Below are 55,589 nucleotides of genomic sequence, written 5' to 3'. Positions count from 1 at the left end.
GCAGCGCATTGCCGATGTGGTGTTCAAAGCCCTGGCCCCGGTGGCCGGATCCCGTGCCATCGCCCAGGGGCAGGGCACCATGAACAACTGCGTGCTGGGCAACCGCCACTTCACCTACTACGAAACCCTGGGGGGCGGCCAGGGGGCCAGCCAGCAGCGACCAGGCCTGGATGGGGTGCACGTGGGCATGAGCAATACCCTCAACACCCCCATCGAAGCCCTGGAGCTGGAGTATCCCCTGCGGGTGCTGCGCTACGAGTTGCGCCCAGATTCCGGCGGCCATGGCCGCCAGCGGGGCGGGTGGGGGCTGATCCGCTCCATCCAGACCTTGCAAGATTGCACCCTCTCCCTGCTCACCGACCGGCGCCACCATGCCCCGCAAGGGGAAGAAGGCGGCGAACCTGGCCAGCTGGGGATCAACCTCGTCAACGGGAATCCCTTGCCCAGCAAGATCAGCCGCCCCCTGAAAGCCGGCGATGTGCTCACCCTCTACACCCCTGGCGGCGGGGCTTGGGGGTCCAGCGAGGAGGAGCAGGCACCCGAACCCACATAGCGCAGGCGAGCGAGAAACAACTGCTCGCAGCGGCGGAGCACATCATCGCGGCTGGCGAAGTGCTCCAGCCTTTGCACTTCTTGACCCTTCTCAAACAAAATTAAGGTCGGCAGCGAGCGCACCCGATAGCGGCGCGGCAGCCAAAAATTGTCGTCCACATTCACCCGCAGCACCTTGACCGCGCCGCCCCACTCTGCTGCGAGACGGTCGGTAATCGGCTGAATGAAGCGACACAGGCCACACCAAGGGGCACCAAAATCCACCAACACCAACCCGTCACTTGTCAAAAGTTCTTGATTAAAAGCATCTAAAGCAACTTGCAAGTTCATCACTCCCAGACTAAAGAAGTTGTTTGGGATCATGCTACCAGGCAACCCCGCTGGCTGCAGAAACCATTTGCGGATGAAAGGCATAAAGAATCACAACAAAGCTGAACACCCCCAGATAGGCCCAGCGCAGAAACTCTCGCGGTTGCAGGTGTTGTCGCCGCTGCAGAATGGCCAAGCCGGGGATCACAGAAGTACGGGCCTTGAGATCGCGGAAGGCCTGGCCGTATTTCCGCTCCAGACGGTGATCCCCGTGCCAGACGGCGAACAGGTGGTAGGCCACCAGCCCCAGGGAAGTGACCAGCATAAAACTGGAGCCAATCCAAAGGGAATGGGCCACACACCAGATCACCTGGCCCACCATTTGGGGGTGGCGGGTGATGCGGATGATCCCGGTCTCAAACAGGTGAATCTCCGGCTTGTGAATGGCAGCAATCTCCAGTAAGTTGAAGGTAGCCGGATACAAAAAGAAAAACGAGAGCGCCGACAAAAGAACAACGGTGGTGTGAATGCCGGGGACAGCATGGAGATCCCAGAGGATCACCCCGTCGTAGCGATGGTTCAAAAAGTAGATCAGCAACAGCGGAGCCAAGCTGAGGCTGACCAGCGCAAAAAGAAGGCGGTACAGACGGGATCCCAGCCAAGCTTCCCCCCAGGGGCGCAAGTGGGCCAGCCCACTGTGAGCACAGGCAAACCCCAAGATCATGCCCAACATGATCGCGTGGGATCTGTACCGGGCGAGCTCCGGCAGCAAGTGGTTGAAGAAAGTGGACAGCATCTTTTCGATGGCTCCTCTTCCGGTGTCGCTGTGACTTATGCTTAAAGATAAGTTACATTGGGCAACCTTCCGATGCTGAAACCTTTTTTTCTACGTTTTCTCGGCCTGCTCCTCTCGGTCACCCTGATGCTGGGCTGGGCGACCGCAAGCGCTCAGGCGGCCCGCCTCACCGGCAAGTACTACGAAGACAGCATGACCCTGATCCAAACCCTGCGCACCGTTCTCTCGGAAGCGGATCCCGTGATGAATCCAGAGGAGGCGCAGGTGGAAGCGATGGAGGCCATTCAAGAATTTGCAGGGCGCTACCATGGCCATCGCTACGACAAGCTGCAATCCTTTACGACTCTGCGCACCGTGTTCAACACCGTGGCCTCCCACTACCGCACCTCCAAGCGGCCTCTTGACCCAGAGAAGGTGGAGCGGGTGCTGATGCAACTGGATCGCGCTGAGCTGGCCTTGCGCCGCGAAGGTTAAGCTTTTCAGATCTCCCAGATCCAAATCACTGGGCGAGGCGCAGGATTACCTTGATGACAACCCGGTGGAGGCTGCTTTCGCCAAGCTCCAGATCGCCCCCCATTTCTCTCAGGAGCCGTTCGCTCACCCGCCAAGCAGCGCAACCCTTTGTTTGGATGGGCACATGGCACCGCCCTTCCAGATTCCACTCCAGGCACAGGCGCCCCTCCGCTGCTGCGATGGGATAGAGGTGTAGAGCCATCGAACCATAGCGTAGGGTGCGAATACCCCAGCGACACACCCCCAGCAGAGCCTGCACCAAACCGTGGGGATCCGCCCAAACCATAAGGCTGTCCGGGAGGGCGGGCAGCTCAGAGGCAGAAGGCGGTTGTAGGATCGGCCATTCGTAGCGAATGCCCTGATCCTGGGCCTGTAGGCGAGTTAGGCTGTACACATCCTGAAGGAGGGGACGGAGTCGGGTCGGCTTCGGTTGCAAGGGTTGAATGGGCAGGTCGTGGCGGGCCAGGCGGCTGTACTCCTCGAGCAACTGGATCAGGCGCTCCACCGCTTCTTTGGCACTTTGAAGGTACTCCCGCTCTTCTTCGCGGGAATCGCACAGATCGGACAGCACCAACTGCAGGGATCCCATCTGGCTGCTGAGGGGGTTGCGCAGCTCGTGGCCAATGCTGACGAGCAGCTCCTGCTGAAAGGCGCGCATCACCTCCGAGCGCTCAAACGCAAACTGCCAATCCACCGCCTCTTGCCTGACGGCAGCAGCGGCCTGCTGGGAGGGAGGATCGGGTTTTGCTGCGGGCAAGGGTTTCCTCCAGAGGTACTTCGGACAAAAGGTAGGAGATCCCGTTGATGTTCGAAGCAGGGCGTTCGGATGGAGAGCCTTGGGTTTTAGCTAGTTTGACAACGGCGCGCTCCTGGATCCTACCTTTTTCTTCCCAACTTTCTAGCCGACGAAGTGGGCGCTGACCACCCGCTCAATTCCGGCCAAATCCCGGTGGACTTGGATCTGCTGATAGCCGCCTCTGGCCTGCAACTGCTCCGCCACCCAAGGGGCTTGGCCTTGCATCACCTCCACCGCCCAAAAGGAGTTGGGGGCCAAGTAATCCGGTGCTTTTTGAATCAAAAGCCGCAAGTGCACCAGCCCATCTTCCCCGCCATCGAGGGCCTGTCGTGGCTCGTGCAGCCGTACCTCGGGCATGAGGTAGGCCAGCTCCCCGGTGGGGATATAGGGCGGGTTGGAAACCAGGCCACGCAGCCGACCTCGCCAGGGATCCAAAGGCGCAAACCAGGATCCCTGTAACAGCTTCACCCGTTCCTGCAGATGATAGTCCGCCACATTGGCTGCCGCAACGGCCAAAGCCTCTGGGCTCACGTCCACCGCTAGAAGCTGCAACTGGGGATGCCCCTGGGCCAAAGCGATGGCAATGGCCCCGCTGCCGGTGCCCAGGTCGGCAAAAGGGGATCCCGGCGGCAGCAGGTTAGACTGCAACCAAAGGGAGGCTTGCTCCACCAGCAGCTCGGTCTCCGGGCGCGGGATCAACACCGCTGGCGTTACCCGCAAGCTCAAACCTGCCCACTCTACCCTTCCCAGCAGGTACTGCAGGGGGATGCGCTCTGTCAGCCGGCGCCGCCACAGCTCCTCTACCTCCGCCAGCGGATCCCCCTGCAGCGTCGGGGGCCGACCCAGCAAGCGCTCCAACGATCCCCAGCCCAGCCGTTCCCTAAGCAGAAGTTCCACCTCCTGAGGAGGGATGCCGGCGGCTTGCGCCGCCTGCAGAGCCTGGGCACGCCAGGCCAGCAATTGCTGCACCAGCGCAGAGGGGGATCCCATCAGGAGCTAGGTCAACGCCGCTGAGGCTGGGGAGTGGCAGGTGGATTGGGCTGGGGAGTGGCAGAGCGAATTAACGATTGCACGTACTCCAGCGACGCGCGCGGCGGAATGAAAGCGATCTTCTGCACATCCTCCTGGGCGTCAGGGGCTAACATGCGCTCCACCACGATGGCCAGGGAAGTGACCTCGATCTGGGTTTTGCCGACCACCTCGGGGTTCTGCGCCGCCGCCCGGTCTAAAGCCCCCTTCAGGTCGTTGCGGTCGAAGAAGAAAGGCACCACCTCCTGGCCATCCTGCTCGATGGTCAGCAACCCCTCTCCCGAGCGGCCATAGAACAGCGGCACGCCGATCACTTCCGGCGGCACCTCCTGACCCGTTTCTTTCAGCACTTGCTTGGCCGCCTCCACATCAGCAGCCCGAGGCACCACCTCAAAGTACAGATTGCTATTCTTGGCCCGCTCTTCTTCCGACTTTTCGTAGGCGTAGCCCAAGGGAATGGGCACCACCTGGGCTTGCTGGCCCACCTCAGGGTTCTTGGCTTTCACCTGATCCAACGCTTGCTGGGCTTGGTTCTGATCCAGCCAGAAAGAAGCCACCTGGATGGTGCGACCCTCCCGCTCTACGTTAGCGACCACAGGGGTGCCGTTCTGAGACACAATGGCAAAAACCGGCACCAGATTCAGCCGCTCCGCCACTTCTTGACGACTCATGGGGGCTGCCACTGCCTGAGTCGAGAGGGGCCCCCCTTGAGCAAAAGTAGGAACTCCCCCCCAGATCACCCCCGCCAACCCCAGCAGGAGGGTGCTGCGAACTGCCGCTACGAACGCGGCCCGCCCGCCTGCCTGAGCTCTACGGCGGCAGAGGGATCCCAAAAGCGGCACTGCATTACCGCGCATCATTTTCATCTCTACTCCTGGCATCACGCCTTGTCTTCGTTGCTATTGGGTCAGATCCCTGAAACACTAACCGACGACCTCTGCCCAAGAGGAGCTGACCAAGCTCACCTTGCTCAACACAGCTCAGGCTGGCCATGCGGCGCACTCTTGGGACTTTGGGGACAGCGCCTGGCGAAGCTGGCCCTTGCTGACACTACGCCCCTCTACCCTTTTTGACGAGCGCCCCCTGGGCCACCCTAGAAGGCAAGGTTAAAGCATTTGCTCAACCCCTGTCGAGGGGTAAAGCCCTCGTTTTGGGTGGGGATCCCGCATCACCTCCTACTATATACGGAGTCTAACAAAGCGGATCCACACCAAATACAGATAGCCCCTCCATCCTCTGGCTGTAGAGTCTGGGCTGAGAAGGCAGGATCCTGGGAACGCGGCAGCGGCGTGGGGCGCCTGGGCTGAGGGCAAAGATCCCATCAGGCAAAGCTCTTGCTTCCCGATCCCGCTACTGACTGAGGTTCCGAAATGGGAAACAGACGGCCCTGCTCGACGGTAACTTGAACCCGCGTGCCCACCGGCAAAGCTTCCCGCGCCAGGGCGTGCAATTGCTTGCCCGTCTCTGTAACCAGACAATAGCGATACTCTCGCCCCAGAAACTGTCGATCCCGAATGGTAACTCTCCCCTGGGGATTGGGATGCAGACGTAACTCCTCCTGCCGGATCATCAGCTCTCCCTGGCGCAGATGGGGATCGGGCTGATCCCTCAAAGCCTGAAATGGGATGTGCAGCAGCCCCTCAGCTTGCCAACCGAACTCCCGCCGCTCACAGCGAAGAAAGTTGGCCTGGGCGATGAATTCCGCCACAAAGCGGGTAGCCGGCTCCCGATAGACTTCCTCCGGGGATCCCCATTGCTCAATACGCCCTTCCCGCATCACCGCCACCCAATCGGAAAGGCAGAGAGCCTCCTCTTGGTCGTGGGTAACGAAAATGGCCGAGGTCTGGGTTTGCTTGAGGATTTTGCGGATTTCTTCCCGCAAGTAGTAGCGCACCTGCACATCCAAGTTGCTCAACGGCTCATCCAAAAGGATTAGGCTGGGCTTGGGGGCCAGAGCTCGGGCCAGGGCCACCCGCTGCTGCTGCCCGCCTGAAAGTTCATGAGGATAGCGGTGGGCGTAGTCCTCTAGACCCACCAACCGCAACACCTCGTCAGCCCGTTCCCGCGCCTGTTGGGCAGCGCCTCCCACCTCAGCCGAGGAGGAGCGACTGCCGCCCCCCGCTGCCGACGCGAACAGGGCAGTGGGCCGGAGGCCAAACATCACATTGGCCAACACATCCAAGTGGGGAAACAGGGCAAAATCCTGAAACACCAGCCCCACCCCCCGCCGCTCCGGTGGGATCCACTGCCCCTCCCCGGCCACCACTCGCCCCCCCAGCAGGATCCGCCCGCTGTCTGGCTGCTCAAAGCCGGCAATGGTGCGCAATAAAGTGGTCTTCCCACAGCCCGATGGGCCGACAATCCCCAGAATGTCTCCCTGGGGCAGGCGAAACGCCACTTCCTGCAAAACCAACTGCCGCTGGCCGGGAAACCCCTTGCTGATGTGCTCAACCTCAAGAATGTAGGGAGAGTCCGTCCGGGCAGCGGTGGACGTCGAGGAAATCAAAAACTCGGCCATGATCGTTGTTGCAAAAGATTTTCACTATCTTTACCAGACTACCATACCTCAGATCCTTCCCGGCCCGACGCCAGTCAGCTAGAGGGCGGCGGAGAGGGATCGATGCCAGTCTTTCCTGTTTGCTTGGAGGGGCAGGCAGGAATTAGTGTTACACTGGGTTAACGAAGTTTCCCAGGCTCTGGTGGCGCTTATTCTCGACGGCGCATCCCAGAGTTTTATTGTGGATGAGTTTTGAGACCCAGTTTCCCGAACGTGCCCTGATTACGGGGGCCAGTCGAGGGATCGGCAAAGCAGTGGCCCTAGCCCTAGCTCGGCAGGGGGTGGCAGTTGCTCTGGTGGCCCGTTCCCATCCCGATTTGCTGGGGGTACAGGCGGAGATCCAGGCAAAGGGAGGAAAGGCGGAGGTTTTTCCCATCGACTTGGCCGACTTAAGAGCCCTGCCGCAGCGGTTGCAGGCTCTCCTGGATCAATTTGGTGTTTGTGATGTCTTGGTCAATAACGCCGGCATAGCCCATGTCGGGCCTTTGGCCACCTTATCTTTGTCCGATTGGCAGCGGGTGATCGACTTGAACCTGACGGCAGCTTTTCTCTGTGCCCAAGCCGTCCTGCCGGCGATGCGCCGGCAGCGCTGCGGCACGATTGTCAACATTATCTCCATTGCGGGCAAGCGAGCCTTTCCCAATTGGGGGGCTTACTGCGCCAGTAAGTTTGGCCTGCTGGGCTTTTCTCAAGCCCTGGCCGCAGAGGAACGGCAGCATGGCATTCGGGTGACCAGCCTGTGTCCCGGAGCTGTGGATACACCTCTTTGGGATACAGTTCAGGTCGATTTCGACCGTTCCAAAATGCTCTCGCCGGAGTGGGTGGCGGACTTGATTGCCCACATCGTTCGCCTGCCCAAGGGTGCCGTGGTGGAAGATCTGACCCTCATGCCGGCAGCAGGGGCCTTTTAGGCCGGGCTGGAGCTGGCTTTTCCTGTAACGGCCTTTGTGACTGAGCTTTTGAGGAGATCTGCCTGCACCGCCTCCCTCGACAAGTTCCTTCAACCCTTCGTTCAACCCAAGGAATATCCTGCTATGACTCTTGCCAAGCCTGGATCCGGTGCCGAGTTTCGACTCAACGACAAAGCCAACCTGAAGTCTCGCCTTGTCCGAGATCTGTCCCATGCGGCGGGGCAAGAGCCCGAGGGCTCAGAGAGCCTGGATCCGGCGATGGTAGCGGCAGTGGAGACGTTGCTGCGGGGAATTGGGGAGGATCCGCAGCGGGAGGGCCTCAAGAAAACGCCGGAGCGGGTGGTGGCCGCCCTGAAATTTTTGACCAGCGGCTATCGGCAGTCCCTGGAAGATCTCATCAACGGCGCCATCTTCGACGAGGGCCACGACGAGATGGTGCTGCTGCGGGATATTACTTTGTTCAGCCTCTGCGAGCACCACCTCTTGCCCTTTATCGGCAAGGCCCATGTTGCCTACATCCCCCGCCAAAAGGTGGTGGGCCTGAGCAAGATCGCCCGCATTGTCGAGATGTACTCCCGCCGCCTGCAGGTTCAGGAGCGCCTTACCCGCCAGATCGCGGAAGCTTTGATGACCATGCTGGATCCCTATGGGGTGGGGGTGGTTATCGAGGCTACCCACATGTGCATGGTGATGCGGGGGGTGCAAAAGCCGGGCTCTTGGACGGTCACCAGCTCGATGGTGGGGGTGTTCCAGGAGGATCCCCGCACGCGGGAGGAGTTTTTGAGCCTCATTCGCCACCCGTCCAACCTTTAAGGATGCCGCGGCGCTTTGCCGGCAAGAAAGCTAATCCTCTGCTCTGGCTGGGCATACTAGCTTAAAATCGACGCAGATCCTGCCAGAAGCGAGGCCTGTTATGAGCGAGGTTAGCCCCGAAAATCAATTTCCCACCGACTTAGACTCCGGTTGGAAGCCGCCGACCCCGCCTGTTATCCAGCGCCCCGCGCGTGCGGCCGCGCAAGCGCCCTCGGCAGAACCCCCAACCCAGCTAGATCCGGTGCTGGGCAGGGCTGCTCCTCCCCCTGTCGGGAGCGGATCCCGTCCTGTCCCCAGCGCCCCCAAGCCCATCTTGGGCCGGCCCGTCCCCCCAGATGTGGCCGTCGCCCCCCCGCAGACGCCGGTGCCCATGCCGGGCCCTGCCACTCCCCCGCAGATGTCTCCGCCCCCTCCAGCTCCTGCTGCCCGGCCTCAGGTGTCTCCCCCCAGCCCCGGTTCGGCTGCTCCGCCTTTTGGGCCGCCGGCTCGCCCCACGGCTGCTGGACGGATCCCGGTGGCCGCCGCTGCTCCTAAGTCTGCCCCCGCTGGACCGACGCTGCGCCAACTGGTGCAGGAAGCCTACGAAAAAGGCTACTCGGATATTCACCTGGGGGTGGGAGAGGTGCCCCGTTTCCGGGATCGGGGGCAAATTGTGATAGGCAACTACCCGGTCACCACCACCGAGGTGTTCTATAGCTGGCTGCGGGAAAGCCTGCCGGAGAACCAAATCCGCCAGTTTGAGGAGTGCCTGGAGCTGGATACCGCTATCCAGTACGAGGGCTTGGTGCGCTGCCGGGTTAACTGCTTTGTTTCTCTGCTAGGGCCTGCCATGGTGCTGCGCCTGATCCCGCTCAAGATCTTGACGCTGGAGCAGTTGCGGGCGCCGGAGGTGCTCAAGCGCATTGCCGAGGAGCACAAGGGCCTGGTACTGGTGACAGGCCCCACCGGCTCCGGGAAGTCCACAACCCTGGCGGCGATGGTGGACTACATCAACTCCAACTTTGCTAAGCACATCATCTCGATTGAGGATCCCATCGAGTTCGTCCACCAGAGTAAGAAATCGCTGGTGCGGCAGCGGGAGGTCGGCATCCACACCCTGGAGTTTGCCAACGCCCTCAAGGCTTCGCTGCGGGAAGATCCGGACATCATCCTCATCGGGGAGATGCGGGATCGCGAAACCGTGGATACGGCTCTCAAGGCCGGCCAGACGGGCCACCTGGTGTTTGGAACCCTGCACACCAACAGCGCCGTCCGCACCATCGAGCGTCTCTTGGGGATCTACCGGCCAGAGGAGCAGGAGCCAATGCGTCTGCAACTGGCCGAGACTCTAGTAGCAATTATTGCCCAGACGCTGGTGCGCACCACCGACGGCAAGCGCACCGCTGCCCACGAGATTATGCGCAACACCGATGCCATCCGCGACTACATCAAACGGGGTGCCGTGGACGAGATCGAGGAGCTGATTGCCGACGGCTCCTACGAGGGGATGTGTACCATGAACCAGTCGCTGTTTCGGCTCTACCAAGAGGGGCGCATTACAGAGGAGGTGTGTCTGGAGGCGGCTCCGCGGCGCAACGAGATGGCCCAATGGCTGCGGGGGCGCATCTGAGGTCGCTGCCCCGCAGGGTGGGTGCTTGAGGGAAAGCTCGCCCTATCCTAAACTGAGAGCAAGCGGCAAGGCTGGCTTTCTGGGCCATATTCTCATCTCCTGAGCCGAGCTTTGGCTTGCGGGATGGGTGCCGGATTGGTGAACAAATTGAATTGAAAGCAAGTTAGCAAACAGGAGAATTCCTACCGTGAGCGTGATCAACCAGATCATCGAGACCGCGGACGACCAACTGCGCTATCTCTCCGTCAGCGAACTGCAAGCTATCAAAGATTACATGAGCAGCGGCGAGAAGCGTTTGCAGATCGCTCAGGTGTTAACTGAGAACAAAAAACGCATTATCGATCAGGCGCAGAAGCAGCTATTTGCCAAGCGACCCGAATACATACAACCCGGCGGCAATGCCTACGGCGAAAAGCGCTATAACCAGTGCCTGCGGGACTACGACTGGTATCTCCGCCTGGTGACCTATGGCATCATTGCCGGCAGCAAAGAGCCGATCGAGTCCATCGGCTTGATAGGGGTGCGGGAGATGTACAATGCCCTCAACGTGCCCATTGCCGGTATGATCGATGCGATCGTGTTCTTGAAGGAAGCAGCCCTCAGCCTGCTGGATCCGGACTCCGCCGCCGAGGCTGCCCCCTATTTCGACTACATCATCAATGCCATGAGCTAGCTCGCCTCTCTTGAGGAGGGAGGCCGGTCTGGGCGGTGGAGAGGCAAGCTTTGGTGGTCTTGCTGCCTACAGAGATGCCAGGGCGGTGCGGGCGTGGGCGGCCACCTGCTCTTGGGGATCCTGGGCCAGCCGGGTTAGGCCGGGGCGGGCGGCTTCGGTGCCGAGCTGGGCTAGAGCAATGCAGACGCGGTAGCGCAACTGCCAATCGTCCGAATCGATGAGGGGCTCCAAATGGGGGATGGCCCGCGGATCCCCTAGATCTCCCAGGGCAGCGGCAGCGGCTGTTGTTAGCAGCTCGTCTCCTTCCTGTAAAACCTGCACTAGGGTGTCGAAGGCGGCGGGGTTGCCCAGCTCGCCCAGCGCGGCGACAATGCTAAAGCGCACCAGCCACTCCGTCTCTCGCCGGTAAGCCTCTAGCAGATCGTCTAGGGCCTGTGGCTGCTTCAGATCCCCCAGGGCGGCGGCGGCGGCAGCCCGCACATCGAACTCGGGGTCCTCTCGCAAAAACTGTTGCAGAATCGGCAAAAGGGCAGCCGGGTCGACACCTGCGCCGGAGAGCGTGCCCAATTGGCTAATGGCGGCATAGCGGACGCGGGCATTCTCGTCGGTTACAGCTCGCTGCAACAGCGTCAAGGCTTCGGTCGCGGGGAGCTCTCTGGCCTTGTTGACGGCGCGCAGCCGATCCCCCAAGTTCTGAGAGCTCAACAGCTCCAGCAAGGCCGGCAGATCCCCAGAAGTTGTCGTCATCTCCTTTTCTCCCCCTAACCCGGCTATAGCAAAGGACGAAAAGCCGATGTTATCATTCTGAGGCAGTGCATCCAGTTTTTGTGAACTTATGGCCTTACTGCAGCAAGAGAAGCAGGAGATTATCGAGACCTACCGACTTCACGACACTGACACCGGCTCTGCCGAGGTACAAGTTGCTCTTCTAACCAGCCGTATCAACCAACTCTCGCAGCACCTTCAGAAAAACCCGAAAGATTTCAACTCGCGCCGCGGCCTAATGATGATGATCGGTCGGCGTAAGCGGCTGCTCAACTACATTGCCAAACGTTCTCCCGACCGCTTCCGGGAGCTGGCCGAACGGTTGAACATTCGGGTGAAAAAGTAGGCAGCTAGCTAAATCACTGTCGGAGAGCTACCTTCGTGGGCAAGTCCAGCCGCTATTCCAAAGCCTCCCGCCGCCGCTCCAGCTCTACCCCTGCTCAGGTGGAGACGCAACCGACCCAAAGAGAGCCGGTTGCTGTCATTCCCCCTGAGGTCAGCCGGCGTATGGTGCGGCGGATCTTGGTCTTTTCCGGGATCCCTTCTGGCCTTGGCTTGAGCAGCTTTTTTGTCAATTACTATCTCTTAACCAACCATGTGATAGCCCTGCCCCCCTACTTTACTTTGGTGGAGTCGCTGGCCTTTTTCGGCCTTGGCTTTTTGGGCATTAGCTACGGCGTGTTCTCGGCTTCTTGGGATCCAGAGCCGGGATCCCTGCTGGGGATTGACGAGTTCCGCCGCAACCTAGGCAATGTTTTCAAGCAATGGCGCGAGTTGTCTGACCCTTCTAAGCCGTCGGAAGCTGACGAATCCTAGATTTTGCTCTCTCCCCCAGCCCCGTTATCCCCCATACGTTACATTCCGCTCGGTGGTGCGGAATTGCAGGATCGTCAGGCCCACCACAATTAAGAAGAGCACAATGGATTGGGCGGCTGCCCTGCCCAAATTGCCTGACGATACGCCAATCTTGTAGATCTCGTACATCAACACCGAGGTGGATCCGGAAGGGCCGCCGGCAGTCAGCAAATCAATGGTGCCGAAAATATCGAAAAAGGCGTAGGTCATGTTGGTGATCACCAAAAAGAAGGTGATGGGGGAAAGCAGCGGTAGAGTGATGGAAAAGAAGCGGCGAAGGGCCCCCGCCCCATCGATGGCAGCCGCCTCCTGCAAATCTTTAGGCAGGTTTTGCAGCCCAGCCAGATAAAACAAAATGTTGTAGCCCATTTGCTTCCAAACGCTGGCAAAGATCACCACCCAAGGGGCTAAATTGGGATCGCTCAGCCAGTTCAAACGTGGGATCCCTACTAACCCCAGCAAGTAGTTGGCTACGCCGCCCAAGGGGTTGAAGATAATGAAAAAGATGATACCGGCCACTGCTGGCGAAATGGCGTAGGGCCAGATCAGCAAGATGCGATAGATTGCCGCCCCGCGGATGGGCTGGTAGGCCAGCGTGGCAATCAACAGGGATCCGCTCAGCCCCAACACCACGATGGCCGCCGAAATGGCGAAGGTAATCCCCAGGCTGCGCAGATAGGTGGCATCCGTCAGCAGAGCGGTAAAGTTGTCCACACAGACGAAGCGGCTGCGCGGCGCGCCCACAAAGGTGAGCAGGGTGGAGAGGCGCAGGGTATCCAGCCCTGGATAGTAGAGAAACACCACCAAAATGGCGAAGGTGGGCAACAAGAGCAGCCAGGCCAGCCACCCCTGCTTGAAGATACCCCTCTCTTGGGGAGCTGCACTGGGGATCCCCAGGCGGCGCTCCTGCTCCTTCTGCGTCCACGCCAACAGCGGCCAGAGGGGAATGGCCATGCCCGCCAGCACCAGCCCCACGCCAAAGGCCATGTCGATGGCCTTGCGCTCCGGCTCAAAAGTGCAAAAATCCAGGGGCGCCATAAAAATCAGGGATCCCAGCCCTCCTGCTAGGCCCCCCAGCACTGCCCCCACCGGCACAGGCCACTCGATGCGTCGAAAACGGAGCCCCATCCAGAGGGATCCCAGCAACCCCGCCAACAGCGGCACCAACACTTGGACGAATCCCAACATCGCCTCTCACCTCGGCTGTGCTCTTCACAAGAGCCTTATCAAAGCCCGGAAAGGGGCAGGCCGCCGCCCACCCCCATCCCTCAATAACACCCCTGGCCCATCGACACTGGGGCTACTGGTAAAGGGAGTTGTACTCGGCCAGAAGGCGGTTGGCCTCCTGGTTGGCCTTGGCCATAGCCTGGGCTGGATCCCCGCCTTTAAGCATCAGATCTTCCATGGTTTGGGTCACCACGTTGCGAATTTCGGGGAAGGCCCCCAGCAGCGCCCCCCGAGTGGCAGGGGTCACTTTGGAATTGTTGATTTGGTCGATGGCGGTGAAGAAGTTGGGGTTTTCCTTGAACCAGCCCTTCGACTCCAGCAAGGCTACCGAGCTTTTCCGAATGGGCAAGTAGCCGGTCACTTGGTGCCATTCGGCAGCATTTTCGGTCTTATTCAGCCACAACATGAAGGTCAGCGCCCCCTCTTCCACCTCTTTGGGCAGATCCTTCACCAACCAAAGGCTGGCGCCCCCGATCAAGTTCCCCGTCCAACCCTTGTCGGCGTTGTAGGGCATGCGGGTGGTGACCAGCTCGATGTTGTTCTGCTTGGCGGCGTTGGTGATGTTGGCCGCGTCGGCGCTGCTGGTGATGGCCATGGCGACGGTGCCGGTTTGGATGGCTTGCTCCGTGGCCGCCCAATCGCGCTGCTTGCCGCTGTAGATGTAGTAGCCTTTGTCATACATCCCTTTCCACCAGGTGGCGATAGCCACCGAGGGCTGCGAGTCCAAAAAGACCTGGGTGGCCCGGGCGGCACGGCCATTTTCGTTGTTGGCCAAGAGAGCATCTTGCTGCGCCATCCACTGCTCGTAAAACCAGCCGTGGTTGGGCCAGGTGACGCAGCCCTGGGGAGCGTCGGGAAGCGCCATGATCTTCTCACAGGCGGCTTCTAGCTCCTGCCAGGTGGCCGGCGGCTTCTCGATCCCGGCCTTCTTCAAAATGGCGGTGTTGGAGTAGAGGATGGGGCTGGAGCTGTTCCAGGGCATGGAGGTGAACTTGCCATCCAGGGTGTAGTAGCTCACCACCGGCTCGATAAAATCCTCGAAGTTCACCGGGATCCCGTTCACTTCGGTGCGGTTGCCCAGCGCCTCGGCGATGGACTTGAAGTAGCCGAAATCCCGTGCCCGTTGGGTGCCCACCTCAAACCACTGCACCACTGCCGGAGCGGCTTTTTGTTGAATAGCGAGGTCGGTGGCCTGTTGAATTTCTTCGTAGTTGCCGTAGCCCTCAACAGTTACATTGTATTGAGGAAATTGCTTGTTGAACTCTGCCGCCTTTTGACGGGCCCAATCGAGACGGTTATCGGTAAAGGCAATCCAAACTTTGACGTTGGCAGGAGACTGGGCAAAGCTGTCAGCAGCCAGGAAGGCAGCACCAGCGGCAGCCGCCAGGCCGGCCAGAGCAGCCAGGAAAGTCCGACGGGTATTCATAATAAAATGCAGTCGCATCCACTAAGGGCAGGACTGATACTAGCGCAGCGACATTAAGAGCAGGTTATAAACCGGGGATCCTGAAGGGGCAACCCATCTGTCGCACCACCACCATCGACCCCCATCCGTGAAGGATCTGGTGGGATCCCCTGCTTAAGGCTGCCCAACCTGCCGCCGCAGCGCCTGGATCCCGGCAGCCAAGCCAAAGAGAACGAGTACCAGCAGGGTGCTCAGAGCTGCTGCCTGGTGGGTGTAGCCCCCCTGTTGCAAGCCAAAGATGAGCCACCCAAAGGTTTCTGAGCGGGAGGTGACCAAGAGGGCGGAGAGGGTCAGCTCGGCAAAAGATTGCAAAAACACCAGCAACACCGCTGCTGTCAAGGCCGGTGCCAGCAGGGGCAGCAGGATGTAGCGAAAAGTTTGCAGCAGGGAGGCCCCGTCGATGCTGGCCGCCTCCTCCAGGCTGGTGTCCAGGCTGCGCCAAGCAGCTTGCATCGGTTGCAGCGCCAGGGCCAAGAACCGCCCCAAGTAGGCCATCAGGATCAGCCACAGGGTGCCGTAGAGGCTCAGCCCCGGCAGGGGAGGGGGCAACCACACCAAAATGAGGGACAACGCAAAAATCAGGCCCGGCAGGGCATAGGGCAAGTCCACAATGAAGCTGAGCAGCGCCAGCAGCCGTGCTTTCAGCCGGGTCAGGGCGTAGCCCAAGATCGTCGCCATCCCGCTGCAGAGCAGCGCTGCTCCTCCCGCCAAACCCAAACTGTGCAGCGTGGCGCGGCGGGCCCGCTCCAGCTCAAACAGAACCAGCCGGAAATGCTCCAGCGTCAGGTTAGACCAGACCAAGGGCAGGCCATAGGCCCGCAGCAGGGCAGTTGCAGCCATGGCCAGCAAAGGCCCAAGGATGACCAGCAAGGCTGCGGCAAAGAGGATCCCGCTGAGCAGCCAACCCAGCCAGCCCAAGCGATAGGGATCCGGAGGGACCTCGCCCGGATCCAGCCCCGCCTGAGGCTGCTGTGACCAGGCCAAAAAGAAGAGGGCCGGCAGGCCAAAGAGCAACGCCAGCGCCGCGCTGCGCCCAAACCCATCCCCGCCGAAGTTGATCACCTCTTGGTACAGCAGGGTGGGCAAAGTCAGGTAGCGTCCTGGGATCCCCAGCAAGGCCGGGATCCCGAAATTGCCCCAGGCCCCCAAGAAGGCCAGCGCCGCTGCTGCCGCCACAGAGGGCCGCAACAGGGGCAGCGTGATGAAGAGCCAAACCTGCAGCAGGTTGGCCCCATCCAGTTGGGCCGCCTCCTGAGCTTGCTTGGAGAGCCGGCTCAAGCCCGCCACCAGCGTCAGGTAGGCAATTGGCAGCACAAAAAGAGCCAGCAGCAGGATGATCCCCCCCGGCGTGTAGAGGCTCCACAGGGATCCCTGACCCCCCAAAATCCAGCGCAGCCCCTGCTGCAAATAGCCCACCGGCCCGGCCCATTGGATCCAGGCCAAGGCCAAAACCTGGGGCGGAATCACCAGAGGAGACAAAAAGAGCAGCCGTAGGATCCCGCGGCCCGGCAGATCCGTCTGGGTGGTGAGCACCGCCAGCAGCAGAGCGGCCCCAAGAGCCAGCGCCGCTGAGGCCGCGGACACCCAAAGGCTATGGCGTAGCGCCAGATGGACGCGAGGCGTTTCCAGCAACCAGCGGATGTTCTCACCTTCGCCGCCCAAGGCCCGCTGCAGCAGCCTCCAGAGGGGATAGACGTGGGTCAGAGTCACAAGGGCGGCTACAGCCACCAGCCAGGGGATAATGGGGTGCCTCAACCCTTTGCTCAAGTCCTTCCACCGCAAGACTTGGCCAGCGTCTGGCCAGCTTGATGTCAACCTATTCCCCAAACAACTTGGCAAAGCGAGCCTTGTCGGCCTCGCGGCTCTCGGCCAACTCCGTCGCCGGCACGCTTAAGATCTTCAGCTCGCTCAAGGCGGGGAACCCTTTCGGAGGTGTGACATCCTGCCGCAGTGGCATATAGCCCATCCCTGCAGCAACCTCCTGCCCCTTCTGAGACAGCAAGAAGTCCACAAAAGCCTGGGCAGCTTCCAGGTTGGGCGTTCCTTTTACAATTCCCACCGGCTCGGTAATCACCGGCACGCCCTCCTTGGGATAGACCACCTCCACTGGGGATCCCTCGTTGCGGCTGCGAATGGCAAGAAAGTCCACCACCATGCCGTAGCTCTGTTCGCCACTGGCGACGTTGCGGGCGACAGCGCCATTGCCCTGCACCAGCACCGTTTTGTTCTTTTTCAGGGCTTCGTACCACTCCCAGCCCAGGCCGGGGGTGCGTGTGATCACCCCCAAATTGTAGGCGGCAGCACCCGAATAGGTGGGGCTGGGCATCACCAGTTGGCCTTCCGGAACCTGGGCTAGGGCCGCCCAGCTATCCACGGGCTGGGCTTTGGCCGTGTTGTAAACGATCACCGTGGCCAGGATCTTGGTGCCGAAATAGTGGCAGTCTGGATCGTAGTAGGTGGCGGCGATGGCCTTGGCTTCAGGGCTGCAGTAGGGCTCCAGCAAATTGCGGGATTTCAGCAACTCAAAAGTAGGCGCATCGGCCACCAGCAGCACATCAGCCTGGGGACTACCCTTTTCGGCTTCCAGCAAAAAGCGGCTGATCACCTCCTCGGTGCCGGAGCGAAAGATCTCCACCGAAACCTCTGGATAAACTTCCCGAAACGCAGCCACGGTTTTCTGAGCATCTGCATCGGGTTGGGAAGTGTACAAACGCAAGGTGCCGGACGGCTTGGCCCAGGCTGGGTTCAGGGATCCCCACCCAAGGGGCTGGGCAAAAACCAGGCTCCAGAGTACCGCCAACAAAGGTAGAGGACGCTTCATCGTTTTCCCTCGCTTGAGAGCTTGACCTGGACTCCGCTACCAACTTGCCAAAGGCAAAGGCATTTTCGGATTTCAGATCGCGTCCAGATCGCGACAGTGAAAATCCACTTCGACCTTCGCCCCCTGCAATTTTTGCCTTTGGCAAGAGTCAGCCATCGCTAAACTACCCCAGGAAGATTAACCCGAGGTTATCTCTGGATTCATCGAGGATGTTGAGATTCTCCCCGCGGCTACAGCTTGCCTTTGGAGTCCTTTCCGGTTTGTCAGAGTTAGTTCTGCGCCCTGGGCTACCCAGAACTTGCGGCTGATGCCGCAGCCCCCTGGGAGAGGGGAAAACCCTGGGCGCCGCCGCAGGCAAAAACCCTAGCTTCAAGGCCTGCAGCCTGCTGGCACAAAGGAACCCGGAACTGCCCTGGCTACTTTTTCCGCAGATTCCCCCAAGCCCACCCCTACTAGAGGCGCCCGGCGGGCTTGGCTGGCCGGTCGGCTCAGGCTTTCCCAAGGGTTGCTGGCGAATTTAGGCTTGCTTGAAATAGTCGGGCTCATTGCCGGGTTTCCACTTGATGTTGCAGCCGAGGCTGGGCTTTTGGTCGGGATCGATGGGCTTGCCCGCCAGCAGGTTATCCAGCGCCGCCCGCAAATCTTTGCCCGTCACCGGCACATCCGGCAGGCTGGGGCGGCTGTCGTCCAGTTGGCCGCGGTACACCAGCTTGCGCTCCGCGTCGAACAAGAAAAAGTCGGGGGTGCAGGCCGCCGTGAAGGCCTTGGCCACCTCTTGGCTTTCGTCGTAGCAAAACGGGAAGGTGAAGCCCAAGGTCTCGGCCATCTTCTTCAGGTTCTCGGGGCTGTCGTCGGGGTATTTCTCCACGTCGTTGGCGCTGATGGCTACAATGCCGACGCCGCGATCCTTATAATCTCTGCCAATGCGGGCCAGCTCCTCTTGCACATGCTTCACATAGGGGCAGTGCTGGCAAATAAACATCACCAACAGGGCCGGCTTGTCGGCAAAGGTGGAGAGGGAAATGGTTTGGCCGCTCACCACATCGGGCAGGCTGAAGTCAGGGGCAGGGGTGCCCAGAGGCAACATGGTCGAGGGAGTACGGGCCATAGCAAACCTCCAGCGTAAGGTTTCCTCAATCATCATGGATCATCCTGCTCCTCCCGCAGCAGCCCCCACCCCAAGCAGGCCGGGAACCGCTTTTACAATTGGATAGAGTCCGCAACATTTGGTTCGGGAGCTGAGCCTTGAGCACCGCCGTCTTGCCCGCTGCCCCCCTCGTGGATACCCACGTCCACTTGAACTATCCCGATTTTGCCGAAGATCTGCCGCAGGTGGCCGAGCGCTGGCGCCAGGCCGGGATCCAGCAACTGGTGCACTCCTGCGTAACGCCGGCGGAGTTTCCCCAATTGCAGGCCATTGCCGACCAGTATCCGGAGGTGTTTTTGTCGGTGGGGCTGCACCCTCTGGAGGCGCGCCAGTGGCAGCCGGATCTGGCCGAAAAGATCGCCCAGTTGGCCGCCGGCGACCCCCGAGTGGTGGCCATTGGGGAGACAGGCCTAGATTTCTACAAGTCCGACCCGGCCGATGTGGAGCGGCAAACAGAATCCTTCCGCGCCCACATTGCCCTTGCCCAGGAGCAGGATTTGGCCCTGATCGTCCATTGCCGCGAGGCGGCAGCAGCCACCTACGAGATTTTGAGGGAGGCCATGGCTGCCAGGGGGCCGCTGCGGGCGGTGATGCACTGCTGGAGCGGATCCCCGGAGGAGACGCGACTGTTTGTGGAGCTGGGCTGCTTCATCAGCTTTAGCGGCATCGTCACCTTTAAGAACGCTGAGACGGTGCGCCGCTCGGCCCAGGAGGTGCCTCTGTCCCAGCTTCTGGTGGAAACCGATTGCCCTTTCCTGGCCCCCACCCCCTTCCGCGGCAAGCGCAACGAGCCGGCCCATGTGCAGCGGGTGGCCCAAACCCTGGCGGAGCTGTTGCAGATCCCCTTGCAAGACCTGGCCCGACAGACCAGCCAAAATGCCGCCCGCCTCTTCCGCCTGCCTCAGCCCCCCTTGTGAAGAAGGGTGGAGAACTTTTGGCATTTTTTAAGCTTTTTACTTGGGGCTCTCTAACTTCCCGGCAGGGGGCGCTATCGTGAAAGAGGAGGTGTAGCTTCCAATACTTTTGCACTCCCCTATAGCTATGGAAACCTTGGCCCCTGCAGCCTGCGCCAGCCGGGATGTCCTCATCAACCGCATTACCCACCAGATCCGGCAATCCCTGGAGCTGGATCAGATCCTGAGGGCAACGGTGGAGGAGGTGCGCGCCTTTTTGGGCACGGATCGGGTCAAGGTATACCGCTTCGACCCGGAAGGCCATGGGACGGTGGTGGCGGAAGCCCGACAAGCCGAGCGGTTGCCCTCCCTCTTGGGCCTATCGTTTCCGGCGGGGGATATCCCAGAAGAGGCGCGGCAGCTGTTTCGCCTGGCCCAGGTGCGGGTGATCGTGGATGTGGAGGCCCAGACCCGCTTCCTCAGCCAGCCGGAGTCGCTGGGCCGCTTTGCCCAGGCCCGGCTTTTGCCCCTGGGCGAGGTGCCGCAGCGGCTGGTGGATCCCTGCCATGCCCACTACCTCAAGTGCATGGGGGTGGCCTCCTCCCTGGTGGTACCCCTCCTGCATCACCAGCAGTTGTGGGGGCTCTTGGTCTCCCACCACGCCGAGCCCCGCTCCTACTCTGCCGAAGAGCTGCAGGTGGTGCAGTTGGTGGCGGATCAGGTGTCGATTGCCATTGCCCAGGCGGAATTGCTGGAGCAGGCGCGGCAAAAGGCGCAGCAGGAACGTTTGATTAACCAAATTGCGGCGCTGGTGTACTCGCCGCTCCACCCCGAGACCACCTTGACCACTGTGCTGGAGCAGCTTACCGCCGGCCTCCAAGGGATCGGGGCGCGGCTGCGCATCCGGTTCCTGGGCCTGGACACCCTCTGCCACCATGGGATCCAGCCGCCGGCAGGCTACGACGCCTGGCTGCAGGAGCAGGTGGGAAGGCCCAAGACAGCAGGAAACGGGGTGAAGACGTGGTCGCTTTCCCAGTTGGAGAAGTGGCCAGAACTGCAGGCCCAGCTGCAGCAGACGCCCATTCGCGGGCTGCTGGCGGTGCCGCTGGTTTGGAACGAGCAGCTGGTGGGCTGGCTGAGCGTCTTTCGCGGCGCCCTCTGCCAAGAGACCCACTGGGCCGGCTACCGCTGGCCCGCCCAAGGGGAAGGTGGGGAGGATCCCCGTCAAGAACTGCCGTTGATCTCCTTTGCCGCTTGGCGGGAGCTGAAAGTTGACGAGCCCAAGGCCTGGTCGGCCGCGGAGCTGGAGCTGGTCGGCCGCGCTGCGGTGCACCTGGCCCTGTCGATTGCGCAAAACCAGCTCTACCGGCAGTTGCAAGATCTCAACGCCCGTCTGGAGCACGAGGTAGAGGAGCGGACGGCGGCCCTGCAGCGCTCTTTGGCCATGGATGCCCTCTTGCAGCGGGTTACCGACCAGGTGCGCAGCAGCCTAGACGAAGCCCAGATCCTGCGGGCGGTGGTGCAGGAGTTGGCGCTGGGGCTGCCCATCCAAGGCTGCGATCTCTGCCTCTACGAGGGAGCAGCCGGCCAGGCCACCGTGCGCTATGAATACACCGCCGCCCTGCCGCCCGCCGGCGGGATCACCCTAACCCTGGCCGACTACCCAGATCTCTACCGACAACTGCAAAGGGGGCAGGCGGCGCAACTGTGCCATCTGCCGGGGCAAAGCTGGATCCCACGGCGGGAAGGGCTGACGCTTTTGGTTTGCCCGCTGCGGGATGACCAGGGGGCGTTGGGCGATCTGTGGTTGGCCAAGGCGGCAGCCGAGTGCTTTGATACCCTGGAGATGCAGGTGGTACAGCAGGTAGCGGATCACTGTGCCATCGCCATCCGCCAGGCTCGCCTCTACCAGGCCTCGGTGCAACAAATCAGCGAGCTGGAGCGCCTCAACCGCCTCAAAGATGATTTTTTAAGCACCGTCTCCCACGAGCTGCGCACCCCCATCACCAACATGAAAATGGCCATCCAACTGCTGAAAATGGCCCGCACCCCCCAAAAACGGGAGCAATATCTGCAAATCCTAGAGCAGGAGTGCGAGCGCGAGGCGGAATTGATCAACGATCTGCTGGATCTGCAGCGGTTGGAGCAGGGATCCAAACCCCTTCATCTTGAAGAAGTGTCCCTGGCCGCCTGGCTGCCCACTGTGCTGCAGCCCTTTGTGCAGCGGGCCGAGGCCAATCAGCAACAGTTGCAGTGGCAGATTGACCCGAAGGTGGGCAAGGTGGTGACGGATCAGGCCGCCTTGACGCGGGTGGTACAGGAGCTGGTCAACAACGCCTGCAAGTACACCCCGCCTCAGCACCGCATCACGGTGACGGCGCGCCGCCTCAGCCCTGAACAAGTGCAAATTCGGGTGGTCAACGAGGGGGTGGAGATTCCCCGCAGCGAGTGGGAGCGCATCTTCGAGAAGTTCTACCGCATTCCCAGCGGGGATCCCTGGAAGCGGGGCGGCACCGGCCTGGGGCTGGCTTTGGTTAAGCAGTGGATGCAGCGGCTGGGGGGCTGCGTCTCTATAGAAAGCGGCCAGGGCAAGACGTGCTTTACCCTGGTGTTGCCGCAAGGATCCCTGCCTGGGCAGACCTCTTGCACTGCGTGATGGGCGATTGCGATTTGGAAGCGCTGCAACGGGCGGTTGAGCAATTCAACCGGGGGGAATTCTACGCCTGCCACGACACCCTGGAGGCCCTGTGGATGGAAGCGGTGGATCCGGAGCGGCGCTTCTACCAGGGGCTGTTGCAAACCGCCGTGGCCTACTACCACCTGCAAAACGGCAACCGCCGCGGCTGCATGATCCTGCTGGGGGAGGCCAACCGCAAGCTGGCCGACTTTCTGCCCACCTACGCTGGCTACAACCTGCAAGCTCTCTGGGAAGCCAACCAGAGCCTCCTGCAAGAGCTCTCTTGCCTCCAGCCTGAGGATCCCTTGCCCCCGGTAGCCTCTCCTACTCTGAGGGTTGTTGGCGGTAAGCCCGATTGAGATGAGAAACTTCTTGGCCCCTCTCCCAGAACCCCAGGAGCTAGCGACGCTTGGAGCGGCGAGCCTGCCGTTCTGCCTCGTTGCGCCGCCGCCGATCCCGCCAGTCGATAAAGGTGATGTAGCCAACGCCCACCGTTACAGCCGTCAAGAGCAAAAAGATGCTCCCATACGCAAGGCGGGCCACCCAGGGCAAGTCGGTTTCCATAGAGCCAGAGGTAGCGAAGGACAAGGGGGATGCTTGGGGCTACATGCCGTTACGGCCCCAAACCACGAAGGCAATGGAAAGGGCGAAGAAAGCCGCAACGGCAACCCAGCCAAAGGTGATGATGTCCATAGGTCTAGCCAAGCAAAGAAGGCTCATCGGGGTGATCCCATTTTACGGGATGGGATCCCCGGCGCATCTACAACAGGGCTCGACTGGGTAGATTAAGGTCAGAGGCCAAAACCCAAGCCAAAGGGAGGACGCGATGGTACTGGAGACCCTGCCGCTGGTGGCCGCGGTGGCCATCGCCATTTTTGTGCTGGTTTTCTGGGTGCGGGTGGTTCGGGAGGCCATCTGGACGGCGGTGGGGATCGTGGTCCTCCTGGCCGTGCTGTACGTGGTCTTTAGAATTGGCCCGCGGCAGGTGTTGCAGGAGCTGCGGGATCCCTTCGCCTTTTTGGAGCAGGTGTGGCAGGTGATCGTCGCCTGGTTCCGGGCCTTTTTCCCCTAGCGCGTTGTCCCCTATACAATTCCTCGTACAATGGACTGGGCTTGGGTTGGGGCTGCCGGCCCTTCCCCTTTGTTCTGCAACCCTGACGCGCTTCGATTGCTGGCCATGCCTTCCGACTCCGCACAGGATCCCCAAAGCCTCCCAGACCCTGCCCCGCAAGACGGGATCCCAGTTCCCGAAGACATCCAAGTGGAGGTGGAGGACTTGGGGGATCGCCGCCGCCAAGTGCGAGGTTGCGTCTTGATCCCGGTGGAGCGGCAGCGGGTTTGGCAGGTTTTAACCGATTACGACCATCTGGCGGAGTTTGTGCCCAACTTGGTGGAAAGCCGCTTCCTCGGCAGCGAGAACGGCCGCAAGCTGGTACGCCAGGTGGGATCCCAAAAGGTTCTCTTTGCCCGCTTTTCGGCGGCAGTGGTGCTGGCCATTGAGGAAATCTTTCCCCACAAGCTTCGCTTCCAAGAAATAGAGGGGGACTTTCTCCTTTTCGAGGGGTTTTGGGAGCTGGCCGAGTGGCTAAACCAGCAAACTTTGCTCACCTACCACCTGCAGGTGAAGCCGCCGCGCCGCATGCCGGTCGGCCTGGTGGAACGGCGCATCTGCCGAGACTTGGCCTTCAATCTCCAGGCCATTCGGGAGCGCTGCCTGAGTTTATACTCCCAATAGGGCGTGCCATCCCTCACCCCCAGCCCCTCTCCCAAAGGGACGTCCCTCACCCCCAGCCCCTCTCCCTTTGGGAGAGGGGAGCTATGCGGCAACCTGATTTGTTGGACATTCGCGGTTTGCATTTGCCGGCTGGGATCCCAGCTCATCGCAGCAGCCTGGCAGCCCCCCACTTTTCAGGCGGCCATCGAGGGCTGAGTCTGGGTTCGTGGGTTTGCTATCGGCAGGGTGAAGTGGAAGGCACTGCCCTGGTTGATCCCCGGCGATTCGGCCCAGATGCGCCCCCCCATCGCCTCAACGATCAGCCGGCAGATGGCCAGCCCCAAACCCGTCCCGCCCACGGAACGGCGCAGGGATCCCTCTGCCTGGTAAAACCGCTCGAAGATGGCTTGCAACCGCTCCGGCTCAATGCCTCGCCCGCTGTCGGCCACAGTAAATCTCACCATCGCTTCTCCAGGTTCGCCGGCTGGTGGCTCCACCTCTGCCCGGATCCAGATCCGCCCGCTGGGAGGAGTAAACTTGCAGGCATTGTCCAACAGCTTGCGCAACACTTCCACCAGCCACTCGCCATCTGCCCTGACCATCGGCAGCCGTTTGGGCAGCGCCTGCTCGATGGTGGGTAACTCCTCGTGCCGTCGTCGCGCTTTGACATTGCTCAGGGCCAGCTCCACACATTCTTGAGCAGACAACGGCTCGATATGCCAGCGAACGCGACCACTTTCCAGCTTGGAGAGGGTGAGAAAATCCTGCACCAGCTCCCGCAGCCGACCGGCATCCTGCAGGGCCGCATTCAACATCTCCTGGCGCCTCTCCAAGGGCATGTCGGGGTCGCCGGCCAAAGACTCCAGACACACTTGAATGGTGGACAAAGGAGTGCGCAGCTCGTGCCCGATCACGGCAATCAGCTCCGACTTGGCCCGATCCAGAGCCTGCAACTGGCGATTCAGCTCTTCCAGGTGCTGATAGGCTTCTGCCTGCAGGAGGGCTACTCCTACCTGGTTGGCAATGGCTTCCGCCAGCTCCAGGGTGGCCAGCTGCCAGCGGCGGGGGTGTTGGTGGTGCAGCTCCAATAGGCCCAGCAACCGCCCCTGATAGAGAATCGGCATGGCCACCCAAGCGCGAATTTGCGCCGCCTGCCACAGCTCCGGCACTTGCTGCAAGCGCGGATCCTTTTGGGTGTCCTCGCAACACACCAGTTGGGCCGAGGCCATCGCCTCCTGCAAAAAAGGGTTGCTTGGCACGGGCCAGAGGGATCCCTTGAGGCTGCCCATCGTCAGGGTGTGATACTCGTGATCGATCTGGACAGCAGGAACCTGACCGTCGTAGCGGTAGATCAAACAGCGCCCCACCTTCGCTGCCTGACCCAATTCCTGAACGGCAATGGTCAGGATATCGCCGGGATGCAAAGACTGGCGAATGGCGCTGCTGATGCGGTTGATCAAGTGTTCTTTGCGCTCTTGAGCTTGAATGGTGCGATAGGCCCGCTGCAGCTTGTATTGCCCTACCTGGAGATAGGTGATCAGCCGCTCCGTAAAAGGGCCGGGGTTCAGTTGGCTGTCAGCATCCTGGGGAGCTCCTTCGAGGTACTGGCGAACCGGCTCCAGGCGAGGGGCCAGATCCGGACGGTAGCCAAGGATCTTCGGCAACAGAGCCAAAGCCGCCTGGGCAGTGACGGAGCGATCAAATGACCAGATGCCATCGAATTGGCGGGCCGCATCCATGTCGCTGCCCTGCCAGGGCCGCTCCCGACACACCAAGCAGGTGGCATAGTGGGCGTCGATAACGATCAAATGCCACTCCTGCGCCAGCGGATCCTCCGGATCCAGGGGGATAAAGTCAGGGGGCAGGTCGGCCTGAGCCCCATCGGGAGCAGCCAACACAAACACATCTTGGGCAACCGCGCCGATGCGACGGTAGCGCCGCGCCTCCTGGCGGTAGTAGCGCTCCTTTTGAAAATTGGCGAACACCCACGGGGATCCCTGACCTTGCAACACCTGATCCTCGATGGCGTGGCTAAGGGCAACCAGAGAAGACTTGAAATAAAGTTGCGGGCGCAGATGGGGCAAAGCCTCCAGCAGATCGCTCAATAGGGAAGTCCGACTCTGACGGCTCTGGCGGGATCTAGGGCGGGTAGAAGTCATAGCCCTATTGGCAAGTTCGGTTGGCAAGGAGTAACTTAGCCGTGGAGAAAGCGCCTGGCGGGCTGGCCTAGGTTTAGTCTAGCGGTTGGGTTCTGCAGCAAGGCGAACTTAACGAGCTGCAAGATCTGGCTAACTTGGGCTAAGAATTGTAAGGTTGTGTGTAGACCCAATGTCGGGATCCCGGTACAGCCAAGAGGACGTGCAACAAATTCTCCAGCGGGCCATGGCCCGCCAGCCGCGTCTGGGCGAGTTTACCCGCGCCCAACTGCAGGAGATGGCCGCCGAACTGGGGATCTCCCCCCAAGAGCTGAATCTGGCCGAACAGGAATGGAAGGCTTGGCAAGAGCTGAACAGCCAACATCGCGAATTCCAGCGCTACCGCCGCCGGCAGTTTTACCAGTTGCTGGGGCGATATGCAATTGTCAACAGCTTTCTGCTGGGCTTGGACTGGCTTTCCGGCGGAGGGCTATCCTGGTCGCTGTTTATACTCATGGGCTGGGGCTTGACAGTTTCCCTCAAAGGCTGGAACGCCTATCAAACGGAGGGTGAACGCTACGAAAAGGAGTTTCAGCAGTGGCAAAAGAAACGCCAGAAGAAGCTTCAGCGTCGATGAGTAGCATCTCGTCTCTCTGCTTTGAGCGGCGATGGTCTTAGAAGGAGACTGCCGGCAGATGCTAGTATAGGTAGCTGCAGAGGCAAATGCCTGTGCGGGCGTAGTTTAATGGTAAAACCGCAGTCTTCCAAACTGCTGTTGACGGTTCGATTCCGTTCGCCCGCTTCCAGCCACCCAAAGCCATAAACCCGCTCCAGATAAGCACTTCCAGCCTTAAACTGCAGTTGAGTTTGGGGTCAGAAAGTGTCAGGAAACGGCTATGGAGAAAAGGGAAAGCTTGGTACGCTTTTGGTCTGAACTGGCACTGCCGGGGGTGGCGGTACCGGTTGTCGACGGGGGCGCCGGACGAAGAACTTGGCTAGAGCCTTATCTTGTCAGCAACAATTTCTAACAATCGCTCCCCAGCGCTTACCTTCGGGCTAGGGACTACCTCTCGGAGCTTATTGCAGCCAAGGCCTGGCGATGCAAGTCGGGGTTGGCCGCCGCCAGCACTTCCCCCCTAGACGTGCGGGTCAAGGGATCCCCCGACCAATCGGTAATCAGGCCGCCGGATCCCTCGATAACAGGCACGAGAGCAGCAAAGTCGTAGAGGGCAAGCCCACACTCCATCACCAGATCGATGTAGCCGCTGGCCAACAAGCCGTACTGGTAGCCGTCGCCGCCGTAAGAGGTGATGTGAACCGAGCGGCTGAGCTGCTGAAAGCGCTGCCGCTGGTCAGGCTGGGCGAACAAATCGGGGGTGGTGCAGCTTAGGTAGGCGCGGCTGAGTTCAGTGGTGGCTTTGGTGCGCGTGAGCTGTTGGGTGGAGGGGGTTATCCAGCGGGTTGGTTGTCCCTGCACCCCCAGCCAGCGCTCGCGCAGCACCGGCTGATCGATGAGGCCCAAGATGGGGCGATCCTCCGCCAACAGGGCGATCAAAGTGGCAAAGGTGGGCTTGCCGGTGGAAAAGGCGATGGTGCCATCCAAGGGATCCAAAACCCAGGTGTAGGGGGATCCGGTCTGGTGGAAGCCAAACTCCTCGCCGAGGATGTTGTGCTCCGGCACGTGGGCGGCCAGCAGCGCCCGCATCGCCCGTTCCGCCTCCCGGTCGGCTATCGTTACAATTGGCGAGCGGGCCTCCTTGTATTCGGCTTTCAGCTCCCCGCGAAACAAAGGTCGGATCACCGCTCCGGCAGCCTCGGCCAGGGCCTGCGCCAATTCAATCCATTCTGGCTTGACCACCTTACTCTCTCTGTACTTTGTCCTCTTCTAGCATAGAAAAAGACTTCCCCTCGGCTATGCGCTCTGGCCGACTGTTAACCCCTCTGGAATGGCTCTGGATCGCGATTGGGGTGATCTTGACCATTTTGGGCACCCTAACCCAGGTGAGCTTGCCGCCTCAGTGGCCAGGGGTGGGCGGATATAGCTTTTCCCTGCAAATCGGCGGCGTGCTGCTGACGGCCTGTCTGGCGGGGCCGGTGGCGGCAGTGTGCGCTCAGATCGTCTATCTGGGATTGGGGTTGGCGGGACTGCAGGTGTTTGCCCAAGGAGGCGGATGGCAATACCTGTACCAGCCCGCCTTCGGCTATTTGCTCGGGTTTCTGCCTGCAGCCTGGGCCTGCGGGATAATGGCCTTTCGACAAACGGATCCTCATTTACCGCGCGCCTCCTTTCCCCCTCGCCGCAACCCCTACGTGCAGCCCAGCCTCTCTGCGCCGGTGCGTCTGCAAGACTTGGCCGCCGCCGGTTTGGTGGCCCTGACCCTGGTTCACCTGACCGGGATCACCTATCTCTTAGCTACTCAGCCCTGGAATGGAGAGTTGCTGCAGTTGCTTCGGCTCTACTCTGGCTATACCCTGCCAGGACAGCTCATCGTGGTCAGCTTCGCTGCCCTCCTAGCCCTGATCCTGCGGCGCTTGCTGCTGCTTTAGCGCAAAAGACCTTCTATCTTTGCGCGATTGCGCATTTGCTCTTGGGCTGGAGCAGCAAAGATTAGCCTAGAGGCAAACTTGCCCCAGAGAAGGGACAAGGGGTTTCCAAGGTTTCACCAGGTTTCTGCAAAGTTTCGTGAGAAAAGGCAAGAATGCGACGCGCTGCGCTAACTCTCTTGGCAACGGGCTTTCTAGCCACCACTCTGACCGCCTGCGGCAACAGCGGCAACTCTGGCGGATCGATTGTCATTCCACCCCAAAGCCCAACCGTTTCCTTTATCAATCCGCCTACCTCTGGGCGCGTAGGCACCTCCACACCGGCTTTCACGGTGCAGGTCAGTGTGCCGGGCGGCGCCCGCTCAACCCAGTTTGTGGAACTGGAAACCTTCAACCCGCTTGGCACGCGCGTGCAAAGGGAAGTCTTTAGCCCCCAGCAGGTTGGCTGCAGCCCAGGTGCCACTTTCTGTAGCTTCAACACCGACTTCCGGGTTGCTCCTGGCGATCCTGCCGGCGTTTGGCAGTTTCGAATCACTGCCTTTGACCAGCAAAACCGCTCTGGATCCCAGACTCTTCTGATTACAGTCTTTCAGTAGGCAAGCCGAGCCGTTGCTTTGGATTGAGAGCTAAGCGAAAGCAGGGGATGCGTCAAGCACCCCCTTAAGGCGTAAGCCCTTCTCACCAGGAACGCCCAAATGCGGGATCCCTCATTCCATGTCCCGACGGTTGGGGTTGCGGGCAGGGTCATTGCTCAAGAAACCAAAAACAAACAGTCCCACAAAAAAGATTACCACCGCGTAAACAGAGATTTTCAGTAACAGCATAGTTTCAGCGACCCGTTTCCAAGTGGATGAAGCGAACAAGCAACAAAGCAATGGTAGAGCAAAGACCGACAGCCACGGAGACGGGATCCCGTCAGACCTGAGGCTCGGCAAAAGTTCTTCACAAGATCATACCTCCCAACAGCTCCTCATTCCCGCCGTTGGCCCCAATTTGTCCCCAAAACGCCTCGGACACTTGCCGGAAAAGAGCCGCAAAGCTCGGCCAGATAGGGATCCCTGGCAAGGGGCAAAATTGTTAAGAAATGTTTTAAAGCGAAAAGCAACATTGCGCTCGCTCAGCGGCAGCAGTGTTGGAGAAGGCTGGGGAATGGGAGGATGGGATCTGCGGCTTTGCTGGCTGGGTACCTATCTATGCCTTTTGACTTGTCCGGTAATCCAGTTCATCAGTTAAACCACTGGGATGCTTCAGAGGAGCGGTTGCCCAGTCAGGCAAGACCTCCGTCGTCTCAAGAGATCTATTGCTCCCGGGAACTACAGCTTTCAGACGGCACCGCGGTTTTTCTGCGCCACTGGCTACAGGGATCCCCGCGGGGCCGGGTGTTGCTGTTGCACGGCAAAGGGGATCACGGCGGCGGGTTTGGCCCCTTGGCGGCGGAGTTGGCGGCTCAGGGGTGGGAAGCTTTGGCGCCCGACATGCGGGGATTTGGTTCGCTGCTGGATCGACCGCTTCGGCCAGTACCAAGCGGATCTAGAGGCAATCGTCAAGCAAGTTTGGCCCCAGCGAGAGCTCCCGCAGATCTGGTGTGGGTACAGTGCAGGGGCCAATTGGGTTACGGAATATGCGCTTGCTCACCCCGACCAGGTGCAAGGTTTGATCCTTATCTCCCCGGCCTTTCGTATCGACCACTATTTCAACCACTTTACCTGGGGTCTTTTACAGGTCTTGGACAAGGTTTTGCCCCAGTTGGCCCTGACCGGCCTCTACGAACCCGGGCGGGTGACCTCCCTAGCGGAGCAGCAGGCAGCCTTGGCTGCAGATCCTTACGTGTGTGGTGTTACCCGGGCCCGGTTTACGGCGGAGCTGGTGCGCAGCGGCCGGCGCTGCCTTGAACAAGCCCACCGGCTGGAGCTGCCAGTTTTGGTGCTCTACACCTCTGCCGATATTGTTGTCAATCCTGCTGGCGCTGTGGAGTTTGCCTGTCGGCTTCCCAAGGGTGAAGTCTACGATTTTCCCCAGTCGCGCCACGACCTTTTGCACGACTGCGAGGCTGCAGCTGTTCAGCAAGCAATTGGCTGCTGGTTGGAGCGGCATTTTCCCCCTCCGCTTTGACTGAGCTCCTGGGGCCCTCATGGCAAAATAGAGAGGCCCTCTTTCTCCTGCTCCTATGAGCCAAGACCTGATCTACCGTCCCCGCCGGCTGCGGCGCACCGAGGCCCTTCGCCAGCTGGTTCAGGAGACCCACCTGCGGGTGCAGGATCTCATCTACCCCCTGTTTGTCATGGAAGGGGAGAACCAGCGGCAAGAGGTGGAGTCGATGCCCGGCTGCTACCGCTACACCCTGGATCTGCTCCTCAAGGAGGTGGAGGAGGCGGCCAACTTGGGGATCCCGGCGGTGGCCCTCTTCCCGGTGGTGCCCGAAGAAAAGAAAGACCCCACGGGGCGAGAATCCTTCAACCCGGAGGGCCTCATCCAGCGGGCGGTGCGTCGGATCAAGCAGGAGATCCCCGAGATCCTGGTGATCACGGATGTGGCCTTGGATCCTTACAACAGCGACGGCCACGACGGCATTGTGCGGGACGGGGTGATCCTCAACGACGAGACAGTGGAGGTGTTGGTTAAGCAGGCCCTCTCCCAGGCGGAAGCGGGAACCGACATCGTGGCCCCCTCCGACATGATGGACGGTCGCGTCGGCGCCATTCGCGAGGCCCTGGATGAGCAAGGCTATACCGACGTGGCGATTCTGGCCTACTCCGCCAAGTATGCCTCCGCTTTCTATGGCCCTTTTCGCGATGCCCTGGGATCCGCGCCCAAGTGGGGGGATAAAAAAACCTATCAGATGGATCCCGCCAACGCCCGCGAGGCCCTTAGAGAAGTGGAGCTGGACGAGGCGGAAGGGGCGGACATTGTGATGGTGAAGCCGGCCTTGGCCTACCTGGACATTATCTATCGGGTCAAGGAAGCGACAGATCTGCCCGTGGCCGCCTACAACGTGAGCGGCGAATACGCCATGATCAAGGCTGCTGAGCAAAAGGGCTGGATCGACGGCAAGAAGGTGATGATGGAATCCCTCTTGGCCATGAAGCGGGCCGGCGCTGACATGATCCTCACCTACTTTGCCAAAGAGGCGGCCCTGCTGCTGCAACAGTCCTAGCTAGGGCCTTCTGGACAACTGGGGAGATTCTCCAATCCAGGTGGGGGGTGCCTTTTTCTCCGCATCGGCTACTAGGTCGCTGGGATCCACCAGGCGCACCTGGATTTGATCGGGCGGCACGCGGTTGAGGCGTTCCTTGATGAGGGCTTGCTGCTGCAAGGGATCCATGCCGCGATCCACTCCCTCCCGCAACCGTGAGACTCGGGCTGAGAGGACTTCGAGGTTCTGCTCCAAAACCTGCAGGCGGTGGTGCTGGGCCAACTGCACCGGTAAAAGGCGATACAGGCCGCCGAGGGCAGCCGCCGTAAACACGAGGTTCACCCCGATGCGACAGAGCAGTTCCCAAGCTTGGGGCTCCGGCTCTGGGGCTCGTCGTTCCCGCAGGCGAGACAGATTTCTTGAACAGGAAGGCCGGACGGGGATCGTCCGCGGGCCGGGAACCGGGAGAGAAGGGGGCGCTCCGGCCCGAACCAGGGATCCCTGCCCCTGCAAACGACGCAGCCGCGGAGCAATAGAGACGCCCAGCTCAGGCCGAGGAACCTGCCCCTCATTGACAGACATGGGGCGAGCCGAGGTACGCGAAGTAGACTTGGGTGTCACGGGTGAAGGGAAGCAATCGGGGGATGAAAGACCACCTCTGCTACTGGGAAGCGCAGCTAGGGCTTATTGAAGCCGATTTTTCCGAACGTGTCAGGCGGTGGTCCAAAACATTTTTCTTTTCAGCTCTACTCCGGTACGGCGGAGGCGGATTTCGGCTCTTTTTCCGGGTCTTCGGTCAACGCCAAGCAGGAACTGCCGGACAGCCCAGAGAAAAACCGGCTATGGCCAAACCCGGAAACGCGCTAGGCTAGAGGTTCCTACCTTGGGCAAGCTCTACGCCGTCCAAAGGACGAAGGCAACAGAGAGCCCAGGGGCTTGTAGGGTGCTTATCGGGATCCGCCTATGCGCATTGCCATCACGGGTGGGAGTGGTTTTATCGGGCGCCGCTTGGTGGCCCGCCTGCTGGAGCGAGGAGATGAGGTGTTGGTTTTGAGCCGCCGCCCTGAGCAGGCCCGCCGCGTTCTGGGAGCATCCCCCAACCTCAAGCTGCTGGAGTACGATCCCTACCAACCGCAAGCCTGGGCCTCAGCTCTGGAAGGCTACGAGGCCATTGTCAACTTGGCCGGAGAGCCCCTGGCCTCTTCCCGCTGGACAGAAGCTAAGAAAAGAGAGATCCGCCGCAGCCGCGTGGAAACTACCCAGGCTCTTGTCCAGGCTCTTGCTTCCCTGCAGCAAAAGCCCCGGGTGCTCCTCAGCAGCTCGGCGGTGGGCTACTACGGATCCCATCCCGAAGGGGATCCCCTGACGGAGGCGGATCCCCCGGGCCAAGGCTTTTTGGCAGAAGTCTGTCAAGCTTGGGAAGCTGCCGCCCGCCCGGCAGAGGAGCTGGGGATCCGCCTGGCCATCCTGCGCACCGGGATCGTGTTGGGGCCCGATGGGGGAGCGCTGGCCCAAATGCTTGCCCCCTTTCAGTTTTTCCTCGGCGGCCCCATTGGCTCTGGCAAGCAGTGGGTCTCCTGGATCCACCGCGACGACTGGGTGAGCCTAGCCTGCTTCCTGCTGCAGCAGGGATCCGGCGTCTTCAACGCCACTGCCCCCAACCCGGTGCAGATGGAAGAGTTCTGCCGCACTTTGGGACAAGTTTTGGCCCGCCCCTCGTGGCTGCCGGTACCAGCCCCAGCCCTAGAACTGCTGCTGGGCGAAGCAGCTCAGGTGGTTCTAACAGGGCAGAAAGTAATCCCTCAGGCCGCGCTGCAGCTAGGTTTCCCCTTCCAATATCCCCACCTCAAAGAAGCCCTGCGGCAACTCCTCATCCCCCAGGGCAACCGCTGAGGGCAGCCATTCAGCCAAAACGCAACTGGCGGCAAGCCCTTGCCGCCCCTCCCAGAGACTGGAGGAGGCTGGATGATCCCTGTGGACAAGAATTTAGGCGCCGCTGCACCCTCCAAAAGGCCTCTTCGGCACAGCAGTGGCGCTCGGCTCTTCTCCACCCGGGTCCGGTCAAGCCCGCCGAAGACGCCCCCTTGGCCTAGGCAGCTAGCGGGAGCGAGCCAGCGAGACCCCTCCCGGATCCAGCCGGTTGGCCAGAACCGCAACCCCAATCATGGGCAGGCTCACCAACAGACAAAAGCCCCACTGATCCCAAGACAAAGGTGCCGTGTCGAAAATGATGTTCATCACGCCCCACTGGCTGAAGAGGATCTGCAGCAGGATGGCCGCTCCAATGCCGATGGTGATAGCCGCCACATCCATTAGGCGTTCGCGGCGTTCCAACTGGCTGGCGCGCCCGCGGCCCAAGAGGGTAGGGATAGCCTGGCTGAGGCTGAGCAAGTAGAAGATGCGCCCAATCACCAGCGCCTGAATGGCCATGCTGCGGGCCAGGTTGAGGTTGCCGGTGGTTTGTTCGATGTATTCAAAAACCCCGAAGATCAAGAGCCAGTTAAAGGCTGAAACCAGTAGAATGCGCTGCAGCAGCCGGGGAGAAAGCAAATTGGCGTCGGGATCCCGCGGTGGTTGGGTCATCTCCCGCCCCGTGCTGGGCTCAAAGGAGAGGGGCACCGTCATGGTGATGGAGTTGATCATGTTGAGCCACAACACCTGGATGGCCAAAATGGGCAGCTCGCGGTTGAGGAGGACGCTGAGGAGAAGGGTCATTGACTCCCCTCCGTTCACCGGCAGGATGAAGGCGATGGCCTTGAGCAGGTTGTTGTAAACGGTGCGCCCCTCTTCGACGGCGGCCTCGATGGAGGCAAAGTTGTCATCGGTCAGGATCATGTCGGCGGCGGCTTTGGCCACTTCGGTGCCACCCCTTCCCATAGCAATCCCCACGTCCGCCTGCTTCAAGGCCGGGGCGTCGTTGACCCCATCGCCGGTCATGGCCACGACCTGACCCTGCGACTGCAAGGCCTTCACCAGGCGCAGCTTTTGCTCCGGCACCACCCGCGCAAAGACGGATCCCTCGTTGGCGGCAGTGACAAACTCCTCTGGGCCGAGCTGCTCCAGATCCCGGCCGCTGTAGGCTTTTACCGGTTTGCCACCCCCCAGGCCCATCTGCTCGGCAATGGCTTGGGCGGTGAGCACATGGTCGCCGGTAATCATCTTGACTTGGATCCCGGCGGTTTGGCAGGAGCGCACGGCGGCAATGGCCTCTGGGCGCGGCGGGTCAATCATCCCCTGCAAGCCCAAGAAAATCAGCCCTTCCTCTAGATCTGAGTGATCCACCTGAGTTTGGCTGCTGGGGACGGTTTTTTGGGCAAAGGCCAGAACTCGCAGCCCCTGCCGCGCCAAGGCCTCCACCTGCTGGCGAATCGGCTCTGCTTCCAAGGGCTGGATCTCCCCTTGGGATCCCATCTGGCTGCCGCAGCGGGGCAAGAGAGCTTCTACAGATCCCTTGACGTAGATGCAGTGCTCCTCCGGCCCCAACCGGTGCAGGGTGGCCATGTACTGAAACTCGGATTCAAAGGGGATGCTGTCCAGGCGAGGGCGGCGGCGCTGCAGATCTTCTCGATCCAGACCCCCCTTCTGCGCCGCCACGAGCAGAGCCGCCTCAGTCGGATCCCCTACAACTTCCCACTGGCCGTTGTCTTTGGGTTGGAGGTGGGTGTCGTTGCAGAGGCAGCCAGCTACGAGGCAAGCCTCAAGAGCAGGCAATTGATGGATTTCGATGGGGGAATCGGCCGCCTGGAACAGGATCTGGCCCTGGGGGCTGTAGCCGCTGCCGCTAACCCGGTAGAGCCGGGATCCGGCGTAGATGGCCTGCACCGTCATCTGGTTTTCCGTGAGGGTGCCGGTTTTGTCCGAGCAAATTACCGTGGCGCTGCCCAGGGTTTCTACCGCCGGCAACTTGCGGATAATGGCGTGGCGTCGGGCCATGCGGGAGACCCCAATGGCCAGGGTTACGGTAACTACCGCCGGCAAGCCTTCGGGGATAGCGCTCACCGCCAGCGCCACTGCCGCTTCAAAGACACTCACTGCCGCTTGGCCCTGCACCAGGCCCACCAAAAAGGTGAGCGCCGCCAAGGTGAGGATAATTTTCAGCAAGGTCAGGCTGAACGCCTCAAACTTGCGCGTCAGCGGAGTTTGCAGGGATCCCCCTTCCTCGATCAGCTTGGAGATGCGGCCTGTTTGGGTCTGGTTGCCGATGGCCACCACCACCCCCGCCCCTTGGCCAAAGGTGACGAAGCTGCCGGCATAGGCCATGTTCTGGCGGTCGGCCAACGGCGTGTCTTCGGGGAGGGATCCCAGCCGTTTTTCCACCGGCACCGACTCTCCCGTGAGGGCCGATTCGTCCACCTGCAAGTTGCGCACGCTTACCAGGCGCAGGTCGGCAGGCACCCTGTCTCCCGAGCTCAAGAGCACCACATCCCCCGGCACCAGCTCCCGCGAGGGCACCCGCACTTTCTGCCCCTCCCGCATCACCGTTACTTCCGTCACCACCGACTTGGCCAGGGCGGCAATCGCCTCCTCCGCCTTGGACTCTTGGATGTAGCTGATGAGAGCGTTGATCACCACCACCGCCCAGATTACGATGGCGTTGCGCCAGGAGCCTAGGAACGCCTTGATCGCCCCGGCCACCATCAGGATGTAGAGCAGCGACTGGTTAAACTGCTGCAGGAACTTAAGCCAGGCCGGGGTAGCTGCCTTGGCCTTCAGCTCATTGGGGCCATACTGCTTCTGCCGCCGCTCCACTTCCGCCTGGGAGAGGCCTTTTTCCAACAGCGTCGGCAAAGAGAGCTCCTCTCCGAGGAGCTGCTGGATGGCTTGCTCCTCCGGCAGGGCATGCCAGGCAAGGGCCGGGAGCAGCTCAGGGGATGAAGGTTTGGCCATGTTCGGAATCTTGAGTTACAACAACACAACGGCAGGACGAGCTGCCGACCTTCCTCCATCTGACAGCCTAGCGGATGCCGCCTGCCCTTCCCAGTAAAACGCTCCCCGAGCAGCTCTTGCTAAGGCAAGCGTCAACAACGTTTAAGGAGGCGGCTAAGATTTGCTGAAAATTCTCGACAGATAGATAGAAAGGATGAATATATTCTTATTAGGTAGTATGATTAGCTAAAGCTTGTGGGGAGCCGAAGTGCTTCGGCCTCCCATGCTAGCTGACCTGTCCGGGCTCTTGGATGGGTTGGTTGGCTCTCTTGCTGTTTTTAATATGGCCGACGGGTCTATCGGTCTCTTTTTTGTTTCCGTTTTGAGTTTTAGAGGGAGTTATCGTGGTACCGACTACAAAGCCAAGGGAATTCCAGGCGCAGTCGGCAGCAGTGCCGCAAAACGGCGCGCGCTCTGAGGTGCAAGGGATCGGATCGAAGGGGTCCGCGTCGGTTCTCCGCCATCAGATTGTCGTCGTCGGGGGAGGGGCAGCCGGCATCAGCGCAGCAGCCCAGTTGCTGGAGCGCCAGCGCAACCTCGACATTGCCATCATCGAGCCATCCGACAAGCATTACTACCAGCCCGGCTGGACGTTGGTGGGTGGGGGTATTGCGCCGCTGGCCAAGTTTGTGCGCGATGAAAAAACCGTGATCCCCAGGGGAGCCAAGTGGATCCAGGCGCGAGTAACCGAGCTGGATCCGGATCACAACCGCGTCATCACCGAGGATGGCCAAGTTATCGAATACGACTACCTCATCATGGCCCCCGGCATCCAAATTGACTGGCACCTGATCGAGGGCTTGCCGGAGGCGCTGGGCAAGGGCGGCGTGACCAGCAACTACTCCAAAGACTACGCCCCCTACACCTGGGAGACCATCCGCAACTTCCAGGGGGGCACGGCCATCTTCACCTACCCTGCCACTCCCATCAAGTGCGGCGGCGCGCCCCAAAAAATCATGTACATGGCCGACGACGTTTTCAAGAGCAAAAGCGGCGTTGGCGTCAACACCAAAGTTATCTTCTGCACCGCCACCCCTACCCTCTTCGCGGTGCCCGAATACAGCGCCGCCCTGGAGAAGGTGGTGGAGCGCCGCGGGATCCAGGTGAAGTTCAGGCACAACCTCAAGGCCATCCGGCCCGAGACCCGGGAGGCCATCTTTGAAGTCACCACCGACGGCGGCAAAGAGGAGGTGAGCCTGCACTACGACATGATCCACGTGGCTCCGCCCATGAGCGCCCCGGACTTTGTCAAGCGCAGCCCTCTGGCAGGGCCCGGCGGCTGGGTGGAGGTGGACAAATGGACGCTGCAGCATCCCCGCTACCCCAACGTGTTTGCTTTGGGGGATGCCTCTTCCCTGCCAACTTCCAAGACGGCAGCCGCGGCCCGCAAGCAGGCGCCGGTGCTGGCGGAAAACCTCTTGGCGGCCATGCAGTCCAAGCCGCTGCCGGCCCGCTACGACGGCTACACCTGCTGCCCCCTGATCACCGGCTACAACTCCCTGATCATGGCAGAGTTTGCCTACGACGGGAAGCTAGCTCCCTCTTTCCCCCTGGATCCAACGCGGGAGCGCTACTCCATGTACTTGGCCAAGGTGCACCTGTTGCCCTGGCTGTACTGGAACCGCATGCTCAAGGGCAAGAGGTTTGAGGCCGACATCTTCAAGCCCATCAATAAGCTGGTGCATCGCTACTAAGGCTCTCCACCCTCTCACCCCCAGCCCCTCTCCCAAGGGGAGAGGGGAGTTTTTTTACAGAGCTGGCTCGCTCTGCCGCTGTGTTGTTACTTAGAAACCTTGTTAGAAAAACTACTAAGTATTTCTTAACGTCAATAGCTTCTGAGAGGTGAGGTTTTGCCGTACAATCAGCCCAGGTCTCCGTGAAAACCGAGTAGACTAGGTAAGGAAGTTTCACTTAAGGTTCTGTTCTATGGATTGTCTCAGAGAAGACGAGCTTGGCTATCTCCTTAAGAGGCGGGAAGAAGTTATAGAGGAGCAGAGAGAGATTCAAACCACTATTCAGTCTTCAAGAAATTGGCGGAAACGAGACATTTTGTCTCAGGCAAGAAAGTGGGGCTGGGAGATTGTCCGTCGTCGTGCCAGACATCCCACGCAAGCTGTTCGCGGGCATTTGAGGGTTAGTATTCCTGGACATGGCGACGGCGATTTTCTGGGGGTAGGAATAGCTCATAGAGTCTTAAAGGAATTGGCAGAGCCTAAACTCACAGAACTACAGCTTCAAAGACAAGAGTGCAGCGACCAAATTGTTAACTTTCTCGTGGGCAGAGGTATTGAATTTAGTTCTTTGCGCGAGTTAGGTTTATTAATCGAGCAGATTGAATTTCTGGAAGAGCAAAACCTAAAACTTAAGCGTAGAATAGAAGAGAGCGAGGAAGTAGCTTTAGATTTGCTCGTCGAGAAAGAACACGAAAATCAGAAGCTGGCCAATAGAATAAGAGAGCTTGCAGAAGAGCAGCTGCAAGTCCAGGAGATCGTCAGCCGTGCCATTTTAGCTCTAAAGGAACTTAAACATATCTTTGACCAGCTTCAGAACGCGGTAAACTACATTCCCATTCCAGAGATTAGGAGCTCACTGCAAAGTTACCTGAACAGGATCATGGCTATTTTTAAGGCTAACCTGCCTTCTACGGGTTCTAGAAAGTTGCTTCAGAAGAACGAGCAGGATATTTATCAAGCGAATTTGGAGGATAACCATGGGTCTCATCGAGAGCCTTGAAACGGCAATCGCGGCCTCGCGTCGCAACTATATTGAGCTCCTTGAGTTGACAGGACAGCTTGTTGCCGAGCGACAGCAGCAAGGTCAAAGGAATTGGCTACGGCTGAATGCCAAGCCCTGGACAGCAGCGACCCTAAAAAAAGCTTTTGCTTCCTTTGCAGCCGCTCGAGCTTACTTTAGTAAGCGCTACGGCATAAAAGCAAGAGGGTGGAAAGCTTTGGCAGAGCAGGTCAATACTGTTGAGACAGCGCTGATTCACTTGGGACTGGCCGTTCGCGAAAGCCCTCAGGCAACCTCCCTTTTGGAGAAGAGTGCCCGGCAATCCTCCTCGATTTCTTGAGGGGATAGGCGTCCACTCTCCCTTTTTTCGCCGTTCTGGCTTTGTATCCCCAGGAGGGGGAAGTTTTTTACAGGCAGGCTTTGAACTTTTTCAATACCGCCCGATCCAGCATCAGCAGGGCTGCGCGTAACCCCCCCGAGTATCCCCAGAAAAAGCCCACCGGCAGATGGCCCTTGGGCGCTTCCAAGTTGGTTTTGAGCTCCCCGTACTCCAGCCAGCGGCCCTGGATCTGCCAACCCACTTTCTCTCCCATACACTCTTCGCGGGGCAAGGCCGAGAAGGATCTCGAGCTGAGCCCTCCCCTTTTCTCCGAGTCACACTCCTGCCAGAGCTGCTTCTGGACGGTAAAGCCAAAGCGTCCATGGCTGGCCTGCGTCCAAAGTTGGTCGATTAGCCGCAGCATCGGGCAGGGGAAAGCTTCAACATCCTTGGGATCGAAAAAGCCCACCTGGGATCGCCCGCCCAGCTTTAACATTAGAGCCGTCGTCCAGCGATCGGCTTCCCCCCACTGGCCAGCCCGCAGCCGATCCCACAGCCCTTGTAGGGCAGGAGCCGCTTCTCCCACCCAGTCTGGCCAGGGGAGAGTAGCGGGCAGGGATCCCTGTCCCTCTAGACAAACTTCGGGAGAAACCAGGGATCCGGATGCCCCCTCTTTTTTCTTTGTCGTGGCAGGGGTAGGGGGCGCCACCATTTGCTCCAGCTCTTCTGCCGAGTGCTGGGCCAGGAGCTGTTCCAGCTCATCTTGGGGTTGCGGGGCCAGAAGCCGCTCCAGTTGCCGCAGATCTTGAGTGCGGATGGCGGGCTCAAAGGTCAGCGGCTTCTTCTCTTCTTGAGAGGCCGCTCCCGGCAGCAGGGCCAGCCACTCGGCCATGGTTTGTGGGCGCTCTTCGGGGTGGAGAGCCATCCCTTTGAGGATGGCGGCCTCCACCTCTTCAGGAATGCTGGGGTTAAGGCTGCGGGGGGGATCCAACTGCCGGCCTGTGGCCCGCACCGGCGCGCACAAGGGCACTATCCCCGTCAGCAGGGTGTAGAGGGTGGCGGCCAAGGCATAGACATCGGTGAAGGCGCCGCGGCGGCGCAGGCTGTCGTACTGCTCCAGGGGGGCGTAGCCATCGGTGCCGTAGGAGGTATGGCGCTGGATCAAACCTTGGGCGTAGGCCCGCGCCAGGCCAAAGTCGATCAACACCGCTTGCCCGGATCCCTCCCGCACCAGGATGTTGGCCGGCTTCACATCGCGGTGCAGGATCCCCTGTTCGTGCAGGGCCATGAGGGCGGATCCCACCTCTCGCGTCAGGCGCAGGGCCTCCGGCAGGGGCAGCGGCCCCTTTTGCCGCAAAAGCTGGTGCAGCGTCTGGCCGCGAACGTACTCCATCACAATGCACCAACAATCCCGCTCCCAAATGACCTCCTCCACCTTCACCACGTGGGGGTGACGGCAGCGGGCCAGTTGCAGCGCCTCGTTCATGAAGTTTTGCTGGAAGCGAGGATAGTCGGGATCCTCGCGGATGCTGTCCTTTAAGACCTTGATAACCACATCCTCAGCACGGACGCTGTCCCAGGCGCGGTAGGTAATGCCGAAGCCCCCTTCCCCCAAAACGGCCTCGATGCGGTAGCGCCCCCCCTGCAATTCTTCGCCAACTGCCCAAGCCATACGCGATCTCGCTCCCCGCCTCTAGGGCTATTCTGTCACGGGGATCAACAACGGACGGCACGTAAAACTACTCGTTGCCGGGCAGACCCCCTGTCGGGCACAGCGGTGGCTCTATCGCCCCAGGGATTGTGGTCATTTCAAATAGCAACGAAACGTTTCTCTACGTCGTTATTGGTAGGCAGGGCTGTCGCAAACGCGCCAGCGGCGCGGAGCGCTTGGATGGCGGCAGAGTGTTTTCACCTAGTTTAAAACGACTCCAAGTCTTTGGAGGGGAGCTTGCTGAGAATAAGGTAGGGATCGGGATCCCAGCTTGCCTGCTCAAGAGCCCACCGGCAGCACCCCCGTTTTCACCTGGAAGATGCGCACTTGTCCATCGCGGATGACCCGCAGCGTCAGGGTCTTGCCCACGCCGGCGGCATCCACCAACTGCTGCACCTGCTCGGCGTCGCGAATAGGTTGGCCGTCAATCTCAACAATGACGTCCCCTTCCCGCAGGCCAGCTTGCTCAGCCGGCGATCCCGGAATTACCTGCCCGATCAACACCCCCTCTTGCACTGTCAGCGTGGTGGATCGGCCCGGGTCCCGGTTGAGGCGCTCCACCAAATCGGGGTTGAGGGTAATCATGCGGATGCCCAAGAAGGCATGCTCCACCCGGCCATTGCGGATCAGTTGCTCGGCAATTTCCATGGCGCGGTTGATGGGAATGGCAAAGCCAACACCCTGAGCCCGCTGGAAAATGGCCGTATTCACCCCAATAACCCGACCTTCCGCATCCAGCAAGGGACCGCCAGAGTTGCCAGGGTTGATGGCCGCGTCGGTTTGCAGGAAGGTCACCCGCTTGTTGGCAGCCCCGATTTGCCCAGAGGAGCGTCCGACAGCACTGATGATCCCCGCCGTTACCGTGTTGTCCAGGCCCAGTGGGTTGCCAATGGCAATGGCCCAGTCTCCTGGCCGCACCTGGTCAGAGTTGCCCAGGGTCACCGTGGGCAGATTTTCGCCCTCGATCTGGATCACGGCGATGTCGGTTACCGGGTCTGAGCCTTTGACTTTGCCTTCGAAGGTGCGCCCATCCAGCAGATGCACCCTCACCCGCTCGCTGCCTTCCACCACGTGGGCATTGGTGAGAATGAGGCCATTGGGATCGATGATGAATCCGGATCCGGTGCCCTCCTGCTGAAACTCTTGCGGCAGTTGGGGGATTTGGCCCCCAAAGAAGCGGCGGAACAGGGGCTGGTTGAACAGCTCGGGATCAATAGGGCTGGCCACGGTGCGGGTGGCGTCGATGCGCACCACCGCCGGTCCCACCTTTTGGGCAACGGCGGCAATGAAATTGGAAGGCCGCACGGCATCGGCAGGAGAGGCAGACTCAGGAGGGGACTCAGACCAAGGCAGAAGGGATCCCACCCCCTCTCCAGCCCGCTGCGACCAAGTGGCAAGGGGAGTTTGCTGCAGCCATGCTTGCCCCCTTGGCGAGGACAACCAGACCCCATAGGCAATGCCTCCGCCAAACAAAGCCATCGCCAGAAATGTTTGCCGTAGAAGCCGTGTCATGATCCCTCCCAGAGCTCAGCCGTATTGCCCCAAAAACACTGCACTGAGGAAGCTCAGGCAGACCGGCGCTACCCACCTGCGCAAGCAGACCCGGTTTACTTTGGCCTATTCTTCTTTTAGCTGTTTAGGGGATATGTGCTTAACTTAGCAAATCTTGCGGGCAAAGACAGGGCTCAAGAGCCTAGCGATGACCGGGAATCTAGCTCACCTCCCTTCCTCAGCACCGCCGGAGCGGGATCCATGGCAACGCCACCGCGCCTGGATGCAGTTGGCCCTGCAAGAAGCCGAGCGGGCGGGAGAAGCGGGCGAGGTGCCGGTGGCGGCTCTGGTGGTGGGGCCGGGGGAAGAGCTGTTGGCCCTAAGCAGCAACCGGCGGGAACAGGATCGGGATCCTACGGCCCACGCGGAGATTTTGGCCCTACGGCAGGCGGGGCAGCGCCTGGGCGACTGGCAGTTGCAGGGCTGTCGGCTGTACGTGACCCTGGAGCCCTGCCCCATGTGCGCGGGGGCGATCAGCCAATCGCGGCTGGCCCAGGTGATCTACGGCGCCGACGATCCCAAGGCCGGCGCGCTGCGCAGCGTGCTCAACCTGCCCGCTTCTGCCGCCAGCTTCCATTGCCCAGAGGTCATCGGCGGAGTTTGCGAGGCCGAGTGTCGTCGCCTGTTGCAGCAGTGGTTTAGCCGCCGGCGGGGGATCCCTCTGGCAACCTGACGGGGAACTTGGGCGACAAAAAGGCCGGGTTGAGGTCGTGCATCGGCAAGCGGTTTTTGATACTGTCATATCGGAAGGCCCCCGGCCCGCCAGCGCGAGCAGCTGGCTGGGATCCGGCCGCGGCCTCGAAGGCAAAGCTCTTTGAAGGCGGGAGCGCTTTGGTTGGTCGGTCGCTTGAGGGGTTGGTTGGGCAATCCTCACCGCAGGATCGCAGTTTCCTTCTGGATCCCTCCTCCGAAGTGGTTTATCGGCAGACAGGGATCCGTTGCTCTTGGGTGGTCTTTCCCAGAGGAGTGACGTGTGAGTGTAGCTCTCTTTTCTTCTCCGGTTGTGTCCCCACTGCCCTCGGCTTGGCTTAGGGGGATCGGCCTTCTGGTTTGGGCTTGGCTCTGCTTGGCCTTTCCGGTGCAGGCGCGGGTGCTGCTGCGGGTGGGGATTGCCGTCAACAAGCCGCAGGTCAGGCTCGGCAGCTCTGCCCCGGCCCGCCTGCTGGATGCCCAGGGACAACCGCTGGCCGAAGTTCCGGCCATGCAGCCGCTGCAGGCCAGCCGGATAGGCTCGGCGGTCAGTTTGGCCGGCCAGCAGGGAGAACGCCTTTACCTACAGCCCACCACCCCCGATGGGTTGGTGTTCATCGACCAGAACTGGTACCGCGGCTGGGTGGAGCTGATCCCCGGCGAAAGTGGAGTGATCGCCATCAATCAAGTTGGTTTGGAGGACTACGTTTCCAGCGTGGTGGGCAGCGAGATGGGGCACCGCTTCCCGATGGAGGCCCTCAAAGCCCAAGCCGTGGCCTCCCGCACCTATGCCCTCTACCATCGCAGTCGTCGCTCCCAGCAGCCTTTTGACTTGGGGAGTGGGATTGATTGGCAGGTTTACAAAGGGGTGGCTGCCGAATCCAACCGCACCCAGGCAGCAGCCCGCGAGACTGCCGGCCAGGTTCTCGTCCACCAGGGGCAGTTGATCAACGCCGTTTTCCACTCCTCCGGCGGCGGCCACACAGACGATGCCGGCAATGTTTGGCTGGAGTCGCGGCCCTACTTGCAGGGGGTGCCCGATTTCGATCACCACTCGCCGGTGTTTAGCTGGACGGCTACCATTCCTGCCCAACAGCTCCAGCAGTTGGCCGGCGGGATCGGGGCCATCCGATCCATTGAGATCCTGCGCAGCTCTCCCTGGGGACGGGCCATCACCCTGCGCCTAGTGGGATCCCAAGGCAGCAAAGACGTCAGCGGCAGCGAATTCCGGCGGGCTCTGGGGTTGCGCAGCACGATGATCGCCATCAGCCCACGAGGGGAGGCGGCCACCACCGCCAGCCTGACCCCTGCTGGGGCAAACTTTCCCGCTTTCTTCCAAATCCAAGGGCGCGGCTACGGGCACGGGGTGGGCATGAGCCAATGGGGAGCTGCCGCCCTGGCCAGCCAAAACTATTCCTACCAACAGATCCTCAGCCACTACTACCGCAACACCAGCTTGGCCGTGGTGGAGGGACGCTAGGCTCAGTCGGAGCTCCTATCGAAAAAGGCCATTTGGTAGCGAAGGCAGCTAAAGCTTTGCCGAGCTTGTGGCAGTTTAGATTGCCCTGCCGGGATCAGGAGTCAGTGGCAATTCTGGAAACTCTGTTAACTCCGATGCAGCACCGTCTCTTCAGACAGGCCGCAGATCGATCAGCAGCCTTCTCTGAGATTGAAAACCGAACTGCCGGTGGCCATTGTTGTTGCAAGATCTGGGAAAAGACTGAGGAAATCTGGCTTGGAGCTGCTGCAGATTTTGTAGAGATCCTGAATCCTCCTGCCAGAATTCTCAAAGTTGGCTCAATAATAAAAAATTAGAAACGTTTACCAGGCACGATTAACCTCTGCCGCTTCTTTTTCCGGCCTATAGCTTCAACCCCAGGTATCTGTCCTATGTCCCTTGCCACTTTAGCCCCCGCTTTTCCCGAACGTTGCCCGGTGCTGCCGGAGGCGCTCACGCCCCTGTGCGAGATCGCCCGTAACTATTGGTGGACGTGGAACCCCGATCACCTCACCATTTTCCGGGAAATGGATCCCGCCCTGTGGGAAAAAACCTCTCACAACCCGGTGCGCATGCTGGAGGAGGTTTCTTACTTGCGCTTGGCGGCCTTGGCTACTGACGTCAACTACCTCAACACCCTCAATCGCATGGTGCAGGCCTATCGGCAGTACATGGCGGCTGAGGATACCTGGGCCAAGCGCACCATGAAGACCTACGACTGGCAGCGTCCTATTGCCTATTTCTGCGCTGAGTACGGCCTGCACGAGTCTTTGCCCATCTACTCCGGGGGCCTGGGCATGCTGGCTGCCGATCACCTCAAATCCGCCTCCGATCTGGGGGTGCCGCTGGTGGGCGTGGGATTGCTCTACCGCCAAGGCTATTTCCGGCAGCGCCTGGATCTCAGCGGCTGGCAAGGGGAGCTGTACGAAGATTGCGAGTTTGACGCGCTGCCTCTGACGTTGGTGCGGCAGCCAGATGGCAGCCCTCTGTTGGTGGAAGTGGCAATGCGGCAGCGGCTGGTGAAGGCACGCGCCTGGCGGGTGGACGTGGGGCGGGTGCCCCTCTTCCTGCTGGATACCAACCTGCCGGAGAATGATCCCATCGACCGCTGGATTACTGCCCATCTCTACGGCGGCAGCACCGATACGCGTATTGCCCAGGAGTGTATCCTCGGCATTGGGGGGGTGCGCCTGCTGCGCCAGTTGGGCCTGGATCCCATGGTCTATCACATGAACGAGGGGCATGCTGCCTTCTTGACTTTGGAGCTGCTGCGGGAGGAGGTGGCACGGGGTACGCCCTTTGAGGCGGCAGAGGCCAAGGTGCGGGAAAAGTGTGTCTTCACCACTCACACGCCGGTGCCGGCTGGGCACGATGCTTTCAGCCCCAACGAGATGGATGCGTTCTTTGCCTCTTTCTGGCCGCAACTGGGCTTGACGCGGGAGCAATTTTTGGCTCTGGGGGCGCGGCGCGGCGGGGATCCCTGGGAGCGCTTCAATATGACGGTGCTGGCTTTGCGCTACGCACGTGCAGCCAACGGGGTGAGCAAGTTACATGGGCGCGTCTCTCGCCAAATGTGGCATGTGCTCTACCCAGAGCGGTCGGTGGAGGAGGTGCCCATCGGCTCCATTACCAACGGGGTTCACGCCCGCACCTGGGTTGCCCCCCTCTTCTGGAACCTCTACGACCAATACCTGGGTCCCAACTGGCCGGAGCGGGTGTCGGATCCGGAGCTGTGGGCCAAGGTGGAAGAAATTCCCGATGAGGAGCTGTGGCGGCGCAAGGAAGCCCTGCGGGAGCGGTTGGTGTCTTTTACCCGCCACCGGGTGTTGCGGGCGCGGCGCAACCGCGGCGAAAGCAACGAACGTCTCCAGGCCGTCAACCAGTTGTTGGATCCCAAGATCCTGACGATTGGGTTTGCCCGCCGCTTCAGCACCTACAAGCGAGGAGATCTAATCCTGCGCGATCTCGAGCGAGTGACCCGCATCTTCACCAACAAAGAGTACCCTGTGCAGATTATCTTTGCCGGCAAGGCTCACCCGCGAGATGAAGAAGGCAAGCGCCTGATCCAACGGGTGGTGGAATGGTCGAATCGGCCTGAGGTGGCTCACCGGGTCGCCTTTATTGAGAATTACGATGCCTACGTCAGCCGCAATTTGGTCCAAGGGGTGGATCTTTGGCTGAACAACCCGCGGCGTCCTCTGGAGGCCTCCGGCACCTCCGGCCAAAAAGTGGGCTTCAACGGGGGGCTCAACCTCTCCGTTTTGGACGGCTGGTGGCCCGAAGGCTACAACGGTCGCAATGGCTGGGCCATCGGCCAAGAAATCGAAGGTCTGGATCCAGCCGCCCAAGACGATCTGGACGCCAGCTCCCTCTACGATGTGTTGGAATACGAGATTATCCCTATGTTCTACGACCGGGATGAAAAAGGGATCCCGCGCCGCTGGATTGCTCGCATGAAAGAAGCAATCCGCACCCTCAACCCGGTCTTCAACACCGACCGCATGGTGGCTGAGTACGTCCTGAAAATGTATGAGCCCCAGCCTATCGAAACGGAGGTGAGTCGCATCTTGTCGGGCTCGGCCGTCGTTAGCTAAGTTAGCCTCCCTCAACCCAGCCCTTCTCCCTGAGGGATGGCCCAAGCGCGCCGCGCCGCCGACGCGACCACCCCCAACCTCTCTCTGGGAGAGGGGAGATAGTTATCATCATGCAAAAATCGGGATCCCCGCCCTCCTCAGGCGAAAAGGCAGGGATCCCTGGCCTGTGTCCATGGAGACTAGGCACTAGCGTTGAGGGTTATCGGGAAGGTCAGCGGCTCCGGCTCCTCCTCAGGCGGTAGCATCACCACCTCCGAGCTGTCGATGATCGCTTGCAGCTCTTCCCCATCAATGGTTTCGGCCTCCACCAAGCGGCGGGCGATGCGATCCAAGAGGGCGCGGTTTTCCCGGATCAGGTAAGTGGCCCGTTGGTAGGCCTCATTCACCAGACGTCGCACCTCTTCGTCGATGAGGGCCGCCGTCTCCTCGGAGAAATCCCGCTCTGCAGCGATCTCACGGCCTAGGAAGATATTGGCATACTGGCGTCCCAGGGCCACGTTGCCCAGGCGGTCGCTCATGCCAAAGCGGGTGACCATGTTGCGGGCAATGCGGGCCACCTGCTGTAGGTCGCTGGCTGCCCCCGTGGTCACCTCCGCCTCGCCATAGACCACCTCCTCTGCCACCCGACCCCCCAGGGCGACGGTCATCATGTTTTTCAAGTGGGCACGGGTGGTCAGGCCCATGTCATCATCGCTGGGCATGAACCAGGTGAGGCCGCCCGCCTGGCCGCGGGGAATGATGCTGACCTTTTGAATGGGATCGTAGTTGGGCAAGAGGGATCCCACCAGGGCGTGTCCTGCCTCGTGGTAGGCCACCAGCTCCTTGCGCCGCTCGCTCATGAGGCGATCCTTCTTCTCTGGGCCAGCCAACACCCGATCCACGGCGTCGTTGATCTCGTCCATCGAGATCTCGGTGAGGTTGCGGCGGGCCGCCAAGATGGCCGCTTCGTTGAGTAGGTTGGCCAGGTCTGCGCCGGTAAACCCAGGGGTGCGGCGGGCCAATTTCTCCAGATCCACATCGGCGGCCAAGGTTTTGCCGCGGGCATGCACCTTGAGGATCTCCAGGCGGCCCTGGAAGTCGGGGCGATCCACCGTCACTTGGCGGTCAAAGCGACCGGGCCGCAGCAGCGCTGCATCCAACACATCGGGGCGGTTGGTGGCGGCGATAACGATGATGCCGGAGTTGCCCTCAAAGCCGTCCATCTCGGTCAGCAACTGGTTCAGGGTTTGCTCCCGCTCGTCGTTGCCACCTCCTAGGCCGGCTCCCCGCTGCCGACCCACGGCATCGATTTCGTCGATGAAGACAATACAGGGGGCATTTTGCTTGGCCTGCTCGAACAGATCCCGCACCCGCGAGGCCCCCACTCCAACAAACATCTCCACAAACTCAGAGCCAGAAATGGAGAAGAAGGGCACACCCGCCTCTCCGGCCACAGCGCGGGCCAACAGGGTTTTACCTGTACCTGGGGGGCCGACCAGCAACACCCCGCGCGGGATCCTGGCGCCCAGAGCGTTGTACCGCTCGGGGTTTTTCAAAAAGTCCACCACCTCGGCCAGCTCCAACTTGGCCTGGTCAACACCAGCCACATCGTTGAAGGTAACCTGAGTTTTCGGCTCCATCTGCACCCTTGCCCTCGACTTGCCAAAGTTGAGCGCCTGGCTGCCAGGGCCGTTTTGGGCTCGGCGCAACAGGAAAAACAGGCCAAGCAGCAGCAAGACGGGCAGGAAGAAGGTGCTGAGGATGCGCCCCAGCAGACCCTCCTCCTGAACCGGGCGCACCGCCAGCTCCACCCCTTGCGCAAGCAAGGTGTTCTCAAACTCGGGGGTGAGGGGAGGCAGGTTGACCAGCACTTGGGTGGCGCGGTTGTTGATTTCCGCCTCGGCAATGGCAATTTGGCGACCATCGGGGGCGATCTCGACCAAGACTTTGCTGACCTCGCCCCGTTCTATGCGGCTCATCAGGTCGGAGTAGCTGATCTCCAGACGCTCAGCCGGACGGGTGCCGAAGAAGGTTGTGGCCAGCGAGATCAAGACAATGGCCAGCAACGCGTACAATCCGGCGCTTCTCCATTTTTTGTTTTTACCTTTCTGACTCACGGAAGCGTTTCCTCCCAAAGGGTGCTTTTTATCGAACTCACAGATGGCATCTGGGGTCGAGTGGATTCTTGCAACGATAGACTATTAATTAATATTAACCCGGCTGAGAGGCCGGGGAGAATAGCCGAAGATCCGCAGGATCGCGCACTTTTGTCAACGGGCTTGCGGCTAGGATCGGGGGCGAAAGGGCCGCACTCCCCCTCTTTCCTTGGTTTTCTAGGGAATCCCCATGCTGACTCAACTGCGCCAACTGAGCCTGGCTGCCGACGGACGCTACCTCAGAGATGAGGAGATGCAGTTCATGGAGAGCTACCTGGCCTCCTTTGAGCTGCGCCTGGGCGCCTATCGCAAAATCCAAGCGGCGGAAGCCCAGATTGTCGGCGAGGTGGAGGCGAAGCTGCGCGCTCTGGATCCCTACTTGCTCATGCGAGGGGTGGAGGATTTCCGCAACAAATGGAGAGCCGACACCGTGCGGGTTTTGCGCCTCTCGGCTTTGGCCATGCTCCTAGACGATGAGCAGCGCTACAAGGAGCGATTTCTCTACTGGTTTCAGACCTTGATGCGGGCCTTCCGCACCCAGCGCAGTTGTGAGGCTACCTACCGCTTCTTGCAAGAGGTGATAGCCAAGTACCTCACCCCCGCGGAGTTTGCTTTGATCCAGCCGATTCTGGAAACCAACCGTACCCTGCTGGGTCTCACCTAGGCCGCAGGCTCGGAGGAAGGGCTCGCCTCGATCACCTCCAGCTCGTCGGCCTGGAGGTGGGCGCGGAACTTATTCCCAAACTGCACCTGAAAGGGAAAATTAGCGCTGATCGGGCGGCCGTTCCAGTCTTGGATCACAGCCGTCACTTCTCCCTCCATACCTTTGAGGTCAAAAGGTTGATTGCGATGTTCCGGGTGGTGATAGACGATCACGCTGGTACGCACCCGCACTCGATCTCCGACTTTCATCACACACCATTACACGGCGCTGTTAGGAGCCGTGCCCTCCAACCGTTGAACGTTAAAAACTTGCAATACCCTAGGTTGGCATTTTGCCATAGCTGCTTGCCAGGAGCGACCTCCTGCAAACTCACTCGATTGGTTGCTTTCAGCCGCACGCCCCGCTCACCTCGCTGCCAGGGGAGTGTGGCTTCGCCGCTTGCTACCCACCGTCTGGCGGAGCTGGGTTTGATTAACATCAGGGGGGTTTTCCCATCCACGGCAAACATAGGTACCAACACGGCTGTAAGCTCTTCTGTGTACGCCCCCTCGCCCCTACGGAGGTTTCAGGCTGGGGGAGAACCTGTAACATGTTTTGGGCCGCTGGGCCTAGATCCTCTGCTTGCCCTCCGGCGTTCCTTGCGAAGCTTGGCCAGGCTGTTCTCGCGCCTAGCTTGCCGTTGCGATGCTGGCATCGCTACTCCTGCCAATTGCTAACCAAGTGCCTCCAGCCCGCTGATGCGATCAGTCGCGGCACTTGGCCTCCTGAAAAGGCAGCCCACCCCAGGAGCCTGCTGGAAACACTCTAGCTCAGCCCCTAACGAAGACTGCGGAATGTAGAGAACTATGTAGAAATTGATACAGTGGTTTGCATTTCTCCGGGATCCCCTCGCCCTTGAGGAGCCGCGCCGGCTTCTGGGAGCATTGCCCCAACCCAAGCCCACTGACTTCAGCCGAAAGATCCCTCTGCGGAACCTGGGATCCGTGGGGCTCATCAGTGTATTCCCGGACACGTTTTTGGGAGACTTTGACCAATTCTGAGGATCCCAGGCCTAGAGTGGTGGTGGATGTTCTGGCTCGGGGCCCTTTTGTTCGCGGTCGAGATCTGGATATTTCGACGGCTGCCGCTCGCCAGCTGGGCATTTACGAGCAGGAAGTGGCGAAAGTAGAGGTGCCTCTGCTGCCTCCCCAAGAAGTTCCTCTCTCCGGCGTTTTGATGAGCCTAAGGTAGAAATTGCTGGGCAAAAATAACTACTAGAATCGGCTCCCGATGGGGAGAATCTGCCCAGGCTAAATGCCTGAAGATTTGCTGGGCTGGTTTTCTGCTTCTTGTCTGCGGCGATCGCCAATGCCGCAGTCGCCGCAGCATTCGGGTCGCTTGAAGTCGTCCCAATGGATGCAGGCCCGGCAGCCCTTCAGCATTTCCGGCCAGCGCTCTCGAATTAGCAGTTGTCGCAGCCTCACTTCTCGTGATTCGGGAAAGGGGTGTTGCAATTCATCCATGGCCCTGGGATCCGCAGCTCTCTGTCTCTGGTATAAGGGCAAATGAAAGTCTGCAATCTAGAAATATCGGCATAGCTTAAGGTTTGTGCTTTGCCGATCTCCAAAGAGGGCTTGGGCTAGCCCAATTTTCTTGAGCCCATTACTTTGCGAAGGGATTTGCAAAAAATATAAACGGATTTCTTACAAGATTTAGCTGGATTTTTCCCCGCTTAACACAAAGGTGGGATCCAGAGGCAGCAACAGTTGGCTGCGACCGCGGTGTTCCAGGCGGTTCACGGCTGATTGGATCACCTCCACATGATGAGCTCGCACGGCAGCCAGCCCGGCAGAGAGGCCGTAGAGCCCCTCCAGAGAGTTGGTGGTCGCCACAATCCTGCCGTTGGGTTTGAGATGGTTCCAGGAGGCCTCCAGGATCTCCCGTAGGGGATGGCCACCTTCGATACAGATGCGATCGGGGGGCGGAGAGAGCTGATGCAAGCAATCGGGGGCGGTGCCCTGGATTACTTGCACGTTGTTGAGGCCGAATTTCTCGCAGTTGCTCTCGATCAAGCTGACCACCTCGGCATCGCGCTCGATGGCAATCACGCGAGCGCGGGGGCAGAGAATGGCCGCTTCGATGGCGATGGTGCCTGTCCCGGCGCCGATATCCCATAGGCAGTGGTCTTCTCCCAGGCGCAACTGGCTCAGCACCAGCACGCGTACCTCGCGGGGGCTCATCGGGATCCCCGGGATCCGCTCAAAGGCGGAGTCCGGGATCCCTGGGGTGCGATAGGGCCAAGAGAAGGGGGTTGCCATTGCCAAAGACCGCTGCCGGGGAAATGGCCATACTTCTCAGCATAAGGCGAAGCCCCGACCAACTGGCTACGCTCTTCATGTCCCCCTCCTGGGAGAGGGGATCCCCGCGCTAGGCCAGCCTAGGTCAGTAGCCCCGTGAGGGCCGGACAAGGCTCCAAAGCTGATGATCGGACTCGAACCGATGACCTGCTCATTACGAGTGAGCTGCTCTACCGACTGAGCTACATCAGCAAGGGTAAGCAATTCCGCATCCCTTTGTTCAGCCAGTTCAGCAGCGCAAACTGGGAACGCGGGACGGGAAAGCTGACTTAGACTATTGATGCTCACCAATCTTAGCGCATCCTTGCCCTGCTCGGGATCCCCAGGCCGTCAATCCTAGAGAAAGACCTAAGGTTAACCAGGCCAGCCAGTCGCCTGTGCGCGTGTAGAAGGTTACCTGGGATTGCCGCCTGACCTCTCCAGTCACCACTCCGCGCTGAAAAATCGGGCCCACCTGCTGGAGTCGACCTGAGGGATCCACCACCAGGTTGCCGCCGGTGTTGTTGACAAAGACCACGCTGCGCCGGTTCTCGACCGCCCGGAAAACCGAAAGCCGGCCGTGGAGCATAGGCCAGTGGCTGTTGCCAAACCAGCTATCGTCGGAGATCACGATCAACGACTCTGCTCCATTGCGGGTCAGAGTTCGGCTGGGGGCGGGCAATACACTCTCCAAGCAGATCATCACCCCCAAAGGCCCAAACAGCTCCCCTCCCGCCAGCGGCCGATAGCCATCTGGGGAGGGCGCGTAGCGCCCCGACTCAAAATAGGGGAAGATCCACTGCTTGCCAAACCAATCCAGCACTTGGCCTTGGGCGTTGAAGAAGAGGGCGGTGTTGAAAAATCGCTGCTCCTCCTCCGGCAGGTGGGCTGTGCGGGGATCCGGCTCCGTGGCCCCCGTAATCAAAGCCCCTTCTGGGGGGAGGATGGCTCGCATTGGCTCGATCACATGGGGTTGCAGGGGGGTGTTCAGCAACCGGGCCCGCAAGGCTCCTTCCGGCCAGATCACCAACTGCGCCCCCTCGGCCACCGCCTGGGCCGAAAGCTGGTGCAACTCCCGGTAGCGCTGGCTGCGGTACTCCCAACTGCGATCGGCTTCCAACCAGGCCACCTGCTGCACCGTCCCCACGCGAAAGCTGGGATCCCCTTCCGCCGCCGCTAAAACATCAAAGTAGGCCAGCCGCAGGCTGCCATAGGCCAAGACCAGCCCCCCCAGACCTAAGCCGCAGGCCAGCGTGCGCCGGATATCCGGGTTCTCGGCCCCCGAGCAGGATCCCTCTGCCCTCCATTGGCAGCGGAGCTGCTCGGCCAACTGCCAAACCACGCCATTGACGAACACGGCAAAAAAGGTCACTCCCCAGATCCCGGTGAGATCGGCAATTTGGATCCCCAGGGGCCAGTCAAAGAGCAGGGATCCCCAATGAAAGGGGATCGGCCACCAGAGCAGGCCCAGCAGCCCATCCAGGCCTGTCCAGACCGTGGCCAGGCCCAGGGGACGTGCCCAGGGGGGGAGGGGCCGGCTCAGCGCCAAGCTCAAGACCGTGGCTGTTGTGAAAAACAGAGGGATCAGGGGAGCCACCACTGCTCCTCCCAGGATCTCCCAGGCGCTGAGCACTTGAAGCGAGAAGGGATCCACCCAGAAGGCGTACAGGCACACGCAAAACCAGAGGCCATAGGCCAAACGCCACTGCCTCCAACCCTGTTGCTGTTCGCAAAGGTAAAACAGAGGCGCTAGGCCCAGCAGCGCTCCCGGAAACCAGTGCAGCCAGCGGTTGGGGGATCCCAAACACAGCAGCAAAACGGCCAGCCCCGCCAGCCAGCGGGATCTCCACTCTGGGCGAAGCGGTGGGAGCAAAGCCGGGTGTTGAGGGAAGGAGGGCAGCTCTAGGGCCATTGGCAATGCAGGGGAATCCTCTGAGTGCTGCGGGCAGCCGCAAGAGCCGGCCTTGCTCGCATCCCATCATCTTTACAGAGCCTGCTGAGGCCTGCAAACGATCCCAGCGGCCCTAGCGCGGATACCACCGCTTTTGCCAGGCCCGCATTTGCTCAATCTCCGCTTGCTGGGTAGTGACAATGGCTGTTGCCAGTTGCCGAATCTCGGGGCACTTGGATTTTTCCAGAGCCTCTCTAGCCATGACCAGGGCTCCTTCGTGGTGCTGGATCATTGCTTGCAGGAAGCGCAGATCGAACTCAGGGTCAGCGGCTCCCAGGTCGGTATCCATGCGCATAGCCGAGATCATTTCTGGAGTCATGGCCATCTGGTGGCCCATCTCTTCATGCCACATGACGGGCTCCTAGGGAGCTAGCGGGTACCAGCTCAGCCGCCAGTCTTGCATCTGCTTGATTTCTTGGCTTTGGGCGACCCCAATGGCCCTGGCCAACTGACGAATTTCCCGCCGCCGGGATTTTTGCAGGGCTTCTGTGGCCATGCTCACCGCTCCCTCGTGGTGGAGCATGACTCTAGTCAATGATATGCTGGACTATACTGAAAATAATGTACA

General features: G+C 60.5%; 53 protein-coding genes, 2 tRNA genes and 2 pseudogenes (1 of these 57 running past the window's edge). 29 read left to right on the top strand and 28 right to left on the bottom strand.

All coding sequences use genetic code 11. The annotated features are described in order from the left end of the window. Window positions 1-553, top strand: partial view of a hydantoinase B/oxoprolinase family protein gene (locus tag GG26_RS03520; protein WP_414388902.1) — the final stretch only. It extends 1,028 nt beyond the left edge of the window; the window shows 553 of its 1,581 coding nt (coding positions 1,029-1,581); its start codon lies off the left edge, out of view; its stop codon occupies window positions 551-553. Here GG26_RS03520 and GG26_RS03515 read toward each other — a convergent pair. Together GG26_RS03515 and GG26_RS03510 are read right to left on the bottom strand one after the other, a co-directional pair. Next, window positions 490-882, bottom strand: a complete 393-nt coding sequence (locus GG26_RS03515; protein ID WP_011431572.1) for a thioredoxin family protein — start codon at window positions 880-882, stop codon at window positions 490-492. The genes GG26_RS03520 and GG26_RS03515 overlap by 64 nt on opposite strands. A 34-nt stretch (window positions 883-916) precedes the next feature. After that, window positions 917-1,657, bottom strand: a complete 741-nt coding sequence (locus GG26_RS03510; protein WP_049749798.1) for an NnrU family protein — start codon at window positions 1,655-1,657, stop codon at window positions 917-919. A 72-nt stretch (window positions 1,658-1,729) separates the two neighbouring features. Between GG26_RS03510 and psb27 the strand changes: the two genes are divergently transcribed. Beyond that, a complete protein-coding gene (gene psb27, locus GG26_RS03505; protein WP_011431570.1) occupies window positions 1,730-2,131 on the top strand; it encodes a photosystem II protein Psb27 in 402 nt (133 codons plus the stop codon). A 25-nt stretch (window positions 2,132-2,156) separates the two neighbouring features. Here psb27 and GG26_RS03500 read toward each other — a convergent pair whose 3' ends face one another. The 4 genes from GG26_RS03500 to GG26_RS03485 all read right to left on the bottom strand — a co-directional run bounded on the left by GG26_RS03500 (window position 2,157) and on the right by GG26_RS03485 (window position 6,513). Beyond that, window positions 2,157-2,927, bottom strand: a complete 771-nt coding sequence (locus tag GG26_RS03500) for a sensor histidine kinase (protein WP_011431569.1) — start codon at window positions 2,925-2,927, stop codon at window positions 2,157-2,159. A 141-nt stretch (window positions 2,928-3,068) separates the two neighbouring features. Beyond that, window positions 3,069-3,956 (bottom strand): peptide chain release factor N(5)-glutamine methyltransferase, encoded by an 888-nt coding sequence (prmC, locus tag GG26_RS03495; RefSeq protein ID WP_041438671.1) that lies wholly within the window; start codon window positions 3,954-3,956, stop codon window positions 3,069-3,071. 11 nt (window positions 3,957-3,967) lie between these two features. Beyond that, complete coding sequence (locus GG26_RS03490) at window positions 3,968-4,855, bottom strand: Tic22 family protein (RefSeq protein WP_414388898.1); 888 nt, start codon at window positions 4,853-4,855, stop codon at window positions 3,968-3,970. A 461-nt stretch (window positions 4,856-5,316) separates the two neighbouring features. Beyond that, the gene (locus tag GG26_RS03485; RefSeq protein WP_011431566.1) at window positions 5,317-6,513 is read right to left on the bottom strand and encodes an ABC transporter ATP-binding protein; all 1,197 of its coding nucleotides are present in this window, start codon (window positions 6,511-6,513) and stop codon (window positions 5,317-5,319) included. 224 nt (window positions 6,514-6,737) lie between these two features. On the opposite strand from GG26_RS03485, the gene GG26_RS03480 reads away from it, so the two are divergent. The 4 genes from GG26_RS03480 (at window position 6,738) to apcD (ending at window position 10,558) form a co-directional block, all read left to right on the top strand. Further along, a complete protein-coding gene (locus tag GG26_RS03480) occupies window positions 6,738-7,463 on the top strand; it encodes an SDR family oxidoreductase (RefSeq protein ID WP_099812698.1) in 726 nt (241 codons plus the stop codon). A gap of 123 nt (window positions 7,464-7,586) precedes the next feature. After that, window positions 7,587-8,276 (top strand): GTP cyclohydrolase I FolE, encoded by a 690-nt coding sequence (gene folE, locus GG26_RS03475; protein ID WP_099812699.1) that lies wholly within the window; start codon window positions 7,587-7,589, stop codon window positions 8,274-8,276. Between the two features lie 370 nt (window positions 8,277-8,646). After that, window positions 8,647-9,885 carry a type IV pilus twitching motility protein PilT gene (locus GG26_RS03470; RefSeq protein ID WP_369781494.1) on the top strand — a complete coding sequence of 413 codons (1,239 nt, stop codon included), beginning with the start codon at window positions 8,647-8,649 and terminating at the stop codon, window positions 9,883-9,885. Between the two features lie 187 nt (window positions 9,886-10,072). Then, window positions 10,073-10,558, top strand: coding sequence for an allophycocyanin subunit alpha-B (apcD, locus tag GG26_RS03465; RefSeq protein WP_011431562.1), 486 nt, complete (start codon window positions 10,073-10,075; stop codon window positions 10,556-10,558). Window positions 10,559-10,624: 66 nt separating this feature from the next. On the opposite strand, the gene GG26_RS03460 is transcribed toward apcD, so the two are convergent. Continuing rightward, a complete protein-coding gene (locus GG26_RS03460; protein WP_011431561.1) occupies window positions 10,625-11,305 on the bottom strand; it encodes a HEAT repeat domain-containing protein in 681 nt (226 codons plus the stop codon). An 88-nt stretch (window positions 11,306-11,393) separates the two neighbouring features. On the opposite strand from GG26_RS03460, the gene rpsO reads away from it, so the two are divergent. Together rpsO and GG26_RS03450 are read left to right on the top strand one after the other, a co-directional pair. Beyond that, window positions 11,394-11,669, top strand: a complete 276-nt coding sequence (gene rpsO, locus GG26_RS03455) for a 30S ribosomal protein S15 (RefSeq protein WP_011431560.1) — start codon at window positions 11,394-11,396, stop codon at window positions 11,667-11,669. A gap of 35 nt (window positions 11,670-11,704) precedes the next feature. Then, window positions 11,705-12,139 carry a PAM68 family protein gene (locus tag GG26_RS03450; protein ID WP_011431559.1) on the top strand — a complete coding sequence of 145 codons (435 nt, stop codon included), beginning with the start codon at window positions 11,705-11,707 and terminating at the stop codon, window positions 12,137-12,139. Between the two features lie 24 nt (window positions 12,140-12,163). On the opposite strand, the gene GG26_RS03445 is transcribed toward GG26_RS03450, so the two are convergent. The 5 genes from GG26_RS03445 to GG26_RS03425 form a co-directional block, all read right to left on the bottom strand. Continuing rightward, window positions 12,164-13,366, bottom strand: coding sequence for a carbohydrate ABC transporter permease (locus GG26_RS03445; RefSeq protein WP_414388894.1), 1,203 nt, complete (start codon window positions 13,364-13,366; stop codon window positions 12,164-12,166). A gap of 112 nt (window positions 13,367-13,478) precedes the next feature. Next, window positions 13,479-14,831, bottom strand: a complete 1,353-nt coding sequence (locus GG26_RS03440) for an ABC transporter substrate-binding protein (protein ID WP_414388892.1) — start codon at window positions 14,829-14,831, stop codon at window positions 13,479-13,481. A gap of 153 nt (window positions 14,832-14,984) precedes the next feature. Beyond that, window positions 14,985-16,625 carry an ABC transporter permease gene (locus GG26_RS03435; protein WP_414388890.1) on the bottom strand — a complete coding sequence of 547 codons (1,641 nt, stop codon included), beginning with the start codon at window positions 16,623-16,625 and terminating at the stop codon, window positions 14,985-14,987. Between the two features lie 61 nt (window positions 16,626-16,686). Beyond that, window positions 16,687-17,691, bottom strand: coding sequence for an ABC transporter substrate-binding protein (locus GG26_RS03430; protein WP_414388888.1), 1,005 nt, complete (start codon window positions 17,689-17,691; stop codon window positions 16,687-16,689). A gap of 517 nt (window positions 17,692-18,208) precedes the next feature. Further along, window positions 18,209-18,799, bottom strand: coding sequence for a thioredoxin family protein (locus GG26_RS03425; RefSeq protein WP_011431553.1), 591 nt, complete (start codon window positions 18,797-18,799; stop codon window positions 18,209-18,211). Window positions 18,800-18,936: 137 nt separating this feature from the next. Here GG26_RS03425 and GG26_RS03420 point away from each other — a divergent pair, with 137 nt between their 5' ends. From GG26_RS03420 to GG26_RS03410, 3 genes are all read left to right on the top strand, one after another. Then, window positions 18,937-19,755 carry a TatD family hydrolase gene (locus GG26_RS03420; RefSeq protein ID WP_228375368.1) on the top strand — a complete coding sequence of 273 codons (819 nt, stop codon included), beginning with the start codon at window positions 18,937-18,939 and terminating at the stop codon, window positions 19,753-19,755. 124 nt (window positions 19,756-19,879) lie between these two features. Beyond that, window positions 19,880-22,387 carry a GAF domain-containing protein gene (locus GG26_RS03415; protein ID WP_099812703.1) on the top strand — a complete coding sequence of 836 codons (2,508 nt, stop codon included), beginning with the start codon at window positions 19,880-19,882 and terminating at the stop codon, window positions 22,385-22,387. Further along, a complete protein-coding gene (locus tag GG26_RS03410; protein WP_041438668.1) occupies window positions 22,387-22,767 on the top strand; it encodes a DUF309 domain-containing protein in 381 nt (126 codons plus the stop codon). Before GG26_RS03415 ends, GG26_RS03410 begins: the two co-directional genes overlap by 1 nt. 40 nt (window positions 22,768-22,807) lie before the next feature. On the opposite strand, the gene GG26_RS03405 is transcribed toward GG26_RS03410, so the two are convergent. Both GG26_RS03405 and GG26_RS03400 read right to left on the bottom strand, forming a co-directional pair. Beyond that, window positions 22,808-22,996: a hypothetical protein gene (locus tag GG26_RS03405; protein ID WP_011431549.1), complete on the bottom strand. Its 189-nt coding sequence runs from the start codon at window positions 22,994-22,996 to the stop codon at window positions 22,808-22,810. Window positions 22,997-23,011: 15 nt separating this feature from the next. Then, a complete protein-coding gene (locus tag GG26_RS03400; protein WP_240527309.1) occupies window positions 23,012-23,128 on the bottom strand; it encodes a cytochrome b6-f complex subunit PetN in 117 nt (38 codons plus the stop codon). Window positions 23,129-23,234: 106 nt separating this feature from the next. On the opposite strand from GG26_RS03400, the gene GG26_RS03395 reads away from it, so the two are divergent. Further along, entirely contained in the window at window positions 23,235-23,480 is a 246-nt protein-coding gene (locus tag GG26_RS03395) for a hypothetical protein (protein WP_011431547.1), read from the top strand. A 105-nt stretch (window positions 23,481-23,585) separates the two neighbouring features. Next, complete coding sequence (locus tag GG26_RS03390; RefSeq protein ID WP_414388883.1) at window positions 23,586-24,143, top strand: SRPBCC family protein; 558 nt, start codon at window positions 23,586-23,588, stop codon at window positions 24,141-24,143. A gap of 173 nt (window positions 24,144-24,316) precedes the next feature. Here the strand turns inward: GG26_RS03390 and GG26_RS03385 are convergent, their stop codons facing one another. Continuing rightward, a complete protein-coding gene (locus GG26_RS03385) occupies window positions 24,317-26,281 on the bottom strand; it encodes a DICT sensory domain-containing protein (protein ID WP_011431544.1) in 1,965 nt (654 codons plus the stop codon). A gap of 169 nt (window positions 26,282-26,450) precedes the next feature. Between GG26_RS03385 and GG26_RS03380 the strand changes: the two genes are divergently transcribed. Both GG26_RS03380 and GG26_RS03375 read left to right on the top strand, forming a co-directional pair. Further along, the gene (locus GG26_RS03380; RefSeq protein WP_414388881.1) at window positions 26,451-26,894 is read left to right on the top strand and encodes a 2TM domain-containing protein; all 444 of its coding nucleotides are present in this window, start codon (window positions 26,451-26,453) and stop codon (window positions 26,892-26,894) included. A gap of 94 nt (window positions 26,895-26,988) precedes the next feature. Then, window positions 26,989-27,059, top strand: a tRNA-Gly gene (locus GG26_RS03375). 261 nt (window positions 27,060-27,320) lie between these two features. Here the strand turns inward: GG26_RS03375 and hisN are convergent. Next, window positions 27,321-28,115 carry a histidinol-phosphatase gene (hisN, locus tag GG26_RS03370; RefSeq protein WP_011431542.1) on the bottom strand — a complete coding sequence of 265 codons (795 nt, stop codon included), beginning with the start codon at window positions 28,113-28,115 and terminating at the stop codon, window positions 27,321-27,323. 56 nt (window positions 28,116-28,171) lie between these two features. On the opposite strand from hisN, the gene GG26_RS03365 reads away from it, so the two are divergent. Together GG26_RS03365 and GG26_RS03360 are read left to right on the top strand one after the other, a co-directional pair. Beyond that, complete coding sequence (locus GG26_RS03365; protein ID WP_414388879.1) at window positions 28,172-28,804, top strand: biotin transporter BioY; 633 nt, start codon at window positions 28,172-28,174, stop codon at window positions 28,802-28,804. A gap of 152 nt (window positions 28,805-28,956) precedes the next feature. Further along, a complete protein-coding gene (locus GG26_RS03360; RefSeq protein WP_011431539.1) occupies window positions 28,957-29,397 on the top strand; it encodes a hypothetical protein in 441 nt (146 codons plus the stop codon). Between the two features lie 111 nt (window positions 29,398-29,508). Here GG26_RS03360 and GG26_RS03355 read toward each other — a convergent pair whose 3' ends face one another. Next, the gene (locus tag GG26_RS03355) at window positions 29,509-29,625 is read right to left on the bottom strand and encodes a photosystem II reaction center protein I (RefSeq protein WP_011431538.1); all 117 of its coding nucleotides are present in this window, start codon (window positions 29,623-29,625) and stop codon (window positions 29,509-29,511) included. A gap of 333 nt (window positions 29,626-29,958) precedes the next feature. Here GG26_RS03355 and GG26_RS03350 point away from each other — a divergent pair. Beyond that, a pseudogene (locus GG26_RS03350) lies at window positions 29,959-30,913 on the top strand (alpha/beta fold hydrolase). Between the two features lie 55 nt (window positions 30,914-30,968). Then, the gene (gene hemB, locus GG26_RS03345) at window positions 30,969-31,955 is read left to right on the top strand and encodes a porphobilinogen synthase (RefSeq protein WP_011431536.1); all 987 of its coding nucleotides are present in this window, start codon (window positions 30,969-30,971) and stop codon (window positions 31,953-31,955) included. On the opposite strand, the gene GG26_RS03340 is transcribed toward hemB, so the two are convergent. Beyond that, window positions 31,956-32,516, bottom strand: coding sequence for a hypothetical protein (locus GG26_RS03340; RefSeq protein ID WP_414388876.1), 561 nt, complete (start codon window positions 32,514-32,516; stop codon window positions 31,956-31,958). Window positions 32,517-32,621: 105 nt separating this feature from the next. Here GG26_RS03340 and GG26_RS03335 point away from each other — a divergent pair, with 105 nt between their 5' ends. Both GG26_RS03335 and GG26_RS03330 read left to right on the top strand, forming a co-directional pair. Next, the gene (locus tag GG26_RS03335) at window positions 32,622-32,801 is read left to right on the top strand and encodes a hypothetical protein (protein WP_143596988.1); all 180 of its coding nucleotides are present in this window, start codon (window positions 32,622-32,624) and stop codon (window positions 32,799-32,801) included. 96 nt (window positions 32,802-32,897) lie between these two features. After that, window positions 32,898-33,827 (top strand): TIGR01777 family oxidoreductase, encoded by a 930-nt coding sequence (locus GG26_RS03330; protein WP_414388874.1) that lies wholly within the window; start codon window positions 32,898-32,900, stop codon window positions 33,825-33,827. Window positions 33,828-34,031: 204 nt separating this feature from the next. On the opposite strand, the gene GG26_RS03325 is transcribed toward GG26_RS03330, so the two are convergent. Beyond that, window positions 34,032-36,821: a cation-translocating P-type ATPase gene (locus GG26_RS03325; RefSeq protein ID WP_414388872.1), complete on the bottom strand. Its 2,790-nt coding sequence runs from the start codon at window positions 36,819-36,821 to the stop codon at window positions 34,032-34,034. Between the two features lie 458 nt (window positions 36,822-37,279). On the opposite strand from GG26_RS03325, the gene GG26_RS03320 reads away from it, so the two are divergent. The 3 genes from GG26_RS03320 to GG26_RS03310 all read left to right on the top strand — a co-directional run bounded on the left by GG26_RS03320 (window position 37,280) and on the right by GG26_RS03310 (window position 39,933). Further along, complete coding sequence (locus GG26_RS03320; protein WP_414388936.1) at window positions 37,280-38,554, top strand: FAD/NAD(P)-binding oxidoreductase; 1,275 nt, start codon at window positions 37,280-37,282, stop codon at window positions 38,552-38,554. A gap of 232 nt (window positions 38,555-38,786) precedes the next feature. After that, complete coding sequence (locus GG26_RS03315) at window positions 38,787-39,593, top strand: hypothetical protein (protein ID WP_099812710.1); 807 nt, start codon at window positions 38,787-38,789, stop codon at window positions 39,591-39,593. After that, window positions 39,571-39,933, top strand: coding sequence for a hypothetical protein (locus tag GG26_RS03310; protein ID WP_099812711.1), 363 nt, complete (start codon window positions 39,571-39,573; stop codon window positions 39,931-39,933). Before GG26_RS03315 ends, GG26_RS03310 begins: the two co-directional genes overlap by 23 nt. A gap of 67 nt (window positions 39,934-40,000) precedes the next feature. Here the strand turns inward: GG26_RS03310 and GG26_RS03305 are convergent, their stop codons facing one another. After that, window positions 40,001-41,584, bottom strand: coding sequence for a serine/threonine-protein kinase (locus GG26_RS03305; protein ID WP_414388870.1), 1,584 nt, complete (start codon window positions 41,582-41,584; stop codon window positions 40,001-40,003). Between the two features lie 318 nt (window positions 41,585-41,902). Continuing rightward, on the bottom strand, window positions 41,903-43,135 hold the full coding sequence (locus GG26_RS03300; protein ID WP_414388868.1) for an HhoA/HhoB/HtrA family serine endopeptidase: 1,233 nt from the start codon (window positions 43,133-43,135) through the stop codon (window positions 41,903-41,905). Between the two features lie 187 nt (window positions 43,136-43,322). On the opposite strand from GG26_RS03300, the gene GG26_RS03295 reads away from it, so the two are divergent. The 3 genes from GG26_RS03295 (at window position 43,323) to glgP (ending at window position 47,956) form a co-directional block, all read left to right on the top strand. Further along, the gene (locus tag GG26_RS03295; protein WP_414388866.1) at window positions 43,323-43,847 is read left to right on the top strand and encodes a nucleoside deaminase; all 525 of its coding nucleotides are present in this window, start codon (window positions 43,323-43,325) and stop codon (window positions 43,845-43,847) included. Window positions 43,848-44,147: 300 nt separating this feature from the next. Continuing rightward, complete coding sequence (locus GG26_RS03290; RefSeq protein WP_041438653.1) at window positions 44,148-45,344, top strand: SpoIID/LytB domain-containing protein; 1,197 nt, start codon at window positions 44,148-44,150, stop codon at window positions 45,342-45,344. A 410-nt stretch (window positions 45,345-45,754) separates the two neighbouring features. Continuing rightward, window positions 45,755-47,956, top strand: a complete 2,202-nt coding sequence (glgP, locus tag GG26_RS03285) for an alpha-glucan family phosphorylase (RefSeq protein WP_414388864.1) — start codon at window positions 45,755-45,757, stop codon at window positions 47,954-47,956. A gap of 179 nt (window positions 47,957-48,135) precedes the next feature. Here the strand turns inward: glgP and ftsH are convergent, their stop codons facing one another. Then, entirely contained in the window at window positions 48,136-50,052 is a 1,917-nt protein-coding gene (gene ftsH / locus GG26_RS03280; protein ID WP_011431525.1) for an ATP-dependent zinc metalloprotease FtsH, read from the bottom strand. 229 nt (window positions 50,053-50,281) lie between these two features. Between ftsH and GG26_RS03275 the strand changes: the two genes are divergently transcribed. Further along, window positions 50,282-50,755 (top strand): hypothetical protein, encoded by a 474-nt coding sequence (locus GG26_RS03275; protein ID WP_011431524.1) that lies wholly within the window; start codon window positions 50,282-50,284, stop codon window positions 50,753-50,755. Here the strand turns inward: GG26_RS03275 and GG26_RS03270 are convergent. Beyond that, entirely contained in the window at window positions 50,752-51,003 is a 252-nt protein-coding gene (locus tag GG26_RS03270; RefSeq protein WP_011431523.1) for a ferredoxin-thioredoxin reductase variable chain, read from the bottom strand. The genes GG26_RS03275 and GG26_RS03270 overlap by 4 nt on opposite strands. Window positions 51,004-51,781: 778 nt before the next feature. Here GG26_RS03270 and GG26_RS03265 point away from each other — a divergent pair. Then, window positions 51,782-51,985, top strand: a complete 204-nt coding sequence (locus GG26_RS03265; protein WP_168173328.1) for an RlpA-like double-psi beta-barrel domain-containing protein — start codon at window positions 51,782-51,784, stop codon at window positions 51,983-51,985. Between the two features lie 59 nt (window positions 51,986-52,044). On the opposite strand, the gene GG26_RS03260 is transcribed toward GG26_RS03265, so the two are convergent. The 5 genes and pseudogenes from GG26_RS03260 to GG26_RS03240 form a co-directional block, all read right to left on the bottom strand. Beyond that, window positions 52,045-52,257, bottom strand: a complete 213-nt coding sequence (locus GG26_RS03260) for a hypothetical protein (protein WP_049749797.1) — start codon at window positions 52,255-52,257, stop codon at window positions 52,045-52,047. A 189-nt stretch (window positions 52,258-52,446) separates the two neighbouring features. After that, window positions 52,447-53,052: a precorrin-6Y C5,15-methyltransferase subunit CbiT gene (gene cbiT / locus GG26_RS03255; RefSeq protein WP_011431520.1), complete on the bottom strand. Its 606-nt coding sequence runs from the start codon at window positions 53,050-53,052 to the stop codon at window positions 52,447-52,449. A gap of 158 nt (window positions 53,053-53,210) precedes the next feature. Then, window positions 53,211-53,283, bottom strand: a tRNA-Thr gene (locus GG26_RS03250). 82 nt (window positions 53,284-53,365) lie between these two features. Then, a complete protein-coding gene (locus GG26_RS03245) occupies window positions 53,366-54,982 on the bottom strand; it encodes an apolipoprotein N-acyltransferase (protein ID WP_011431519.1) in 1,617 nt (538 codons plus the stop codon). A 112-nt stretch (window positions 54,983-55,094) separates the two neighbouring features. Then, window positions 55,095-55,544, bottom strand: a pseudogene (locus GG26_RS03240) (DUF305 domain-containing protein). Between the last annotated feature and the right edge of the window lie 45 nt (window positions 55,545-55,589).

It is taken from the genome of Synechococcus sp. 'PEA 65AY6A-5F PE A' (assembly GCF_047462575.1).
In the GTDB taxonomy this organism is placed as follows: Bacteria; Cyanobacteriota; Cyanobacteriia; order Thermostichales; family Thermostichaceae; genus Thermostichus.
Note: the sequence above shows the minus strand (reverse complement) of the source record. Positions and strands in the feature narration are given on the sequence as shown.

Bases quoted from the DNA above. Each gene is read 5' to 3' on its own strand.
- GG26_RS03515 (WP_011431572.1), bottom strand. From the start codon at position 882: ATGAACTTGCAAGTTGCTTTAGATGCTTTTAATCAAGAACTTTTGACA.
- GG26_RS03510 (WP_049749798.1), bottom strand. From the start codon at position 1,657: ATGCTGTCCACTTTCTTCAACCACTTGCTGCCGGAGCTCGCCCGGTAC.
- psb27 (WP_011431570.1), top strand. From the start codon at position 1,730: ATGCTGAAACCTTTTTTTCTACGTTTTCTCGGCCTGCTCCTCTCGGTC.
- prmC (WP_041438671.1), bottom strand. From the start codon at position 3,956: ATGGGATCCCCCTCTGCGCTGGTGCAGCAATTGCTGGCCTGGCGTGCC.
- GG26_RS03490 (WP_414388898.1), bottom strand. From the start codon at position 4,855: ATGATGCGCGGTAATGCAGTGCCGCTTTTGGGATCCCTCTGCCGCCGT.
- GG26_RS03485 (WP_011431566.1), bottom strand. From the start codon at position 6,513: ATGGCCGAGTTTTTGATTTCCTCGACGTCCACCGCTGCCCGGACGGAC.
- GG26_RS03480 (WP_099812698.1), top strand. From the start codon at position 6,738: ATGAGTTTTGAGACCCAGTTTCCCGAACGTGCCCTGATTACGGGGGCC.
- folE (WP_099812699.1), top strand. From the start codon at position 7,587: ATGACTCTTGCCAAGCCTGGATCCGGTGCCGAGTTTCGACTCAACGAC.
- GG26_RS03470 (WP_369781494.1), top strand. From the start codon at position 8,647: ATGCCGGGCCCTGCCACTCCCCCGCAGATGTCTCCGCCCCCTCCAGCT.
- GG26_RS03460 (WP_011431561.1), bottom strand. From the start codon at position 11,305: ATGACGACAACTTCTGGGGATCTGCCGGCCTTGCTGGAGCTGTTGAGC.
- rpsO (WP_011431560.1), top strand. From the start codon at position 11,394: ATGGCCTTACTGCAGCAAGAGAAGCAGGAGATTATCGAGACCTACCGA.
- GG26_RS03445 (WP_414388894.1), bottom strand. From the start codon at position 13,366: ATGTTGGGATTCGTCCAAGTGTTGGTGCCGCTGTTGGCGGGGTTGCTG.
- GG26_RS03440 (WP_414388892.1), bottom strand. From the start codon at position 14,831: ATGAATACCCGTCGGACTTTCCTGGCTGCTCTGGCCGGCCTGGCGGCT.
- GG26_RS03430 (WP_414388888.1), bottom strand. From the start codon at position 17,691: ATGAAGCGTCCTCTACCTTTGTTGGCGGTACTCTGGAGCCTGGTTTTT.
- GG26_RS03425 (WP_011431553.1), bottom strand. From the start codon at position 18,799: ATGGCCCGTACTCCCTCGACCATGTTGCCTCTGGGCACCCCTGCCCCT.
- GG26_RS03415 (WP_099812703.1), top strand. From the start codon at position 19,880: ATGGAAACCTTGGCCCCTGCAGCCTGCGCCAGCCGGGATGTCCTCATC.
- GG26_RS03410 (WP_041438668.1), top strand. From the start codon at position 22,387: ATGGGCGATTGCGATTTGGAAGCGCTGCAACGGGCGGTTGAGCAATTC.
- GG26_RS03400 (WP_240527309.1), bottom strand. From the start codon at position 23,128: ATGAGCCTTCTTTGCTTGGCTAGACCTATGGACATCATCACCTTTGGC.
- GG26_RS03395 (WP_011431547.1), top strand. From the start codon at position 23,235: ATGGTACTGGAGACCCTGCCGCTGGTGGCCGCGGTGGCCATCGCCATT.
- GG26_RS03390 (WP_414388883.1), top strand. From the start codon at position 23,586: ATGCCTTCCGACTCCGCACAGGATCCCCAAAGCCTCCCAGACCCTGCC.
- GG26_RS03385 (WP_011431544.1), bottom strand. From the start codon at position 26,281: ATGACTTCTACCCGCCCTAGATCCCGCCAGAGCCGTCAGAGTCGGACT.
- GG26_RS03380 (WP_414388881.1), top strand. From the start codon at position 26,451: ATGTCGGGATCCCGGTACAGCCAAGAGGACGTGCAACAAATTCTCCAG.
- GG26_RS03365 (WP_414388879.1), top strand. From the start codon at position 28,172: ATGCGCTCTGGCCGACTGTTAACCCCTCTGGAATGGCTCTGGATCGCG.
- GG26_RS03360 (WP_011431539.1), top strand. From the start codon at position 28,957: ATGCGACGCGCTGCGCTAACTCTCTTGGCAACGGGCTTTCTAGCCACC.
- GG26_RS03355 (WP_011431538.1), bottom strand. From the start codon at position 29,625: ATGCTGTTACTGAAAATCTCTGTTTACGCGGTGGTAATCTTTTTTGTG.
- hemB (WP_011431536.1), top strand. From the start codon at position 30,969: ATGAGCCAAGACCTGATCTACCGTCCCCGCCGGCTGCGGCGCACCGAG.
- GG26_RS03340 (WP_414388876.1), bottom strand. From the start codon at position 32,516: ATGTCTGTCAATGAGGGGCAGGTTCCTCGGCCTGAGCTGGGCGTCTCT.
- GG26_RS03330 (WP_414388874.1), top strand. From the start codon at position 32,898: ATGCGCATTGCCATCACGGGTGGGAGTGGTTTTATCGGGCGCCGCTTG.
- GG26_RS03325 (WP_414388872.1), bottom strand. From the start codon at position 36,821: ATGGCCAAACCTTCATCCCCTGAGCTGCTCCCGGCCCTTGCCTGGCAT.
- GG26_RS03315 (WP_099812710.1), top strand. From the start codon at position 38,787: ATGGATTGTCTCAGAGAAGACGAGCTTGGCTATCTCCTTAAGAGGCGG.
- GG26_RS03310 (WP_099812711.1), top strand. From the start codon at position 39,571: ATGGGTCTCATCGAGAGCCTTGAAACGGCAATCGCGGCCTCGCGTCGC.
- GG26_RS03305 (WP_414388870.1), bottom strand. From the start codon at position 41,584: ATGGCTTGGGCAGTTGGCGAAGAATTGCAGGGGGGGCGCTACCGCATC.
- GG26_RS03300 (WP_414388868.1), bottom strand. From the start codon at position 43,135: ATGACACGGCTTCTACGGCAAACATTTCTGGCGATGGCTTTGTTTGGC.
- GG26_RS03295 (WP_414388866.1), top strand. From the start codon at position 43,323: ATGACCGGGAATCTAGCTCACCTCCCTTCCTCAGCACCGCCGGAGCGG.
- glgP (WP_414388864.1), top strand. From the start codon at position 45,755: ATGTCCCTTGCCACTTTAGCCCCCGCTTTTCCCGAACGTTGCCCGGTG.
- GG26_RS03275 (WP_011431524.1), top strand. From the start codon at position 50,282: ATGCTGACTCAACTGCGCCAACTGAGCCTGGCTGCCGACGGACGCTAC.
- GG26_RS03270 (WP_011431523.1), bottom strand. From the start codon at position 51,003: ATGAAAGTCGGAGATCGAGTGCGGGTGCGTACCAGCGTGATCGTCTAT.
- GG26_RS03260 (WP_049749797.1), bottom strand. From the start codon at position 52,257: ATGGATGAATTGCAACACCCCTTTCCCGAATCACGAGAAGTGAGGCTG.
- cbiT (WP_011431520.1), bottom strand. From the start codon at position 53,052: ATGGCAACCCCCTTCTCTTGGCCCTATCGCACCCCAGGGATCCCGGAC.
- GG26_RS03245 (WP_011431519.1), bottom strand. From the start codon at position 54,982: ATGGCCCTAGAGCTGCCCTCCTTCCCTCAACACCCGGCTTTGCTCCCA.